The sequence below is a fragment of the Pseudomonas borbori genome, assembly GCF_900115555.1.
Lineage (GTDB): Bacteria > Pseudomonadota > Gammaproteobacteria > Pseudomonadales > Pseudomonadaceae > Aquipseudomonas > Aquipseudomonas borbori.
In genome coordinates this window covers 1-57,671 of record NZ_FOWX01000010.1, presented here as the reverse complement: position 1 = coordinate 57,671, position 57,671 = coordinate 1, and the positions used below count along the sequence as shown (strand labels likewise).

General features: G+C 64.2%; 48 protein-coding genes. 23 read left to right on the top strand and 25 right to left on the bottom strand.

The genetic code is table 11. The features are described 5' to 3' along the window. Positions 1-139: 139 nt before the first annotated feature. The 7 genes from map (at position 140) to BM315_RS09455 (ending at position 8,068) form a co-directional block, all read left to right on the top strand. Positions 140-922 carry a type I methionyl aminopeptidase gene (map, locus tag BM315_RS09485; protein WP_090500229.1) on the top strand — a complete coding sequence of 261 codons (783 nt, stop codon included), beginning with the start codon at positions 140-142 and terminating at the stop codon, positions 920-922. Between the two features lie 32 nt (positions 923-954). Further along, positions 955-3,657, top strand: coding sequence for a [protein-PII] uridylyltransferase (locus BM315_RS09480; protein WP_090500227.1), 2,703 nt, complete (start codon positions 955-957; stop codon positions 3,655-3,657). Between the two features lie 59 nt (positions 3,658-3,716). After that, positions 3,717-4,919, top strand: coding sequence for a succinyldiaminopimelate transaminase (gene dapC / locus BM315_RS09475; protein ID WP_090500225.1), 1,203 nt, complete (start codon positions 3,717-3,719; stop codon positions 4,917-4,919). After that, positions 4,916-5,263, top strand: coding sequence for an ArsC family reductase (locus BM315_RS09470; protein WP_090500223.1), 348 nt, complete (start codon positions 4,916-4,918; stop codon positions 5,261-5,263). Before dapC ends, BM315_RS09470 begins: the two co-directional genes overlap by 4 nt. Before the next feature lie 36 nt (positions 5,264-5,299). Further along, complete coding sequence (gene dapD, locus BM315_RS09465; RefSeq protein ID WP_090500221.1) at positions 5,300-6,334, top strand: 2,3,4,5-tetrahydropyridine-2,6-dicarboxylate N-succinyltransferase; 1,035 nt, start codon at positions 5,300-5,302, stop codon at positions 6,332-6,334. A gap of 112 nt (positions 6,335-6,446) precedes the next feature. After that, positions 6,447-7,652: an aminotransferase class V-fold PLP-dependent enzyme gene (locus BM315_RS09460; RefSeq protein ID WP_090500444.1), complete on the top strand. Its 1,206-nt coding sequence runs from the start codon at positions 6,447-6,449 to the stop codon at positions 7,650-7,652. Beyond that, on the top strand, positions 7,649-8,068 hold the full coding sequence (locus tag BM315_RS09455) for a SufE family protein (protein ID WP_090500219.1): 420 nt from the start codon (positions 7,649-7,651) through the stop codon (positions 8,066-8,068). The genes BM315_RS09460 and BM315_RS09455 overlap by 4 nt, the downstream gene beginning before the upstream one ends. Before the next feature lie 142 nt (positions 8,069-8,210). Here the strand turns inward: BM315_RS09455 and tcdA are convergent, their stop codons facing one another. Next, positions 8,211-9,014 (bottom strand): tRNA cyclic N6-threonylcarbamoyladenosine(37) synthase TcdA, encoded by an 804-nt coding sequence (tcdA, locus tag BM315_RS09450; RefSeq protein ID WP_090500217.1) that lies wholly within the window; start codon positions 9,012-9,014, stop codon positions 8,211-8,213. A gap of 129 nt (positions 9,015-9,143) precedes the next feature. Here tcdA and BM315_RS09445 point away from each other — a divergent pair, with 129 nt between their 5' ends. The 4 genes from BM315_RS09445 (at position 9,144) to BM315_RS09430 (ending at position 13,154) form a co-directional block, all read left to right on the top strand. Continuing rightward, positions 9,144-10,295, top strand: coding sequence for an iron-containing alcohol dehydrogenase (locus BM315_RS09445; RefSeq protein ID WP_090500216.1), 1,152 nt, complete (start codon positions 9,144-9,146; stop codon positions 10,293-10,295). Positions 10,296-10,663: 368 nt separating this feature from the next. Beyond that, positions 10,664-11,818: a succinyl-diaminopimelate desuccinylase gene (dapE, locus tag BM315_RS09440; RefSeq protein WP_090500214.1), complete on the top strand. Its 1,155-nt coding sequence runs from the start codon at positions 10,664-10,666 to the stop codon at positions 11,816-11,818. Continuing rightward, a complete protein-coding gene (locus BM315_RS09435; protein WP_090500212.1) occupies positions 11,818-12,627 on the top strand; it encodes a putative RNA methyltransferase in 810 nt (269 codons plus the stop codon). The genes dapE and BM315_RS09435 overlap by 1 nt, the downstream gene beginning before the upstream one ends. 155 nt (positions 12,628-12,782) lie before the next feature. Next, positions 12,783-13,154 carry a hypothetical protein gene (locus BM315_RS09430; RefSeq protein ID WP_090500210.1) on the top strand — a complete coding sequence of 124 codons (372 nt, stop codon included), beginning with the start codon at positions 12,783-12,785 and terminating at the stop codon, positions 13,152-13,154. Between the two features lie 265 nt (positions 13,155-13,419). Here the strand turns inward: BM315_RS09430 and BM315_RS09425 are convergent, their stop codons facing one another. The 3 genes from BM315_RS09425 to BM315_RS09415 are packed head-to-tail and all read right to left on the bottom strand — an operon-like array spanning position 13,420 to position 16,918. After that, positions 13,420-15,255, bottom strand: a complete 1,836-nt coding sequence (locus BM315_RS09425; RefSeq protein WP_090500209.1) for a GldG family protein — start codon at positions 15,253-15,255, stop codon at positions 13,420-13,422. Positions 15,256-15,263: 8 nt separating this feature from the next. Beyond that, positions 15,264-15,998 carry an ABC transporter permease subunit gene (locus tag BM315_RS09420; protein ID WP_090500206.1) on the bottom strand — a complete coding sequence of 245 codons (735 nt, stop codon included), beginning with the start codon at positions 15,996-15,998 and terminating at the stop codon, positions 15,264-15,266. Continuing rightward, complete coding sequence (locus BM315_RS09415; protein WP_090500204.1) at positions 15,995-16,918, bottom strand: ABC transporter ATP-binding protein; 924 nt, start codon at positions 16,916-16,918, stop codon at positions 15,995-15,997. The genes BM315_RS09420 and BM315_RS09415 overlap by 4 nt, the downstream gene beginning before the upstream one ends. Before the next feature lie 448 nt (positions 16,919-17,366). On the opposite strand from BM315_RS09415, the gene plsB reads away from it, so the two are divergent. Then, positions 17,367-19,850 (top strand): glycerol-3-phosphate 1-O-acyltransferase PlsB, encoded by a 2,484-nt coding sequence (gene plsB, locus BM315_RS09410; protein ID WP_090500202.1) that lies wholly within the window; start codon positions 17,367-17,369, stop codon positions 19,848-19,850. A gap of 306 nt (positions 19,851-20,156) precedes the next feature. Here the strand turns inward: plsB and BM315_RS09405 are convergent, their stop codons facing one another. Further along, positions 20,157-22,745, bottom strand: coding sequence for a bifunctional diguanylate cyclase/phosphodiesterase (locus tag BM315_RS09405; protein ID WP_244527284.1), 2,589 nt, complete (start codon positions 22,743-22,745; stop codon positions 20,157-20,159). Between the two features lie 502 nt (positions 22,746-23,247). After that, on the bottom strand, positions 23,248-23,520 hold the full coding sequence (locus tag BM315_RS09400) for a hypothetical protein (RefSeq protein ID WP_244527283.1): 273 nt from the start codon (positions 23,518-23,520) through the stop codon (positions 23,248-23,250). A gap of 600 nt (positions 23,521-24,120) precedes the next feature. On the opposite strand from BM315_RS09400, the gene BM315_RS09395 reads away from it, so the two are divergent. Beyond that, complete coding sequence (locus BM315_RS09395) at positions 24,121-24,450, top strand: hypothetical protein (RefSeq protein WP_090500199.1); 330 nt, start codon at positions 24,121-24,123, stop codon at positions 24,448-24,450. A gap of 952 nt (positions 24,451-25,402) precedes the next feature. Here the strand turns inward: BM315_RS09395 and BM315_RS09390 are convergent. Further along, complete coding sequence (locus BM315_RS09390) at positions 25,403-25,699, bottom strand: LasR-specific antiactivator QslA (RefSeq protein WP_090500197.1); 297 nt, start codon at positions 25,697-25,699, stop codon at positions 25,403-25,405. Further along, a complete protein-coding gene (locus BM315_RS24650; RefSeq protein ID WP_170862189.1) occupies positions 25,692-25,847 on the bottom strand; it encodes a hypothetical protein in 156 nt (51 codons plus the stop codon). Before BM315_RS24650 ends, BM315_RS09390 begins: the two co-directional genes overlap by 8 nt. 685 nt (positions 25,848-26,532) lie before the next feature. Between BM315_RS24650 and BM315_RS09385 the strand changes: the two genes are divergently transcribed. Both BM315_RS09385 and BM315_RS09380 read left to right on the top strand, forming a co-directional pair. Beyond that, the gene (locus BM315_RS09385) at positions 26,533-26,703 is read left to right on the top strand and encodes a YhfG family protein (RefSeq protein ID WP_090500195.1); all 171 of its coding nucleotides are present in this window, start codon (positions 26,533-26,535) and stop codon (positions 26,701-26,703) included. Next, positions 26,703-27,302, top strand: coding sequence for a putative adenosine monophosphate-protein transferase Fic (locus tag BM315_RS09380; protein WP_090500193.1), 600 nt, complete (start codon positions 26,703-26,705; stop codon positions 27,300-27,302). The genes BM315_RS09385 and BM315_RS09380 overlap by 1 nt, the downstream gene beginning before the upstream one ends. 89 nt (positions 27,303-27,391) lie before the next feature. On the opposite strand, the gene BM315_RS24260 is transcribed toward BM315_RS09380, so the two are convergent. After that, positions 27,392-28,300: a hypothetical protein gene (locus BM315_RS24260; RefSeq protein ID WP_141123935.1), complete on the bottom strand. Its 909-nt coding sequence runs from the start codon at positions 28,298-28,300 to the stop codon at positions 27,392-27,394. 296 nt (positions 28,301-28,596) lie between these two features. Here BM315_RS24260 and BM315_RS09375 point away from each other — a divergent pair, with 296 nt between their 5' ends. Continuing rightward, positions 28,597-30,960 (top strand): DNA polymerase II, encoded by a 2,364-nt coding sequence (locus BM315_RS09375; protein WP_090500440.1) that lies wholly within the window; start codon positions 28,597-28,599, stop codon positions 30,958-30,960. 343 nt (positions 30,961-31,303) lie between these two features. Here BM315_RS09375 and BM315_RS09370 read toward each other — a convergent pair whose 3' ends face one another. Continuing rightward, positions 31,304-32,065 (bottom strand): alpha/beta hydrolase, encoded by a 762-nt coding sequence (locus tag BM315_RS09370; RefSeq protein WP_090500191.1) that lies wholly within the window; start codon positions 32,063-32,065, stop codon positions 31,304-31,306. A gap of 130 nt (positions 32,066-32,195) precedes the next feature. Between BM315_RS09370 and BM315_RS09365 the strand changes: the two genes are divergently transcribed. The 4 genes from BM315_RS09365 (at position 32,196) to BM315_RS09350 (ending at position 36,128) form a co-directional block, all read left to right on the top strand. Then, on the top strand, positions 32,196-32,549 hold the full coding sequence (locus tag BM315_RS09365) for a RidA family protein (protein ID WP_090500189.1): 354 nt from the start codon (positions 32,196-32,198) through the stop codon (positions 32,547-32,549). A gap of 223 nt (positions 32,550-32,772) precedes the next feature. Next, positions 32,773-34,131, top strand: coding sequence for a D-serine ammonia-lyase (gene dsdA, locus BM315_RS09360; protein ID WP_090500187.1), 1,359 nt, complete (start codon positions 32,773-32,775; stop codon positions 34,129-34,131). A 292-nt stretch (positions 34,132-34,423) separates the two neighbouring features. Then, complete coding sequence (dsdC, locus tag BM315_RS09355; protein WP_090500185.1) at positions 34,424-35,374, top strand: DNA-binding transcriptional regulator DsdC; 951 nt, start codon at positions 34,424-34,426, stop codon at positions 35,372-35,374. 76 nt (positions 35,375-35,450) lie between these two features. Then, a complete protein-coding gene (locus BM315_RS09350) occupies positions 35,451-36,128 on the top strand; it encodes a DUF4197 domain-containing protein (protein WP_090500183.1) in 678 nt (225 codons plus the stop codon). 282 nt (positions 36,129-36,410) lie between these two features. On the opposite strand, the gene gtfA is transcribed toward BM315_RS09350, so the two are convergent. The 3 genes from gtfA to BM315_RS09335 all read right to left on the bottom strand — a co-directional run bounded on the left by gtfA (position 36,411) and on the right by BM315_RS09335 (position 42,450). Then, a complete protein-coding gene (gtfA, locus tag BM315_RS09345; protein ID WP_090500181.1) occupies positions 36,411-37,853 on the bottom strand; it encodes a sucrose phosphorylase in 1,443 nt (480 codons plus the stop codon). A 419-nt stretch (positions 37,854-38,272) separates the two neighbouring features. Next, a complete protein-coding gene (locus tag BM315_RS09340; protein WP_090500179.1) occupies positions 38,273-41,353 on the bottom strand; it encodes an efflux RND transporter permease subunit in 3,081 nt (1,026 codons plus the stop codon). 5 nt (positions 41,354-41,358) lie between these two features. After that, entirely contained in the window at positions 41,359-42,450 is a 1,092-nt protein-coding gene (locus BM315_RS09335) for an efflux RND transporter periplasmic adaptor subunit (RefSeq protein WP_090500177.1), read from the bottom strand. 91 nt (positions 42,451-42,541) lie between these two features. Here BM315_RS09335 and BM315_RS09330 point away from each other — a divergent pair, with 91 nt between their 5' ends. Then, positions 42,542-43,180: a TetR/AcrR family transcriptional regulator gene (locus tag BM315_RS09330; RefSeq protein WP_090500175.1), complete on the top strand. Its 639-nt coding sequence runs from the start codon at positions 42,542-42,544 to the stop codon at positions 43,178-43,180. A 163-nt stretch (positions 43,181-43,343) separates the two neighbouring features. Here the strand turns inward: BM315_RS09330 and BM315_RS09325 are convergent, their stop codons facing one another. The 3 genes from BM315_RS09325 to BM315_RS09315 all read right to left on the bottom strand — a co-directional run bounded on the left by BM315_RS09325 (position 43,344) and on the right by BM315_RS09315 (position 45,794). Beyond that, positions 43,344-44,102 carry a class I SAM-dependent methyltransferase gene (locus BM315_RS09325; RefSeq protein WP_425287776.1) on the bottom strand — a complete coding sequence of 253 codons (759 nt, stop codon included), beginning with the start codon at positions 44,100-44,102 and terminating at the stop codon, positions 43,344-43,346. Positions 44,103-44,261: 159 nt separating this feature from the next. After that, complete coding sequence (locus BM315_RS09320) at positions 44,262-44,936, bottom strand: extensin-like domain-containing protein (protein ID WP_090500169.1); 675 nt, start codon at positions 44,934-44,936, stop codon at positions 44,262-44,264. A gap of 18 nt (positions 44,937-44,954) precedes the next feature. Then, on the bottom strand, positions 44,955-45,794 hold the full coding sequence (locus BM315_RS09315) for an isocitrate lyase/PEP mutase family protein (protein WP_090500167.1): 840 nt from the start codon (positions 45,792-45,794) through the stop codon (positions 44,955-44,957). Between the two features lie 254 nt (positions 45,795-46,048). Here BM315_RS09315 and BM315_RS09310 point away from each other — a divergent pair, with 254 nt between their 5' ends. Then, positions 46,049-46,432 (top strand): hypothetical protein, encoded by a 384-nt coding sequence (locus BM315_RS09310; protein WP_090500165.1) that lies wholly within the window; start codon positions 46,049-46,051, stop codon positions 46,430-46,432. Between the two features lie 17 nt (positions 46,433-46,449). On the opposite strand, the gene BM315_RS09305 is transcribed toward BM315_RS09310, so the two are convergent. Then, the gene (locus BM315_RS09305; RefSeq protein ID WP_090500163.1) at positions 46,450-47,487 is read right to left on the bottom strand and encodes a GlxA family transcriptional regulator; all 1,038 of its coding nucleotides are present in this window, start codon (positions 47,485-47,487) and stop codon (positions 46,450-46,452) included. A gap of 470 nt (positions 47,488-47,957) precedes the next feature. Between BM315_RS09305 and nhaC the strand changes: the two genes are divergently transcribed. After that, the gene (gene nhaC, locus BM315_RS09300) at positions 47,958-49,460 is read left to right on the top strand and encodes a Na+/H+ antiporter NhaC (RefSeq protein WP_090500161.1); all 1,503 of its coding nucleotides are present in this window, start codon (positions 47,958-47,960) and stop codon (positions 49,458-49,460) included. A 151-nt stretch (positions 49,461-49,611) separates the two neighbouring features. On the opposite strand, the gene BM315_RS09295 is transcribed toward nhaC, so the two are convergent. The 8 genes from BM315_RS09295 to BM315_RS09260 all read right to left on the bottom strand — a co-directional run. Beyond that, positions 49,612-51,861: an ATP-binding protein gene (locus tag BM315_RS09295; RefSeq protein WP_170862188.1), complete on the bottom strand. Its 2,250-nt coding sequence runs from the start codon at positions 51,859-51,861 to the stop codon at positions 49,612-49,614. A gap of 55 nt (positions 51,862-51,916) precedes the next feature. Continuing rightward, positions 51,917-52,687 (bottom strand): substrate-binding periplasmic protein, encoded by a 771-nt coding sequence (locus BM315_RS09290; protein ID WP_280140418.1) that lies wholly within the window; start codon positions 52,685-52,687, stop codon positions 51,917-51,919. A gap of 14 nt (positions 52,688-52,701) precedes the next feature. Continuing rightward, positions 52,702-53,430: a response regulator gene (locus BM315_RS09285; RefSeq protein WP_244527281.1), complete on the bottom strand. Its 729-nt coding sequence runs from the start codon at positions 53,428-53,430 to the stop codon at positions 52,702-52,704. A gap of 264 nt (positions 53,431-53,694) precedes the next feature. Then, positions 53,695-54,555 carry a DUF72 domain-containing protein gene (locus BM315_RS09280; RefSeq protein ID WP_090500155.1) on the bottom strand — a complete coding sequence of 287 codons (861 nt, stop codon included), beginning with the start codon at positions 54,553-54,555 and terminating at the stop codon, positions 53,695-53,697. Positions 54,556-54,561: 6 nt separating this feature from the next. Continuing rightward, on the bottom strand, positions 54,562-54,903 hold the full coding sequence (locus BM315_RS09275) for a hypothetical protein (RefSeq protein WP_090500153.1): 342 nt from the start codon (positions 54,901-54,903) through the stop codon (positions 54,562-54,564). Positions 54,904-55,097: 194 nt separating this feature from the next. After that, on the bottom strand, positions 55,098-55,778 hold the full coding sequence (gene tsaB / locus BM315_RS09270) for a tRNA (adenosine(37)-N6)-threonylcarbamoyltransferase complex dimerization subunit type 1 TsaB (RefSeq protein ID WP_090500151.1): 681 nt from the start codon (positions 55,776-55,778) through the stop codon (positions 55,098-55,100). A gap of 341 nt (positions 55,779-56,119) precedes the next feature. Next, positions 56,120-56,905 (bottom strand): 5'-nucleotidase, lipoprotein e(P4) family, encoded by a 786-nt coding sequence (locus BM315_RS09265; protein WP_090500149.1) that lies wholly within the window; start codon positions 56,903-56,905, stop codon positions 56,120-56,122. A 336-nt stretch (positions 56,906-57,241) separates the two neighbouring features. After that, on the bottom strand, positions 57,242-57,671 hold a 430-nt coding region (locus BM315_RS09260; protein WP_280140417.1), incomplete at its 5' end, for a group II intron maturase-specific domain-containing protein.

The following is a 57,671-nucleotide window of genomic DNA, read 5'->3' as shown; positions in this document are numbered from 1 at the left end:
AAGCATAAAGCCGCAAGTAGAAGCAGAACGCCGCCCGCTCGCCTCGCGGCGTGCAGCTTGAGGCTCGCTGCTGGCTTTGGGGCTTGCGGCCCGAAGCTGCTAACATAGCCCTCTTTTCAGTCTGTGCCCGAGAGCCTATATGACCGTCACCATCAAATCCCCCGCAGAAATCGAGAAAATGCGCGTAGCCGGCCGCCTGGCCGCCGACGTACTGGAAATGATCGGCGAACACGTCAAGCCCGGCGTCACCACTGAAGAGCTCGATCGCATCTGCCATGACTACATCGTCAATGTGCAGCAGGCCATTCCCGCGCCGCTCAACTACAAGGGCTTCCCCAAGTCGATCTGCACCTCGGTCAACCATGTGGTCTGCCACGGCATCCCCAACGAGAAGCCGCTGAAAGAAGGCGACGTGCTGAACATCGACATCACCGTGATCAAGGACGGCTACCACGGCGACACCAGCAAGATGTTCATGGTCGGCAAGGTGCCGGAGTGGGCCGAGCGCCTGGCCAGGATCACCCAGGAATGCATGTATAAAGGTATCCAGCTGGTGCGTCCCGGCGCCCGCCTGGGCGACATCGGCGAGGTGATCCAGAAGCACGCCGAGAAGAACGGCTTCTCGGTGGTGCGCGAGTACTGCGGCCATGGCATCGGCGCGGTGTTCCACGAAGAGCCGCAGGTGCTGCACTACGGCCGCGCCGGTACCGGCCTGGAACTCAAGGAAGGCATGTGCTTCACCATCGAGCCGATGATCAACCAGGGCCGCGCGGAAACCCGCCTGCTCGGCGACGGCTGGACCGCGATCACCAAGGATCGCAAGCTCTCGGCGCAGTGGGAGCACACCATCCTGGTCACCGCCGACGGCTACGAGATCTTCACCCTGCGCAGTGACGACACCATCGCCCGCACGTCGGCCTGATGCTCGCCACCCCTATAGAGGAAGATCGGCGCATGCCGCAGGTAGACTCCGAACTGTTCGACCGCGGGCAATTCCAGGCCGAACTGGCGCTCAAGGCCAGCCCCATCGCGGCCTTCAAGAAAGCCATCCGCCGCGCCCACGAGGTGCTCGACGCGCGCTTCAAGGAGGGCCGCGAGGTACGCCGACTGGTCGAGGATCGCGCCTGGTTCACCGACCAGATCCTGCGTGAAGCCTGGGATCGCCTGGACTGGAGCGCAGACGCCGACATCGCCCTGCTGGCAGTCGGCGGCTATGGCCGTGGCGAACTGCACCCCTACTCGGACATCGACCTGCTGATCCTGCTGGGCAGCAACGACCACGAACGCTTTCGCGAGCCGATCGAACGCTTCCTCACCCTGCTCTGGGACATCGGCCTGGAAGTCGGGCAAAGCGTGCGCTCGGTCGACGAGTGCGCCGAAGAGGCCCGCGCCGACCTGACGGTGGTCACCAACCTGATGGAAAGCCGCACCATCGCCGGCCCCGAGCGCCTGCGTCAGCGCATGCAGGACGTCACCAGCACCGCACAGATGTGGCCGAGCAAGCAGTTCTACCTGGCCAAACGCAAGGAGCAGCGCGCCCGCCACGCCAAGTACAACGACACCGAATACAACCTCGAACCCAACGTCAAGGGCTCACCGGGCGGCCTGCGCGATATCCAGACCATCCTCTGGGTCGCCCGCCGGCATTTCGCCACCTTGAATCTGCACGCCATGGTCGGCCAGGGCTTTCTGCTGGAAAGCGAGTACGCCCTGCTGGTGTCCAGCCAGGAATTCCTGTGGAAGGTACGCTACGCCCTGCACATGCTCGCCGGCCGCGCCGAAGACCGCCTGCTGTTCGATCACCAGGGCCAGATCGCCCGCCTGCTGGGCTATGAAGACGGCGACAGCAAACTGGCGATCGAACGCTTCATGCAGAAGTACTATCGCGTGGTGATGGGCATCGCCGAGTTGAGCGACCTGATCAACCAGCACTTCGAGGAGGAAATCCTCCGCGCCGGCCAAAGCGGCCAGGCCCAGCCGCTCAACAGCCGTTTCCAGCTGCGCGACGGCTATATCGAAGTCACTCACCCCAACGTCTTCAAGCGCACCCCTTTCGCCATCCTGGAAATCTTCGTGCTGATGGCCCAGCACCCCGAGATCAAGGGCGTGTGCGCCGACAGCATTCGCCTGCTGCGCGATCACCGTCACCTGATCGACGACGAGTTCCGCAAGGACATTCGCAATACCAGCCTGTTCATCGAGCTGTTCAAGAGCCCGCAGGGCATCCACCGCAATCTGCGGCGGATGAACCGCTACGGCATTCTCGGGCGCTACCTGCCCGAGTTCGGCGACATCGTCGGGCAGATGCAGCACGACCTGTTCCACATCTATACGGTCGATGCGCACACCCTCAACCTGATCAAGCACCTGCGCAAATTCAAGTGGCCGGAACTGGCCGAGAAGTTCTCCCTGGCCAGCAAGCTGATCGGCAAGCTGCCCAAACCCGAGCTGATCTACCTGGCCGGGCTTTACCATGACATCGGCAAGGGTCGCGGCGGCGACCACTCAGAGCTGGGCGCGGCAGACGCCGAGGCCTTCTGCGTGCGCCATCAGCTGCCCAACTGGGACAGCAAGCTGATCGTCTGGCTGGTGCAGAACCACCTGGTGATGTCGACCACCGCCCAGCGCAAGGACCTCTCCGACCCCCAGGTGATCTTCGATTTCGCCCGCCTGGTCGGCGATCAGACCCGTCTGGACTACCTCTACGTGCTGACCGTGGCCGACATCAACGCCACCAACCCGAGCCTGTGGAACTCCTGGCGCGCCAGCCTGCTGCGCCAGCTCTATACCGAAACCAAGCGCGCGCTCAACCGCGGCCTGGAAAACCCGCTGGACCGTGAAGAGCAGATTCGCCTGACCCAGAGCGCCGCGCTGGACATTCTGGTGCGCGGCGGCACCGACCCGGACGAGGCCGAACAGCTGTGGTCGAAACTCGGCGACGACTACTTCCTGCGCCACACCGCCGGCGACGTGGCCTGGCATGCCGAGGCGATCCTGCAGCACGCCAACGACGGCAATCCGCTGGTACTGATCAAGGAGACCACCCAGCGCGAATTCGAGGGCGGCACGCAGATCTTCATCTATGCCGCGGATCAGCACGACTTCTTCGCCGTGACCGTGGCCGCCATGGCCCAGCTCAACCTGAACATCCATGACGCGCGGATTCTCACCTCGACCAGCAAGTTCACCCTCGATACCTATATCGTATTGGAGGCCGAGGGCGGCTCGATCGGCGACAATCCGGCGCGGATCAAGCAGATCCGCCAGGGCCTGATCGACGCGCTGAAGAACCCCGACGACTACCCGAACATCATCCAGCGCCGGGTGCCGCGCCAGCTCAAGCATTTCGCCTTCGCGCCACGGCTGACCATCCACAACGACGCACAGCGCCCGGTGACCATCCTCGAGTTGACCGCACCCGATCGGCCGGGCCTGCTGGCGCGCATCGGACGGATCTTCCTCGACTTCGACCTGTCGCTGCAGAATGCCAAGATCGCCACCCTCGGCGAGCGGGTCGAGGACGTGTTCTTCGTCACCGACGCCAACAACCAGCCGCTGTCCGATCCCGAACTCTGCCGCCGGCTGCAGGAAACCATCATCGAGCAGCTCTCAGACGCCAACGGGCAATCCGCAGAGCCAAGCCGGATAATTATTTGATCGAGCAGCGGCAAGCCAAATCCCCCGCGGCTGCCGCTTGTAGTAGCCAGGACAGAAAAATGAACGACGCCTTGAACCAGCTGCAGCCCTACCCTTTCGAGAAACTCCGCGCCTTGCTCGCCGGCGCCCGGCCACCCGGCGACAAGCCGGCCATCGCCTTGTCGATCGGCGAGCCCAAGCATCGCTCGCCGGCGTTTGTCGCCGAGGCGCTGAGCGCCAACCTGGAGAAACTGGCGGTCTACCCCAGCACTCTGGGGATACCCGAACTGCGCGAAGCGATCGCCAGCTGGTGCAGCCGGCGCTTCAACCTGCCGGCCGGCATGCTCGACCCGGCGCGCCAGGTGCTGCCGGTCAACGGCACCCGCGAGGCGCTATTCGCCTTCACCCAGGCCGTGGTGCAGCGCGACGTCGGCGGCCTGGTGGTCAGCCCCAACCCGTTCTACCAGATCTACGAAGGCGCGGCCCTGCTCGCCGGCGCCCAGCCGCACTACCTGGCGTGCCTGGAGCAGCACGGCTTCAACCCGGACTTCGATGCGGTGCCGAGCGACGTCTGGCAGCGCTGCCAGATCCTCTTCCTCTGCTCGCCCGGCAACCCGACCGGCGCGCTGATCCCGCTGACCACCCTGAAGAAACTGATCGCGCTGGCCGATGAATACGACTTCGTCATCGCCGCCGACGAGTGCTACAGCGAACTGTATTTCGACGAACTGAACCCACCGGCTGGCCTGCTGACCGCCTGCGCCGAACTGGGCCGCAGCGACTGCAAACGCTGCGTGGTGTTCCACAGCCTGTCCAAGCGCTCCAACCTGCCGGGGTTGCGTTCGGGCTTTGTCGCCGGCGACGCCGACATATTGAAATCTTTCCTGCTGTACCGTACCTATCACGGCTGCGCCATGCCGGTGCAAACCCAGCTGGCCAGCATGGCCGCCTGGAACGACGAGCAGCACGTCGCGGCCAACCGCGCGCTGTACCGCGAGAAGTTCGACGCGGTGCTGGCGATTCTCGACGGCGTACTCGATGTACAGCGCCCGGACGGCGGCTTCTACCTGTGGGCGAAAACCCCGCTGGACGACGAAACCTTTACCCGTGAGCTGTTCGCCCGCGAACACGTCACCGTGGTGCCCGGCTCCTACCTGTCGCGCAGTGTCAACGGCGTCAACCCGGGCGCCAATCGCGTGCGCATAGCCCTGGTCGCGCCGCTGGCCGAGTGCGTGGCAGCCGCCGAACGTATCCGTGACTTTGTAAAGAGCCTGCACGCATGAGCACGACCCTCTACGGCATCAAAGCCTGCGACACCATGAAGAAAGCCCGTACCTGGCTCGACCAGCACGGGGTAAGCTACGCCTTTCACGATTACAAAGCCGTTGGTATCGACCGTGACAACCTGGACAAGTGGTGCAACGAGCATGGCTGGGAAACCCTTCTCAACCGTGCCGGCACCACCTTCCGCAAGCTGGACGAGGCGCACAAAGCCGACCTCGACCAGCACAAGGCGATCGAGCTGATGCTCGCCCAGCCATCGATGATCAAGCGCCCGGTGCTGGATCTCGGCAACAAGACCCTGGTTGGCTTCAAGCCCGAGCGCTATGCCGCCGAGCTGGCTTGAACAACTCCCATTGAATTCGCGTTTAAGGAAAGCAACATGACCACGACCCTGTTCAGCCTGGCCTTCGGTGTCGGCACCCAGAACCGTCAGAGCAACTGGCTGGAAGTCTTCTACGCCCAGCCCCTGCTCAACCCGGCCAGCGAGCTGGTGGCCAAGGCCGCGGAAAAACTCGGCTACAGCGGTGGCAACCAGGCCATCGGCTTCACCACCCAGCAAGCTGGCGAGCTGGCCGAAGCGCTGAAAGGCATCGACGCCGCCCAGGCAGCCCTGCTCACCCGCCTGGCGGAAAGCCACCAACCGCTGGTCGCCACCTTCCTTGGCGAAGATGCGCCGCTGAGCAGCACGCCCGAGGCCTACCTCAAGCTGCACCTGCTGTCCCATCGCCTGGTCAAACCGCACGGCCTGAACCTGAGCGGGATCTTCCCGCTACTGCCGAACGTAGCCTGGACCAGCCAGGGCGCCATCGACCTGGGCGAACTGGGCGAACGCCAACTGGAAGCGCGCCTGAAAGGCGAACTGCTGGAAGTCTTCTCGGTGGACAAGTTCCCCAAGATGACCGACTACGTGGTGCCGAGCGGCGTGCGCATCGCCGACACCGCGCGCGTGCGCCTGGGCGCCTACATCGGTGAAGGCACCACGGTGATGCACGAAGGCTTCGTCAACTTCAATGCCGGCACCGCAGGCCCGGGCATGATCGAAGGCCGCGTCTCCGCCGGGGTGTTCGTCGGCAAGGGCTCGGACCTGGGCGGCGGCTGCTCGACCATGGGCACCCTGTCCGGCGGTGGCAACCTGGTGATTTCCGTGGGCGAAGGCTGCCTGATCGGCGCCAACGCCGGCATCGGCATCCCCCTGGGCGACCGCAACACCGTGGAGTCCGGCCTGTACATCACCGCCGGCACCAAGGTGGCGCTGCTCGACGGCCAGAACCAGTTGGTCAAGGTGGTCAAGGCGCGCGAACTGGCCGGCCAACCGGACCTGCTGTTCCGCCGCAACTCGCAAACCGGCGCGGTGGAGTGCAAGACCCACAAGTCGGCGATCGAGCTGAACGAAGCCCTGCACGCCCATAATTGATCCGAGTAGGGTGCGCCGCGCGCACCATTCGCACGCCGCGCAGCACCTGGTGCGCACGGCCTGGGCGGCCCCGCGCACCCTACGGACGCCCCCGCACCATCGGGTGAACCCCATGTCCCTGATTTCCCCCTGGCGCGCTGACTTCCCCGGCATCCTGGCCCTCGACGGCGAAGGCCAGACCTACCTGGACAGCGCCGCCACCGCGCAAAAGCCGCAGGCCATGCTCGATGCCCTGCTCGGCTATTACGCCGGCGGTGCGGCCAATGTCCATCGTGCCCAGCATCTGCCGGGCGAGCGGGCGACCCGCGCCTTCGAAAGCAGCCGCGACCAGGCCGCGCGCTGGCTGAATGCGCCCGACTCGGCGCAGATCCTGTTTACCCGCAGCGCCACCGAGGCCTTCAACCTGCTCGCCTATGGCCTGGAGCATGAGTTGCAGGCCGGCGAGCAGATCGTCATCAGCGCCCTGGAACACCACGCCAACCTGCTGCCCTGGCAACAGCTGGCCCAGCGCCGCAACCTCGAGCTGGTCGTTCTGCCGCTGGACGCCGCCGGCCTGATCGACCTCGAACAGGCGGCCGGCCTGATCGGCCCGCGCACCCGCGTGCTGGCGCTCAGCCAGCTGTCCAATGTGCTCGGCTGCTGGCAGCCGCTGGCCGAACTGCTGGCCCTGGGCAAGGCCCGCGGCGCGCTGACCGTGGTCGATGGCGCCCAGGGCGTGGTGCATGGCCGACATGACGTCGAGGCCCTGGGCTGCGACTTCTATGTCTGCTCCAGCCACAAGCTCTATGGGCCCGACGGCGTCGGCCTGCTCTATGGGCGCAAACCGGCACTGCAGCGCCTCAGGCACTGGCAGTTCGGCGGAGAGATGGTGCGGGTGGCGGATTATCAGAGCGCCGAGTTTCGCGCTGCGCCGCTGGGCTTCGAGGCCGGCACGCCGCCGATCGCCGGGGTAATCGCCCTGGGCGCCAGCCTGGACTACCTGGCCGCGCTGGACGCCGCCGCCGTGGCCGCCCACGAAGCCGCCCTGCATGCCCAACTACTCGCGGGGCTCAGGGCGCGCGCCGGCATCCGCCTGCTCGGTGCGCCCAGGGTGGCGCTGGCCAGTTTCGTGATCGAGGACGTGCACAACGCCGACCTCGCCCACCTGCTCACCGAACAGGGTATCGCCGTGCGCGCCGGCCATCACTGCGCCATGCCGCTGCTGAAAAGCCTCGGCCTGGCCGGCGCGATCCGCGTCTCCCTGGGCCTGTACAACGACGGCGCGGACCTCGAGCGTTTCTTCGCCGCCCTGGACCAGGCCCTGGAGCTGTTGCGATGAGCCTGCCCGTCGACGCCGAACAAGCGCTCGCCGCCTTCGGCCAGTGCCCCGGCTGGGAACAGCGCGCGCGCCTGTTGATGCAGTGGGGCGAACGCCTGCCGGCGCTGCGCGAGGAGGAGCGCTGCGAGGCCAACCGCGTGCACGGCTGCGAAAGCCAGGTCTGGCTGGCTGGGGAACTCCAGAACGGCCACTGGCAATTTCGCGTTGCCAGCGATGCGCGCCTGCTCCGAGGCCTGCTCGCCGTTCTGCTGGCGCGGGTCAACGGTCTGACCGGTGCGCAACTGGCCGAGATCGACCTGGCCGACTGGTTCGCTCAACTGGGCCTGGCGCGCCAGCTCTCGCCGTCGCGCAGCAATGGCCTGAATGCCGTGCTGCAGCGCATGCGCGAGCTGGCCGGCGACGCTCAGGTTCCGTAGCAGATCCCACTCGTCTACGACGCCGGGCTGCCGCACAGCAAACTGGGTGCGCAAGGATCAAGCCCCTATGGTGTGCGCATCAACAACCATCTGCCCGCGGTGCGCACGGCGCACCCTACCCGAGCCGATGCACAGCCAACTCTTATTGGCTTCGCTCGGCCGGCCTGCGCGCGCCGGCCACCAGTTTCTCCACGGTCTTGGCCACGGCGACCATGCCGAAGCTCGCGGTGACCATCATCGCCGCGCCGAAACCGCCGGCGCAGTCGAGCTTGACCCCGTCGCCGACGAAGCCCTTGTACTGGCACACGCTGCCGTCCGGTTTCGGGTAGCGCAGCTGCTCGGTGGAAAACACGCAGGGCACGCTGTAGTTGCGCCCCGGCGTGCGCGAGAAATTGTAGTCGCGGCGCAGGGTCGAGCGCACCTTGGAGGCCAGCGGATCGTTCCAGGTCTTGTTCAGGTCGCCGACCTGGATCTGCGTCGGGTCGATCTGCCCGCCGGCGCCGCCGGTGGTCACCACCTGGATCTTGCGCCGCTTGCACCAGGAGATCAGCGCCGCCTTGGCGTTGACGCTGTCGATACAGTCAATCACCGCGTCGAGTTGCCCGGTGATGTACTCGGCCATGCTCTCGCGGGTGACGAAGTCGGCTACCGCGTGCACCACGCAGGCGGGATTGATCGCGCGGATGCGCGCCGCCATCACCTCGACCTTGGCCTGACCGACCGTGCTGTCCAGCGCCTGGATCTGCCGGTTGGTGTTGCTCACGCAGACGTCGTCCAGATCGAACAGCGAGATCTCGCCGACCCCCGAGCGCGCCAGCGCCTCGGCCGCCCAGGAACCGACGCCGCCGATCCCGACCACCGCGACATGCGCCGCGGCCAGGCGCTCGGCGCCCTCGCGACCGTACAGGCGGGCAATCCCGGCAAAGCGTTGTTCGTCGATCGTCATCTCATCACCTCAGCACCCGGAACGCGGGCAGGCGCGCATTATAGAAAGCCTGCCGGCCGCACCCAAGCAGCGATTCGACTCATAGACCGAATGGGTACAGCCAGCCCAGCCGCGCGACAGGAGCCTGCGATGCGTAATTTCAGTTTTCATAACCCGACCAAGATCCATTTCGGCGAAGGCCAGATCGCCAAGCTCGGCCAGGAAATCCCCGCCGGCAGCCGCGTGCTGGTCACCCACGGTGGCGGCAGCATCTTCCAGAACGGCGTCTGGGCCCAGGTCGAGGCGGCGTTGGCGGGCTTCGCCATCAGCCGCTTCGCCGGCATCGAAGCCAATCCGCAGTTCGACACCCTGCTGCGCGCCGTGGAGCAGGCCAGGCGCGACCACTGCGATTTCATCCTGGCCATCGGCGGCGGCTCGGTAATAGACGGCAGCAAATTCATCGCCGCGGCGCTGTGCCATGCCGGCGAGCCGCTCGAGCTGCTCACCGGCGCTCGCGCCAAAGCCGCGCTGCCGCTGGGCTGCGTGCTGACCCTGGGCGCCACCGGCTCGGAAAGCAACCCGCACGGCGTGGTCACCCATGTGGCGCGCCAGGAAAAGCTGCCGTTCTCCAGCCCGCTGCTGTTTCCGCGCTTCGCCATCCTCGACCCCTGCACCACCTTCAGCCTGCCGCTGCGCCAGGTCGGCAACGGCGTGGTCGATGCCTTCGTCCACACCATCGAGCAGTACCTGACCTACCCGGCCGACGCACCGCTGCAGGACCGCTATGCCGAAGGCCTGCTGCAGACCCTGATCGAGGAAGGGCCGAAAGCCCTGAGCAACCCCGAGGACTACCGGGTCAGGGCCAACCTGATGTGGTGCGCCACCCAGGCGCTCAACGGCCTGATCGGCTGTGGCGTGCCCCAGGACTGGGCGAGCCACCTGATCGGCCACGAGCTGACCGCGCTCTACCACATCGACCATGCGCGGACCCTGGCCGTGGTCCTGCCGGCGCTGCTCGCCGAGCGCCGCGAGGCCAAGCGCGCCAAGCTGCTGCAATACGCCGAACGGGTCTGGCAACTGCGCGAAGGCAGCGAAGACAGGCGCATCGACGCGGCGATCGCCGCCACCGAGGCCTTCTTCAAGCGCATGGGCGTGCCGACCCGCCTGTCCGAACACGGCCTGGACGCCGATGCGATCCCCCAGGTGCTGGCGCAACTGCAACGCCACCAGCTGGTTGCCCTGGGCGAACACCGCGATATCGACCTGGAGGCCAGCGAGCGCATCCTGTTGCGCGCGTTGTAAGAAGGGCCACTCCGCCTTCGACGCCACGCTGTCGCGCAGCAAACTGGGGGGGGCAATTGCGTCTATCGGTTTGTGGGTACCTGTAGGAGCGGCCCATGGCCGCGAAACGCATCGCGGGCATGGAACTAGGCGTCCCCCCCGCTCCTACAGGTCTTTGTGCAGATCTAATTTAAACATCTAAAACAACGGGTTATTTATAGATTGATAATAGAATGCTTACCAAAGCAGCGAGTAATGGCCAGGCGAGGCGCAACGAAGTAACAGCTCTGCCGGTCAACCAGCTGAAACGCAGAACGGTCGAGCGCAGTAGTTTTTCAACGGTCTGTTAAGATGGCGGCCTTTCCGCTTGACGCCGCTCTGGAGCCGCAATGACTGCCCCCGCCCCGACCCTGACGCCCACCCTGGAACTCGCCTGCGAGCTGATTCGCCGCCCGTCCGTCACCCCGGTCGACGAAGGCTGCCAGGAGCTGATGATGCGCCGCCTGCAAGCCCTCGGCTTCCGGATCGAAGCCATGCGCATCGAGGAAGTGGACAACTTCTGGGCCAGTCACGGCCAGCAGGAGGGTCCGGTGCTGTGCTTCGCCGGGCACACCGACGTGGTCCCGACCGGCCCGCTGCAGGCCTGGCAGCACCAGCCGTTCGATGCGCTGATCGATGAACAGGGCATGCTCTGCGGCCGCGGCGCCGCCGACATGAAGGGCAGCCTGGCGTCGATGATCATCGCGGTGGAGCGCTTCGTCGCCGACCACCCGCAGCATAAAGGCCGCATCGCCTTTTTGATCACCAGCGACGAAGAGGGCCCGGCCCAACACGGCACCAAGGCGGTGGTCGAGCGCCTGGCCGCGCGCGGCGAACGCCTGGACTGGTGCATCGTCGGCGAGCCGTCGAGCACCTCGCTGGTCGGCGACGTGGTCAAGAACGGCCGCCGCGGCTCGCTCGGCGCCACCCTGACGGTGCGCGGCATACAGGGCCACGTGGCCTACCCGCAGCTGGCGAAGAACCCGATCCACCTGGCCGCCCCGGCGCTGGCCGAGCTGGCCGCCGAACACTGGGACGACGGCAACGCCTTCTTCCCGCCGACCAGCTTCCAGGTCTCCAACCTGAATGCCGGCACCGGCACCACCAACGTGATCCCCGGCGAATTGCGGGCGATCTTCAACTTCCGCTTCTCCACCGAATCCACGGTCGAAGGCCTGCAGCACAGGGTCAACGCGATCCTCGACAAGCACGGCCTCGACTACCACGTGGAATGGGCCCTGTCCGGCCTGCCGTTCCTCACCGAGCCGGGCGCCCTGCTCGATGCCGTGGCCGCCAGCATCAAAACCGTCACCGGCCGCGACACCCAGCCCTCGACCAGCGGCGGCACCTCCGACGGGCGCTTCATCGCCACCCTCGGCACCCAGGTGGTCGAACTCGGCCCGGTCAACGCCACCATCCACCAGATCAACGAGCGGGTGCTGGCCAGCGATCTGGACGTGCTGACCGAGATCTACTACCAGACCCTCGTCAAGCTGCTCGCCTGATGCTCACCTGTCCCCTCTGCCAGGGCGCCTTGAGCGCCGTCGACAACGGCGTGGTCTGCCCGGCCGGGCATCGTTTCGACCGCGCGCGCCAGGGCTACCTGAACCTGCTGCCGGTGCAGCACAAGAACAGCCGCGATCCGGGCGACAACGCCGCCATGGTCGAGGCGCGTCGGCGCTTCCTCGACGGCGGCCACTACGCGCCGCTGGCCAGGCGCCTGGCCGAACTGGCCGCGGGTTACGCGCCCGCGCGCTGGCTGGATATCGGCTGCGGCGAGGGTTATTACACCGGCCAAATCGCCGACGCCCTGCCCGCTGCCGACGGCTATGCCCTGGATATCTCCCGCGAGGCGATCAAGCGCGGCTGCAAGCGTGCGCCGCAGCTGACCTGGCTGGTGGCGAGCATGGCCCGGGTGCCGCTGGCCGACGCCAGTTGCCAACTGCTCGCCAGCGTCTTCAGCCCGCTCGACTGGCAGGAAGCCAAACGCCTGCTCGCCCCCGGCGGCGGCCTGCTGCGCATGGGCCCGAGCCGCGAACACCTGATGCAACTGCGGCAGAAGCTGTACGACGAAGTACGCGACTACGACGAGCAGAAGCACCTCGAACTGATCCCCGAAGGCATGCGCCTGGCCCACAGCGAAACCCTGAGTTTCACGCTGCAGCTGACCAGCAGCGAGGCCCGCGCCGACCTGCTGGCGATGACGCCCCACGGCTGGCGCGCCAGCGCCGAACGGCGCGCGGCGGTGATCGCCGAGCCCTTAGAGGTGACGGTTGCCATACGCTACGATTGGATCGAACGCACAGGCCATTGAAAAACTACTGCGCTCGACTATGCCGCGTTAGGATCAGGCGCAAAATGCTCATGTACAGCCGTACACTCCGCTTTTTCGCCTGATCCCGCCTTGCCTAGCCTTCGCTCGCTACGTTTTTCAAACGGCCTCTCAAGCCCCGAAAACAGAGGACGACCATGCGCCAACCGGATATCGAGATTTACCTGAAAGATGCCGACCACCACGCCATCGCCGCCTGGTTGAGCGAGGCGCTCGGCCCTTGCACGCCCTGGCAGCAGAAAGGCCAGACCTTCAAGTGCCTGGCCGGCGCGGTGCCGGTGACCTGGCTGCCGAAAGCCGTCGGCAAATGGCACAGCCTCTACCTGGAAAGCGCCGCCACCCCCTGGGACGACGACCTGAGCTGCGCCCAGGCCGCCTTTGCCGCACTCGGCGTCGAAGTACGCTGCGCCCCGGGCGGCTGGCAGGAAGAGGAAAACGACGAACAGGCCGACCGCTGGATGCGCATCAGCGCCGACGGCGTCGAGGAAATCACCTGGCGCACCGGCTGAGGCATTCGGGCATCAAGCGCCGGCATATATGGCACTGACCCAGAAGCCTGTAGGCGCGGCTACCCCGTCTTCGACGCCGCGCTGTCGTGCAGCAAACTGGAGGCAATCGTATCTATCGGCCTGTAGGTACCTGTAGGAGCGGGCCATGCCCGCGAAACCCATCGCGGCCATGGAACTAGGCGTCCCCGCCGCTCCTACAAAAACCTAATAACCCATAAAATCAATGACATACGGATTGCTTGATAAGAGCAAGGTGCTCGTCCAATCAACCGTGCTTGCGCCGCCGCCATAGCCACAACGCCAGCACGCCGAGGGTCAGCAACAGCGGCACCAGGGCGATATTGACGAACTTCAGGGTACGTCCCAGCGCCTCGATATCGGCGTTCAGCTGGTAGCGCACCTCGCGCAGTTCCTTGCGGATTTTCAGCTTCTCCTGGAGGAACTGTTGCAGCGTGGCCTGCTGCTCCGGGGTCAGCTCCAGTGCCTTGCTCGGGTCGTCGCTGCGCTGCAGGGCGGCGAGCTGCTGCTCGGTCTCCGCCAGGCGTGCCTGCAGAACCTGTTCCTTCTCGCGAAAGCGCACCTCGGCCTCACGCTGGATCGACTCGACCACCTCGAACGGACGGGTGAAGCGCCCGCGCGAACGCACGCTGATCAGCGCCTCGGAGCCGGCCAGGTTGTCCAGGGCGTTGATCGCGAAGCCGGCGTTGTCCGCCCAGGGCTGCGGAATGCGCTGGCCGAAGAAGTCCTGTACCTGCACCCACATGCGGTCGGTGAGCAGGTCGGTGTCGGCGACGACGATGAGGTTGATGTTGTCCGCCTGCTTCAGCCCGTCCTTGCGCCCTTCGATGCCGTCCGGGTAGGCCGACTGCGCCGGACCACTGATGCGTGCGGCTATGGCATAACGCTCGCCGGTCGGCTGCAGCTCGCGGATCAGCTCCTCCGGGTTCTGCAGCATGGCGAAGCGCTTCACGTCGAAGGGCATGGCGTACTGCGAACTCTGGATCAGCGGCATGAACCGGGTCTTCGCCCCTTCCAGCGGCTCGAGCATGCCGGCCGAGGCCACGGTCAGGTTCTCCAGCGCGGCGGTGCTGATGTCGTCCTGGTCCAGGGCGCTCTTCGGCAGACTCAACCAGGCAGCATGCCGCACCGCCCGGCGATCCTGGCCCATGCTCACGGACATGGCGTAGGCGCCATCGCCGAGCACCTGATCCGGCACCAGGCGCAGGCCCCAGGCCTTGAACAGCGGGGCCAGATCGGAGGCCTTGTCGATGACCATCTCGCCCGGCAGCTCGGCCTGGGTGTCGGCTTCGCTGAACGGGTCGACGAAGGCCAGCAGCTTGCCGCCGCGCAGGACGAACTGGTCGATGGCGTACAGGGTCTGCTCCGGCAACTGCTTGGGGTGCACCAGCAGCAGCACCGAGACATGCTCGGGGATCAGATCGATATCGCTCTTCAGGCTCTCGATCTGGAACAGCTGGCGGATTTCCTCCATCACCATCCACGGCGGCGTCGGCTGGCGTGCCTGCATGTCGAAGCCGCCGCCGATCTGCAGCCCGGACAGCACGCCGACCACCGGCCGCTCGGGCTTGGCCAGGCTCAGCAGCAGACGGCTGAGTTCGTATTCGAGGAACTCTTCCTGATCCAGGGCGAAGAACGGAATCACCTGGGTAGCACCCTCGGCATTCTTGCCGGCCAGGCCGAAGTACAGCGAATCGCCACCCTGCTGCAGGGGAATGGCCTGCAGGCCGAACTCGGCGGCCTTGTCCTCATCCTCGGAGAACGGCGCCGGGTCGATGACGTTCAGCTTGAGCTTGCCGCCCGCTTCGCGCTGGTAGGCCTTGAGCATCTCCTCCACACGCTTGGCGTAGGTGCGCAGTGCCGGCAGATCCTTGGTGGCGCTGTCGGAGTAGAAGAAATTCAGCTCCACCGGCTGCTCCAGCTCGGCAAGAATCTGCCGGGTGCCGGCGGAGATGGTGTAGAGCTTCTGCTCGGTCAGGTCCAGGCGTGCGCCGGTCAGGCTCAGACTGGAAAACAGGTTGAAGGCGAGAAACGCCAGGGCGATGAGAACGAGCCCGACGCCGGAAACCATCAGCTTTTTCATGGGCACCCTCAGTCGGCTTTCTTAAGGTCGATGACCACCGCAGTCGCAGCCAACCAGGCGGCGATCAGGGTGAGGAAATAGAGCAGATCACGCAGGTCGATCACGCCCTTGCTGATGGCATCGAAACGGGTCAGGAAACTCAAGGAGGCCACCGCGTCGATCAACCATTGCGGCGCCCAGCCGCTGAAGCCGTCGAGCACCATGGGAAAGCCGCTGACGATGAACAGGAAGCACACGCTGACCGCGAGGATGAAGGCGATCACCTGGTTCTTCGCCAGCGCCGACATGCACGAGCCGATGGCCAGGTAGGCGCCGGCCAGCAGCCAACTGCCGATGTAGCCGGTGACGATGGCGCCGTTATCCGGCTCGCCCAGGTAGTTGACGGTGATGATCATCGGAAAGGTCAGCAGCAGCGCCAGGCCGGCGAAGGCCCAGGCGGCGAGGAACTTGCCGGTGACCGCCTCGAAACGGGTGATCGGCAGGGTCATCAGCAGCTCGATGGTGCCGGATTTGCGCTCCTCGGCCCACAGGCGCATGGCGATGGCCGGCACCAGGAACAGGTACAGCCAGGGGTGGAAGCCGAAGAACGGCGCCAGGTTGGCCTGGCCGCTCTCGAAGAAACCGCCCAGGTAGAAGGTGAACACCCCGGACAGGACCAGGAAGATCACGATGAACACATAGGCCAGCGGCGTGCTGAAGTAGCTCGCCAGCTCGCGTTTGAACAATACCGGCAATTGCCTCATACCATCTCCCCACGGGTCAGGCTGCGGAACACTTCGTCCAGCCGACCGCGCTCGACATTCAACTCCTTGACCCGCCAGCCGCGCTGAGCGATCAGCGCATTGACCTGCGGGAAGATCACCTGGCCCGGCTTGGCCAGCACGCTCAGGCTGTGCTCGCGCTCGTTCTCTTCCACCCCGCTGACGCCCGGCAAGGCCGCCAGCGCCAGCCTATCCAACGGCCCTTCGGCCACCAGGGTGACGGCCTGGTGATAGCGCGAGCGGCTCTCCAGCTCCAGCGGCGTGCCATCGGCGAGCAGCTTGCCGTGGGCGATCACCACCGCACGGGTGCAGACCGCGCTGACTTCTTCGAGAATATGGGTGGAGATGATCACGATCTTGTCGTAGGCCAGGCTCTGGATCAGCTTGCGCACCTGGTGCTTCTGGTTCGGGTCGAGGCCATCGGTGGGCTCGTCGAGGATCAGCACCTTGGGGTCATGCACGATGGCCTGGGCCAGCCCGACCCGGCGCTTGAAGCCCTTGGACAGGGTCTCGATCGACTGCTCCAGCACCTGCTCCAGTTCGACCTGGGCCACCGCCCCGGCGACCCGCTGACGTTTCTCGGCGCCCCTGAAACCGCGCACCTCGGCGATGAACTCGAGGAAACCGCGCACCGTCATGTCGCCGTAACAGGGCGCGCCTTCCGGCAGGTAGCCGATCTGCCGCTGGGCCTTGAGCGTGGCTTTCTGGATATCGAAGCCGAGCACGCTCGCCGTGCCGGACGTCGGCGCGAGAAAGCCGGTGAGCATCTTCATGGTGGTGGACTTGCCGGCACCGTTCGGGCCGAGGAAGCCCAACACTTCCCCGCGCTCGACGCGAAAGGACAGGTCGTCCACCACTGTGTGCTGTGCGAAACGCTTGGTTAAGTTGTTTATCTCGATCATGGTCCCTCACCCGTGCGGTAACAGATCCTGCTCGCGGCCCGTAGAGCGGCGAAACGGGCTTTCAATGCCGGCAGGACTATAAGGAGTCCGGCGCCACCAGTGCAAGCCAAGAACCCCGGAGTCATGGCCCCCCGCGTAGCCCGCAGGCTGGGTTAGGCAGCCGCACATCCAACGAAATCTCCCTGCCCCGTAGGATGGGTTAGCCGCCCAGGCGATGCCTGGCAGGATCGCATTTCAGGCGCGGCGTAACCCATCATCGATAGCAGGTACAGGGATAAACCGCTGATGGGTATCGCTACGCTCATCCTACGCGGCCCGCACCCTACGAAATGCCCCTGCCCTGGCGCTTCGTCCAATCGGCGCATGACAAGCTTTTGCCGGCTCGCCAGCGATCCGGCACACTAGGCGCCCCGAGCAATCGCTCGTTTGCACAGCCAGCAGACTCCGTATGACCCGCTCCCCGTTTCGCCGCCTCCTGTTCGGCAGCCTGCGCCGCCTGCTGTACCTCTGGGTGCGTTCGGAAACCATCAACCAGTCGGCCTTCAGCCTCAAGCTCGACCGCAGCAAGCCGCTGTTCTACGTGCTGCAACTGCCGTCACTGAGCGACCTGGCGGTGGTCGATACGGAGTGCCGCAAGGCCGGCCTGCCGCGCCCGGTGCTGCCGGTAGCGCTGGGCGAGGTGCTGGAGCCGGCGGCGTTCTTCTACCTGACCCCGGAGCCGGACTGGCTCGGCCGCCAGGACAGGCGCGGCATCTCGCCGACCCTGCAACGCCTGGTCGGCGCCCTCGCCCAGCACGCCGTGGACGATGCGCAGATCGTTCCGGTCAGCGTGTTCTGGGGCCAGTCGCCGGACCGCGAGACCAGCGCCTGGAAGCTGCTGTTCGCCGACAGCTGGGCGGTCACCGGGCGCCTGCGCCGCCTGGCCAGCATCCTGATCCTGGGGCGCAAGACCCGCGTGCAGTTCTCCACGCCGATCCAGCTGCGTGAACTGGTCGCGCAGGACAAGGGTCACGAACGCACCCTGCGCATGGTCCAGCGCATCCTGCGGGTGCACTTTCGCCAGCAGAAGGCCGCGGTCATCGGCCCTGACGTGTCGCACCGGCGTAACCTGGTCAAGGGTCTGGTGCACGGCCCGCAGGTGCGCCAGGCGATCATCGAGCACGCCGAGCGCGAACAGATCACCCTGCACAAAGCCGAAGCCATGGCTCTGCGCTACGGCAACGAGATCGCCTCGGACTACACCTACACGGCGATCCGCTTCCTCGAACTGCTGCTCAGCTGGTTCTGGAACAAGATCTACGACGGCATCCGGGTCAACCATATCGAGGGCGTGCAGGAAGTCGCCCAGGGCCACGAGGTGATCTACGTGCCCTGCCACCGCAGCCATATCGACTACCTGCTGCTGTCCTACCTGCTGTTCAAGAACGGCCTGACCCCACCGCATATCGCCGCCGGGATCAACCTCAACATGCCGATCATCGGCGCCCTGCTGCGCCGCGGCGGCGCCTTCTTCATGCGCCGCACCTTCAAGGGCAACCCGCTGTACAGCGCGGTGTTCAACGAATACCTGCATATCCTGTTCAGCAAGGGCTTCCCGGTCGAGTACTTCGTCGAGGGCGGACGTTCGCGCACCGGGCGCATGCTCCAGCCGAAGACCGGCATGCTGGCCATCACCCTGCACAGCTTCCTGCGCAGCCATCGCCTGCCGGTGGTGTTCGTGCCGGTGTATATCGGCTACGAACGGGTGCTGGAAGGCCGCACCTACCTGGGCGAACTGCGCGGGGCAGGCAAGAAGAAGGAGTCGATCTTCGACCTGTTCAGGGTCATAGGCGCGCTCAAGCAGCGCTTCGGCCAGGTCTGGGTCAACTTCGGCGAGCCGATCAAGCTGGCCGAATTCCTCGACCGGGAACAACCCGACTGGCGCCGCCAGGACTACCACGGCCAGTTCCGTCCCGATTGGCTGAACCAGACCAGCCACAGGCTCGGCCAGCGCGTGGCGCAACACCTCAACGAGGCGGCGGCGATCAACCCGGTCAACCTGGTGGCCCTGGCGCTGCTTTCCACCAGCAAGCTGGCCCTCGACGAGCACGCCCTGGCCCGGCTGCTCGACCTCTACCTGGCGCTGCTGCGCCGCGTGCCCTACTCGCCGCACACCAGCCTGCCGGAAGGCGACGGCCAGGCGCTGATCGAATACGTGCAGGGCATGGATCTGCTCGCCGAACAGCGTGATGCGTTGGGCAAGATCCTCTATCTGGACGAGCACAACGCGGTGCTGATGACCTACTACCGCAACAATGTGCTGCACATCTTCGCCCTGCCCGCGCTGCTGACCAGCTTCTTCCAGAGCAGCGCGCGAATCAGCCGCGCACAGATCCTGCGCTACACCCGCGCGCTCTACCCCTACCTGCAGGCCGAGCTGTTCCTGCGCTGGGATCTGGAGCAGCTGGATGCGCTGGTCGACCAGTGGCTGGCGGCCTTCATCGAACAGGGCCTGCTCGGCTTCGAGGCCGAGGTTTACGTGCGCCCACTGCCCAGTTCGCGGCAGTTCGTCCTGCTGACCCTGCTCTCGCGCACCATCGCCCAGACCCTGCAGCGCTTCTACATGGCCACCGCCCTGCTGCTCGACGCCGGCCAGCAGGCGATCAGCGCCGAGGAACTGGAAGACCTGTGCAGCGTGATGGCCCAGCGCCTGTCGATCCTCCACGGCCTCAACGCCCCGGAGTTCTTCGACAAGAGCCTGTTTCGCCACTTCATCCAGACCCTGCAGAGCCAGGGCGTGCTGCGCCAGGATGAAGCCGGCAAGCTCAGCCACCACCCGCTGCTCGGCGAACTCGCCGAAGGCGCCGCCAAGCGGGTGCTGCCGGCGGAGATCCGCCTGTCGATCCGCCAGGTGGCGATGGACAGAAGCGAGGATCTGGCGGAGCCGGTTTAGCCCCCGCGCCTCATGAGAAGGCCCGCCTCCCGCATGTTGGCGCGCTTCGCTAGCCCGGGTCAGCCCCAGCGCGACCCGAGCCAGAAGACTGTCCGGGGATATGAAGTTTTGTAGTTGATGACCATTCTCGGACAGGCTCTCATCAAACAGAAAATAACTCATTGTTTTATATATAAATTTAATCTGCACAAAGACCTGTAGGAGCGGGCCATGCCCGCGAAACGCATCGCGGGCATGGCCCGCTCCTACAGGTACCTACAAGCCGACAGACGCGATTGCCTCCAGTTTGCTGCGTGACAGCCCACCTCATGCACCCTGCGCCAGACGCTCCAGCGCTCTGCGTAACAGCGCCGGCTGCAGCGGCCGATCGAGGAAGTAGCCCTGGGCTTCCTCACAGCCGTAGCGCTGCAGAATGTCGAGTTGCCCTTGAGTCTCCACGCCCTCGGCCGTCACGGTCAGGCAGAGCGCCCGGCCGAGGCCGATGATCGCCTGGATGATTGCCTGGCTGTTCTCGCAACCGTCCAGGTCGGAGACGAAACTGCGATCGATCTTCAGCCCATCGAATGGGAAGGTGCGCAGATAGCCAAGGGAGGAATAGCCGGTGCCGAAGTCATCCATGGACAGCCTGACGCCCAGATCCTTGAGCGCCTGCATGATCACCAGCGCGCCCTCGGCATCCTCGAGCAGGACGCTCTCGGTGAGTTCCAGTTCCAGTCTCGACGGCGGCAGGCCGGTTGCGTCGAGGACACTCTGGACCCGTGCGACCAGGTGCCCGCGCTGGAACTCCACCGACGAGAGATTCACCGAGACGATCAGATCCTCGTCCCAGCTCATGGCTGCCGTGCAGGCGGCCTGCAACACCCAGGAACTCAGGGGCACGATCAAGCCGGTGGTCTCGGCGATGGGAATAAAGGTATCCGGGCTCAGCAGCCCGCGTTGCGGGTGCTGCCAGCGCACCAGCGCCTCGGCCGCGACCATGCGCTTGCTGCTGACGCTGTAACGGGGCTGCAGGAGCAGACGCAGCTCGTCGTTTTGCAAGGCCTGGCGCAAATCACTCTCCAACTGGCGCTGTTCGACGACCCGCTGGTTCATATCGCTGGCATAGAAGCGCCAGGTATTGCGCCCGGCCCCCTTGGCTTCGTACAGGGCGATATCGGCATAACGGAGCAACTCTTCCGCCAAGGCGGCATCGGCGGGCGCCATGGCCACGCCAATGCTGGTGCCGATGAAAATGTTGTGGCTGTCGATCTCGAATGGCTGTTCGATGCTGGCGATCAAGCGCTCGCACAGGTGCTCAACCTCCTCCTGGGAGGATATGTCGCTGACGATCAGAATGAACTCGTCCCCGCCCATGCGGGCGACCAGATCGCCCTCACGCAGGCACAGGCGCAGGCGCCGGGAAACCTCGCTGAGGACCTGATCGCCGACCTCATGGCCGGAAGAATCGTTGACCTGCTTGAAGCGGTCGAGGTCGAGACTGAGCATGACCAGCGGCTTGTCCGCGGTCGGCCTGGCCTTGAGCTTACCCTCGAGGAACTCCTGCATGCGGCTGCGGTTCGGCAAGCCGGTCAGCGCATCGTGCAGCGACAGGTGTTCGATGCGCGCCCGCGCCTCGACCTCTTCGCTGATGTCGCTGACGGTACCGCGATAACCACCGGCAGGCTGCGCATCCGCAATGGCGCGCATGGCGAGTCGGCAGGTGCGCAGACGACCATCCCGGGCCCGGTAATGGCATTGCCGGGTGCCATTGGCGGCCCTGCTCTTGCACTTGCTCAGCCAGGTGGACAGGCCACCGGGACACTCGATGAACTCATCGATCGGATGCCCCAGCCAGTCACTCTCGGCATGCCCGGTCACCGCCTGAAAGCGCGCGGAAAGGTAGGTCAGACGCAGTTCGCCATCGACCTCCCAGATCCAGTCCGAGGCGGCTTCGGCCACGTCGCGAAAGCGCGCCTCGCTAGTCGCCAGGGCCCGCTGGCTGGCATACAGGGAGGCATAGCCGGCATCCATCTCACGCGCGGCGGCCATGGCCCGGCGCAGGGTCAACCAGGTGACCAGCGCCACAATGCTCCCGGCCAAGGCCAGCAGCGGCAGAATCAGGTACAGCAACTGATCGCCAGGCCGGGCCGGCTGCCAGCGCAACAGCAGCGGCTCGCCATTGAGGGTGGCCAGGCGCAACGAGGACGCGCCTGACACATCGGCGGTGGAGCTGGCCACCTGCAGCCGGTCGATACCGAAATCCTCCCCCAGCGCCTGCAGCTTGTCCGGCCCGAGCAGATCGACGAAGAGCAAGACCGATGTCGGCCCCGGCACTTCGGCTATCTGTGGATCGTCTCCGGGGGTAAAGCCCGCGGCCGCAACCAGCGCCGGCTGGCCGGCTATCTGCACATAGCCCACCAACGGCTCTTCATCCCCGGCCTGCTCGCGCGCCTGCGCGAGCAGGGCCGCCATATCCTGACCGAACCATTGCCGCACGGGGGTGGCCACGCGCTGGCCGTCGACCACCGCATAGGCGGTGGAGCCATCGGCGGCGACGACGAACACGCCCTCGAAGCCGAAATCCTCGAACAGGCTGGGGCCCAGGTTCTGCCGCGTATAGGCCCACTCGAGATCGACCGCGGCATGCAGATTGCGGTAGGCCTCGCCCCAGAAGGCGTAGTCGGCGATGGTCGCCAGAATCGACTTCTGCCGGACCTGGGTGGCCTTTTCCACATAGAACAGGCTCCGTTCGATCGCCCGCGTGTTCTGCCGCAGAGCAATCTGCACCAGCGTCACACTGGCCACGACGAACAGCAGCAACAGCAAGACTGAGATCAGCAGCAACGCTCCGCGTGTGGCCCTCGAGTTGGACGGACCCATGGCCGCTTGACGGGACAACTCTGCTGCTGGCGACATGAAAACCCTCGATCGGCTGGTGAGGCGGCGCTAAAGCAGATACACGCCCGGGAAAATGCAAAAGCGCAGGCATTATGCCATCACCGCGCTACCTCCCGTTAACACAGGCGCACTCATGCCACTGCGGCACAGTGTCGTCAAAGGCTTCGAGCAAATCGTCAACGAAGGTTACATCCGCGCAATGATCACCGCTGCAGATCGCCCGCCCCGGCCCGACCGGCCATGGACAGTCGGTGGCGGTTCGCGGACATAGTCTTGGTCTGTATCCAGCAAGGACGGTCGCGGCAGCGCCATGGATTCGCAGTTAAAGCGGCGTGCTACCGGCCGTGCGCCTTGCCGCGAACGCCCAACTGTCTCGAGCAACCCGCGCTCCCTAGGGGGCACTCGCCGCAGGCAGTGCCGCATGGGTTGCTCGGCGCCGGCACAAAAGCCGGCGGGCTGTCGCTGCGCGCCGAGCGACCGCGAACCAACCTGGCCGATTCACCAGCACAGCGACCAGCCGCTACTCGGAAATCTGCCGGATATCCAGCAGCACCCACACCTCGTATCCCTTGGCACGCGCGGCTTTTTCGGCCTCCAGCTGGGCGGCGAGTGTGCTGATCGAACGCGAACGGTGCTCGAAACGGAAAGGCGGGCCACCGTTCTTGCGCACGCTCAGTTCGACGAGCGTGTAACTGGAGGGTGGCTTGGGTTGTGATTGCGGTTGTTTCTGCGGTGCCGAGTCGAGACCGAGGGCGCGGCGCATCTCGTCTTCTGACAGATTGTTATCGGTCAAGCTAGAACCCTATTGCGATGAATGAGTGCCATTGTAAGCAGTAATTGCGCGCAATTTCGCGACAATACGCTGCGAGAACGGTGAATCTGGCGAAAGCACCGCGAATAATAGTGCCACGTCGGCCGATAAAAGTGGATACACAGCGCGCTATCCCCACCTGCTTGCGCCCCGCGCCCCCAGTCGCCCCGACCAACGGACTGTCACAAGCGCAGCGCGCAACCGCTTGAGCAACGATTATTGCGAGACAGCGCCCTCGCCGGCAGACCGGTATTTTGCCCATAACCTGATCTGTGACCGGCTGCAAGCAAGGGGGCGGCGGCGGGGTACAACAGGCAAACCGACGCGAAACGGCTGCTGGCGACTGGCGGCGAGCGGTCAGGAACTGGCAGTGACGACAGGCAACAACCGGCCAGGAGCGGTCGACTACGAAGACAGAGCCGATCCCGAGATGACACTCGGCAACATCGATATCGGTGTCCCCGCTTGTTCGCTCTCTCGCTGAGTCATTCTGCGTGACCCTGACCTCGCTTATGCCAAGCAGCTTGTAGCGTCGGCGATGCCGTGTAAAATCCCGCGCCCCAAAATGCAGGAGACAACACGTTGGCAATTCACTATTCCGCCGCGTCCCAGGAAAATGTCACATGTGGACGCACAGGCTCGAACCTGAACAGCACCCAGGATGTTACTCAGGTTTCATGCAAGCTCTGCCTTCGCATCGTTGAAAAGGGCGCTACTGAGCCGGTACGCAAGACGCCAAGCCTGGCTGAACTTAGAGCCGCGGCAAAAGCAGCGAAGGTTGCCCTTGCAACGGCTGAAATGGCGAAGCCGACCCCTACCCTGACCCCTCGCGCCGAATGGCAGCAACGCCTGGAGCAACTACCAGGTAAAAACCGCACCCCGCGCGGCGTAGCTCGGCAGGCATTTATCTAAGTCCTGCTGACCATAAACGGACGCTTGCGAACGTCCGCCTGGGTCGCTATGCAGAGGTTTACATAGCGACCCGGAGCCGGCGTTGGCCACCGGCAAAAATCGGCCCAACCCGGATGGGCGCGACAGCCAGGAACCGGCCAAGCGCAGAAGCTGGTGGACAAGTAAACGTTGTCCACCCAGCCGTCAAATTCACGCAGGGTGGAAAAACCGCGGAGCGTTTTCCACCTGTGTCTTATTCAGGCTACCTGGCTGGCCTATCACAACCGGCAGCAGTCGACCCGGAGCAGGCGCTGACGCCAGGAAGAAAACGGCCGGGAGCGGCCCATCCGCATCAATACCGTGTTCCCGATTGTTCGATGACACCAGCTCGTAGGGTGCGCCGTGCGCACCAGGGGTTATCAGTGGTGCGCGCAGCCTAGGCGGCCCCGCGTACCCTGCACAGGTCAGCCGCAGTCGCTTGAGCGATGATTATCGCGAGACAGCCTCCTCGCCGGCAGACCGGTATTTTGCCCAGAACCTGATCAGTGACCGGCTGCAAGCAAGGGGGAGGCGGCGGGGCACTACAGGCAAAACCGACGCGAAACGGCTGGTGGCGACTGACGGCGAGCGGTCAGGAGCGGCCGGTTAGCAGGCCGTTGAAAAACGTAGGCGAGGCAGGCAAGACAAGGCAAAAACAGGCGAGGAAGCGGAGTCTACGTGCTGTAAATGAGCATTCCGACTGGGCTCGCATCCGAGCCTGTTTTTAACGCAGTATTGCCAACGCAGGTAGTTTTTCAACGGCCTGTTAGAGCAGCCTTGAATCAGGGTGAATTGCTCAACCCGTTTGCATAACGGCCAAAAGCTGCCATCAGCATCAATACCGTGATTTGTCCCCGATTGTTCCCAAGTTGGGCGGCCTCGCCACAGCCCGCCAAGTATCGGCGTACTACCTGCGGCGAGTAGCGCCCTGGGTTCAAAGGCTCAAACAGGTCTTCCTGGCCTGGTGATTGCCACCGAACGGCGAACACAAGCGCTGATGCACCCGGCTGAGGAAGCCGACCTCGAAGGCCCGTCGTTGCAGCCCGCCGGGCAGCACGTCGCGCTCGAGGATCAGGTCGGCCCACAGCCAGCCGGTGTCGTTGTTGCTCAACCAGATCTGGGCGCAGGCCACGCCCTTGTCGAAGGCCTGTTGGCAATCCCACGGCCACTCGATCACCGCGCTGCGCTGGCCGTCATGGCTGGGCAGGAAACTGGTAAAGGGCTTATTCATCGCCAGCCCTCCCCTGTGCCTGGGTCAACGAACCGCGGTACAGCACCATCACGTCATTGAGCATTTCGTGGGCGTTCTGGCAGAGCTCGTGCAGGTCCGTTGCGGCGGCCGTAGCCGCTCCCGAGCGAACCAGAATGTTGAACAACATGTGCAGCATCGCCACCCGCAACTCGGCCTCCGCCTGAAAGCGACAGGCGGAAAATCGATGCCATCGAGCGGCTCGACACGTTTCGGAAAGGCGATAACAACGGGGTTTGAGCTAGTCATGAAGCACCTCCAGGGCGGAGGCAGATGACAAACAGCAGAGCCCAAGGTGGAGCCCTTGGGTAAAAGGTGGATAGCGCATTTTCCTTATGCTCCTTGGTTCAATTAAGGAGCCGTCACCCGTCGTTCTGACACGGTTGGGTGGCGGACCGTACGGGGGTCAGAAACCGGCAACCAAGGACACCGGCCAGGCCGAAGCCTGCCCCGCACGGCCCACCATAGAAATGCGATAGTCGGGCACAAAAAAAGCGCCGGCTATTCAGCTATGGCGCTACCGCGCCTTGGTTTGAGTCGGGTTCTGACGCCCGGCCACGGGATTGACCGCGACCGGCGAACTCTAGCCCGGCGACGAGCGATGGGCAAGCCCGAAGGGAGATAACAATCGGTTAAGTCGCCCTGAACCGGTCATGAATGGCTAGGTTCGGCCTATCCTGACTGACAGGAACCGGCCATGAAGCAGTCGTTCAAGACCATCTAGGAAATAGGGGCGATTCACTCTACCCACTACATAGGCCACCTCAATGATATCGGCTATAATTCATCGACTAAGACATTTGAGGTTCAGCTCAATGGGCACTATCAGCCTTGAAACCAAGAAGGCCTATGCGGCCAAGACCCGCAAATCCAACTATGCCGCCAGTCTGCGTCTGGAAGGCTTCAAAACGACCCTCGCAGACGGCGAACGCAAGCTGCCTTCGCGTGAAGAGGTCTTGCAAGCTTTCGCTAAAACCCGTGCGTAATGTCTGACAAATACGGAGTTGGCCATGATTCCTATTGTTGCCCCGACTCTACTGTCCTCCGTAACAAACTCGACATTCGTGACGATATAACCTTAAGTGAAGCCGAACGCCAACTCTCGGCCATTGCTGCCGACAACGTCGAATTCAACCCTCCCCCTTACAGTTTGGCTTACCTCCAGAACATCCATCGCGCCCTGTTCTCGGATCTGTATGAGTGGGCCGGAGAACTGCGGACAGTTGGAATATCCAAGCAAACCACGCGCTTCTGCCAACCGGAATACATGGAGAAGGAGGCCGGCAAAATCTTCAAGACTATGGCGGCGGCAAATTGGTTCGAAGGTATGGAGCGCGCGGATCTGATAATCGCAGTCGCAGAGGCCTACTCCGACCTCAACGTGGTGCACCCCTTCCGTGAAGGCAATGGCCGCACACAACGTATCCTTTTTGAACACCTCATCATGAACGCTGGATTTGAAGTCAGTTGGTGGGGAATCGAAGAAGACGAATGGATCTACGCAAACATCGCTGCATACAACTGCAATCTAGGACCTATGGAACAAGTTTTCGAGAAGTGCATTGGCCAGCCGATTCAGCCCTAACCGGGCAACCGTCCAGATTAAATCAGCTTCCGGTCGGCAGCGAACATTCCCCAAGGCGGGCGCCAGTCGGGCAAATAAATCTACTCTTTTTATTTGATTCCCGCTTTGTGCTTTGAAGCCGCGTCCATACTATCGCATATTTCACTAACCAATTCGGAAAATTCACTCATAGCAGCCAATGCCTTCTGATACTCTGCAAGACTGGCTGAGCAGGCAATGCCTAGAGGGAAAGGCTCTACGGCCACCATCTCATACTGAACACTTTTCTTAGTCGGATGATCTACAAGCAAGTAACCTCCACTCGGCTGCGCCACTATTTCTTGCCGGGGGGCAATTGAGCGAATTGCACGCAAAATTTGCCCCATCATGAGTCGAGGCGCAAATGAGTGAACGGACAAGTCGCGAAAGTTCCGACTAACTATTTTATATTCGGAGCTATTTATTGCATCCAGAGCATGCCGAAATACACCGAACTTTGTCCAGTTCTTGCCAAGTCGGCTGGCCTGCTTTCTTCGATCTGAACGCCGTAGAGTTTGCCTTGGTTTCAAACTATCTTGGTCCAGCCGATCAGAATATTCAGGAAATACATGACAGTTGGCCTGATGTAAAAGCGCCTCCGAAACGAGCATCAGGCGGTCGCTAACAGCGCTGGGCTGAAGCATGCAGAAGAAAGCCAATGGCTCGACGAAATGATGTAGCACCTCCCTTCTGTCCTCCTCACTCTCGTAGGAATCAACTACCAGATTCCATGAGGCCCACTCATGCAGGCGCATGCCCCAGGCATTTACCGAATTGATAGTTTCCTGAATCTCAGCGGCTGCGCCCCATGACCAGGCAGGGGTGCCGCTAGCTGCTCGGGCACGCTCCACTACGGCATAATCCACCAAGCCGGGGAATCGCTGACTGTTTGTGAGAAGCATCTCGTAAAAGCGCCCCTGTGCCTCAATGGCCAAGCTTCGCCATGACCGCCAACCAATATCGTCGGCAAGGTTCTCCACATTTTTTTCGTCGGGAGGGACCTCGTTAGATGACCTAGTCGTAGGCTTACTCATGTAAGTGCCCACCAATGTAACCAAAAGAGAGCCTAACTCTGTCGTGCTTCCGGACGCATAGCATTCTTCATCGCTTTGGCACCAATCAGACGAAGGTCCGCTTCTGGCACGTCGCAACCGGCAGCAGTCGCCCCCGCGCGCCCACCACACCCATCCAGACACCCCGCCCTCGCCGCTCTCGCGCAATCACACCCCAGGCCACGTAGAATCGCAGGGTGAAACAAGGCCTTGAGGTTGCAGTGGTGGATTTACAGCAGGGCTTCGTCCTGACCCGACATTGGCGCGATACCCCCGCCGGCACCCAGGTCGAATTCTGGCTGGCGACCGACGCGGGGCCGCGGCATCTGCGCCTGCCCTGCCAGCCCTCGGTGGCCTTTATTCCTGCCGAGCAGCGCGCGCTGGCCGAGGCGCTGCTGCGCGGCGAGCGTGATGTCGAGTTGCGCCCGCTGGGCCTGTGCGATTTTCACCATAGGCCGGTGCTCGGCCTGTATTGCCGCCAGCATCGCCAGTTGATGACGATCGACAAGCTGCTGCGCAAGGCCGGTATCGAAGTGTTCGAGGCCGATATCCGCCCGCCGGAACGCTACCTGATGGAGCGTTTCATCACCGCGCCGGTGTGCTTCGGCGGTACGCCGGACGCCAGCGGCATGCTGCTCGAGGCGCAGCTGAAGCCCGCGCCGACCTATCGCCCGCGCTTGCGCCTGGCGTCCCTGGACATCGAAACCAACGCCCAGGGCGAGCTGTATTCCATTGCCCTGGAAGGCTGTGGCCAGCGCCAGGTGTATATGCTCGGGCCGGCGAACGGCGTGGACCCGCCGCGCGACTTCGCCCTCGAATACTGCGAAAGCCGCCGGCAGCTGCTGGAGAAGCTCAACCAGTGGCTCGCCGCCCATGACCCCGATGCGATCATCGGCTGGAACCTGGTGCAGTTCGACCTGCGCGTGTTGCATGAGCACGCCCAGCGCCTGCAGGTGCCGTTGCAGCTCGGCCGAGACGGCGAAGCAATGGGCTGGCGCGAGCATGGCAGCCGCAACAATCACTTCTTCGCCGAGGCCGCCGGCCGCCTGATCATTGACGGCATCGAGGCGCTACGTTCGGCGACTTGGAGCTTCGCCTCGTTCAGCCTGGAGAACGTCGCGCAGAGCCTGCTCGGCGAAGGCAAGGACATCGCCACGCCCTACCAGCGCATGGACGAGATCGACCGCATGTTCGCCGAGGACAAGCCCGCCCTGGCGCGCTACAACCTCAAGGACTGTGAGCTGGTCACGCGGATCTTCGCCAAGACCGAGATCCTCACCTTCCTGCTCGAGCGCGCCACCGTCACCGGCCTGCCCGCCGACCGCAGCGGCGGCTCGGTGGCCGCCTTCTGCCACCTGTACATGCCGCTGATGCACCGCCAGGGCTTCGTCGCACCGAACCTCGGCGAGCGGCCGCCGGAGGCCAGCCCCGGCGGCTTCGTGATGAATTCGCAGCCCGGCCTGTACGAGTCGGTGCTGGTGCTCGACTACAAGAGCCTGTATCCGTCGATCATCCGCACCTTCCTGATCGATCCGCTGGGGCTGATCGAGGGCATGCGCCACCCAGAGGACAGCGAATCGGTGCCGGGCTTTCGCGGCGCGCGCTTCTCGCGTACCCGGCATTGCCTGCCGGCCATCGTCGAGAGCGTCTGGCAGGGCCGCGAGGCGGCCAAGCGCGAGGGCAACGCGCCGCTGTCGCAGGCGCTGAAGATCATCATGAACGCCTTCTACGGGGTGCTCGGCTCCAGCGGCTGCCGCTTCTTCGACCCGCGCCTGGCCTCCTCGATCACCCTGCGCGGCCACGAGATCATGCGCCGGACCCGCGAGCTGATCGAGGCCGAAGGCCATGCGGTGATCTACGGCGACACCGACTCGACCTTCGTCTGGCTCAGGCGCGCCCACGGCGAGGACGAGGCGGCGCAGATCGGCCGCGCCCTGGTACAACGCGTCAACCAGTGGTGGCGCGAGCACCTGCGCCGGGAATATGACCTGGAAAGCGCGCTGGAGCTGCAGTACGAGACCCACTACAGCCGCTTCCTGATGCCGACCATCCGCGGTACCGAAGAAGGCAGCAAGAAGCGCTACGCCGGCCTGGTCGTGGCGCCGGACGGCAGCCGCGAGATGGTCTTCAAGGGCCTGGAAACGGTGCGCAGCGACTGGTCGCCGCTGGCCCGGCAGTTCCAGCGCGAGCTGTACCTGCTGATCTTCAACCGCCAGCCCTACCAGGACTATATCCGCGACTACGTGCGCCGCACCCTGGCTGGCGAACTCGATGAGCTGCTGATCTACCGCAAGCGCCTGCGCCGCCGCCTGGACGACTACCAGCGCAATGTGCCGCCGCATGTGCGCGCCGCGCGCATGGCCGATGAATACAACGACCAGCACGGCCGCCCGCGCCAGTACCAAAACGGCGGCTGGATCAGCTACCTGATCACCCTGGCCGGCCCCGAACCGCTGGAAACCCGGCGGGCGACCATCGACTACGAGCATTACCTCACGCGCCAACTGCAGCCGGTGGCCGACGCCATCCTGCCGTTCGTCGGCGACGACTTCGCCCGCCTGGTCGGCGGCCAGCTCGGCCTGTTCTGAAGACGGCGCAGCTGCGCAGAGGTGCCGTCCCGCCCTTTTCGCTGCCGCAGCCTATGTTCATGTGCAAGGTCTGCGAAAGCGAAGGATGGATTGCGCCGCACATGAAACCAGGATCACCGCGCACTCGTGTAAGAGGCGCGACCCGCGGCGAATGCAGCCCGCAGGGCTGCCGGTGGTGTGGCAGCAAAAGCTTCGCCCCCGGGTCGGGCCTCCTACAAAAGCGCAAGGTCAAGCAGGTCACACGACCTGTGGCGAACGCAGCTGTAGAGCCTGGGTAAAACCGTGGCGCCATCCGGAAAATTCCCCGGATTACGCTGGAGCTTATCCAGGCTACAACAGCTGGTCACAGCGCGGCGCGCAGCAACGGCAGGTAGGCGGGGCTCTCGGAAATCGTGTTGTGGCCCTCGCCCGCAATCATCTCGAGCCTGGCCACGCCGGGCGGGAAATGCCGGTAGAGTGCCTCGGTGCTGGCACGCGGGATGATTTCGTCGTGCTCGGCCGCGACCAGCAGGGTCGGCACCCGGATACGTGCGGCGTAGGTCGAGGATTCGAACCTGTCCTTGAGCAGCCACTTGATCGGCAGGTAGGGAAACTGCCGCGTGGCGAACTTCAGCAGGCTGTCGAACGGCGTGATCAACACCAGGCGCGAGGCCGGGCGTTGGCTGGCCAGACGCACGGCGACCGCCGAGCCCAGGCTGCGACCCATCACCACGACCCGCGGGTGCGCGGCATGCACCCGGTCGAACAGGGCCAGGGCATCGCGCTGGATCGCCGCCTCGGAGGGCGACCCGGCGCTGCCGCCATAGCCGCGGTAGTGCATCAGATAGAGCGCATGCTCGGGAAAGGCCTGGGCGAACTCGGGCAGGTTCAGCGAAACGTCCTCGGCATTGCCGCCGAAGTAGATCAGCGCATTCGGGCCGGCGCGGGGCCGGACCGACACCAGCACCTCGCCCTCGTCCACCGCCAGCCTGAGCAGGGTGTCGGGGTGGCTGATGGCAAGCGGTTGCGGGAAGTAGATGAGGCTGCGCTGAAACACCCACACGGCCGCACAGATCGCCAGGTACAAGGCGGCAAGCAGTGCCAGGAGCGAGAACATGCGCGACATGGGGTTAGCGTCTCTTCGGCGAAGAGGCCGGGCCGAATGACGGCGACGGATCGCCCTTTTATACGCCCTGCCCTGCGAAGCCCGCTACAGTAGCCCGTCATCCCGATAGCGAACTGAGCCAGGAGCCGTTATGAGCATTACCCGATATGAAACCAGCGCACGCATGAGCCGAGTCGTGGTGCATAACCAGACCGCCTATCTATGCGGGCAGGTGGCAGAAGACCGCAGCGCCGGGATCGAGGAACAAACACGCACCATGCTGGCCAAGGTCGATACGCTACTGGCGTCGGTCGGCAGCGATCGCCAGCAGATTCTGTCCGCCACCATCTACCTCAAGGACATGAGCCTGTTCGCCGAGATGAACAGCGTGTGGGACAGCTGGGTGCCAACCGGTTTCGCCCCCGCGCGGGCCTGCGTGGAAGCCGCGATGGCCAGCCCCGAACTGCTGGTAGAAATCTCCGTGATTGCTGCCATCGGCCGTTGATGGCAGGCGAACCATTGCACGCTGGATTCGAGCGCCCAGCATCCAGCGTGCATGGCTTTCCCAAAAACAGCACGTTAGCGTCGGGCATAGACGATCCTGGGTCATCTATACGTTGCACAAGCATCCTTTGTCAGCCACACCGTTGCGCCGTCTAATGGCAGCGCAACGCGGCCGGTTGATCTCTCCGCGCGCAGCCGAACATCCGACCCGAGGAACCTACCCCATGCTGCTTGGCAAACCCCTCACCGCCTGGTGCAATGAGTATCCGCTGCTCAATGAGTTGATCGCGCTGCGGGAAACCAGTTGGTTCAACCCCGGGGTCGCCGACGCGGCCGAGGCCTTGGCCGATGTCGGGCTGACCCGCGCCGACGTCGACGACGCCAGCGCGCGCCTGGCCCGCTTCGCGCCCTATATCGCCCGGGCATTCCCGGAGACTGCGGCCAGTGCCGGGATCATCGAGTCGGGCATCCGCGCGGTGCCGCAGCTGCAGGCGCTGCTAGCCGAACGCTACGGGCTGAGCGACAGCGGTGCGCTGTGGCTCAAGCAGGACAGCCACCTGCCCATCTCCGGTTCGATCAAGGCGCGTGGCGGCATCTACGAGGTGCTCAAGCATGCCGAGGAGCTGGCGCTGGCCGCAGGCTTGCTGAAACAAACCGATGATTACAGCGTGCTCGACAGCGACACGGCCCGGGCCTTCTTCGGCCGCTACAAGATCGCCGTCGGCTCGACCGGCAATCTGGGCCTGTCGATTGGCATCGTCAGCGCGCGCCTGGGCTTTCAGGCCACGGTGCACATGTCCGCCGATGCCCGCCAGTGGAAGAAGGACAAGCTGCGCGCCCACGGCGTCAGCGTGGTCGAGTACGCCTGCGACTACAGCGTCGCGGTGGCCGAGGGGCGCAAGCAGGCTGGCGCCGATCCTTACTGCCACTTCGTCGACGATGAGAACTCGACCAGCCTGTTCCTCGGTTATGCCGTCGCCGCGCAACGCCTGCAGCAACAGTTCGCGGCCGCCGCGATCCGCGTCGATGCCGAGCACCCACTGTTCGTCTACCTGCCCTGCGGCGTCGGCGGCGGCCCGGGCGGGGTGGCTTTCGGCCTCAAGCTGGCGTTCGGCGATGCGGTGCATTGCCTGTTTGCCGAGCCCACCCACTCGCCCTGCATGCTGATCGGGGTCCATACCGGGCGCCATGACCAGGTCTCGGTGCAGGACTTCGGCATCGACAACCTCACCGCCGCCGACGGCCTGGCGGTCGGGCGCCCGTCCGGCTTTGTCGGGCGCGCCATGCAGCGTTCGATCGACGGCTACTACACGGTCAGCGATGAAGAGCTGTATCGCCTGCTGGCGCTGCTGGACAGCAGCGAAGGCCTGCGCCTCGAACCCTCGGCACTGGCCGGCCTGCCGGGCATGGCCCGGGTGCTGAGCGAGCAGCAGGGTTATCGGGCGCGCATGCAGCTGACCCCGAGCCGGATGGCCCGGGCCACCCACCTGATCTGGGCCACCGGCGGCAGCATGGTGCCCGCGGCGGAAATGGCCGGCTATCTCGCCAAGGGCCGGCAGCTGTTGCAGGCCGAACCGGCATGAACCCGGCGCTGGCGTTGACGGCCCGGCCCGGGTCGCCAGCGCCCGGCGCTTGTGAACCTGGCAATAATCATTGCTCAAGCGGCTGCAACTGGCCTGTGTAGGGCGCGCGGAACCTCCTAGACCGTGCGCTCCACTGATAACCCCTGGTGCGCACGGCGCACCCTACCAGTCAGTGTCATCGAAACAATCATTCTGAGACGGCACACTAGCGAACGCAACGCCGCGCCGGGCGCTCGCAGCCGTCGCAGCAGGCGAGCGTTTCTTCACAAGCGCTCATTGCTAGAATGACGCCATGCTGAATCTTCCCCCTCGGCTTGGCTCCGGGCTCAACAGTAGCCAGTTCGCCAACCTGCATACCTTCCATGCCGCGGCGCGCCATCTGAGCTTTGCCCGCGCGGCAGACGAGCTGTGCCTGACGCCGAGCGCCGTCAGCCATCGTATCGCGCGTCTGGAACGCGGACTGGGGCTGAAATTGTTTCAGCGCCTGACCCGGCAGATCCGCCTGACCGCGGAGGGCGAACGCATCTTCACCATCCTGCAAGGTGCAATGGGCGAGTTGCTCGAAGCCTTGCAGCAGGCCCCGGGTGCCGAAATCGCCGGGCCGCTGGCGATCTATGTCCGCCCCTCGCTCGCCGAATGCTGGCTGGTGCCGAGGCTGGCCGACTTTACCGCGCGCTACCCCGCGGTTGCCCTGGATATCCGGGTGGGCAACGACACGGTCGATTTCCGCACGCAGAACATCGATTTGGCGCTGTATTTCACCCGCGATGAGTTCCCCGGACTGAGCGCCAGCAAACTGATGGACGAACGGATCGCCCCGGTGTGCAGCCCGCAGTATGCCCGGCGCCATGGCTTGCTGGACAACCCGGACAACCTGGCGCAGTGCACCCTGCTGCATGACTCCCTGGCCTGGGACAACGCCGCCTACGATGCCGAATGGCAACTGTGGGCCAGGCACTCGGGGATGGAGGCCAAGCTGCCTGTGCGCAGCCTCACCTTCGACCGCTCCGACCTCTGCGCGCTGGCGGCCGTCAATCACGCGGGGATCGCCATCGGCCGCTCTCGCCTGGTGCAACAGCGGCTCGAACGCGGCGAACTGATCCTGCCATTCGGCGGCTTCGCCCTGACCAGTCGCTGCCACTACCAGCTGGTGCACCCAGCCCTAGAGCCCATGCCGAGCCGGCTGCAGGTCTTCATCGCCTGGCTGCACGAATGCGTCGCGACCGACGCCGGGCGGGCATAATGGCCGCCCCAGAGCTTGCACCAGCGCCCCGCTCCGCTACCCTCCTTGCATACCTCAGCGCAAGAAGGATCGCCCCATGCTCCGCATCACCGCCCTCGTTGCCGGCCTGGCCCTGTCTGCCAGCGCTTTCGCCCTGTCGCTCGCCGACCTGACCCAGCAGGACGCCAGCGGCGGGCTGAAGGACGCCTTGATCCAGGGCGCCCAGGTGGCGGTCAAGCAACTGGGCGCACCCGGCGGCTTCAGCAACAATCCGGATGTACGCATCGAGCTGCCGGGCAACCTCGGCAAGGCGGCGCGCACCATGAAGATGATGGGCATGGGCGCCCAGGTCACCCAGCTGGAAACCAGCATGAACCAGGCCGCCGAAGCCGCCGTACCCCAGGCCCAGGCGCTGCTGGTGGAGGCGGTGAAGAAGATGACCGTGCAGGACGCCAAGAGCATCCTCGCCGGCCCGCAGGATTCGGCCACCCAATACCTGAACAAGAGCAGCCGCGAACAGATCCGCGCCAAATTCCTGCCCATCGTCAAACAAGCCACCGATCAGGTCGGCCTGGCCCAGCAATACAACGCCTTCGCCGGCCAGGCTGCGAGCTTCGGCGTGGTCGACGCGAAGAGCGCGAATATCGAGAACTACGTCACCGAGCAGGCGCTGGACGGTCTGTTCGAAATGATCGCCAAGCAGGAAGCCAGCATCCGCCAGAACCCGGCTGGAGCAGCGACCAGTTTGGCGAAGAAGGTGTTTGGGGCGTTGTAGGAAGGTTATAGCAAGGTAGCTCGTAGGATGGGTTGAGCACAGCGATACCCATCAAGCAGGCTGACAAACAACCGCATGGGTATCGCTCTGCTCAACCCATCCTACCTGGTGGTGATTTGGCTTTTTGTCATTCACCCGCAATGACGCAGACGACGCCATACACCCCATCAGCAGGCCGAAACGTAACGAAGCGCAGTAACAGCCCAGGCTGGCCCGCAGGGTGAGCGCGGCGAAACCCGAATGCCGCGCACGACCATCAATCCAGAACCGACAACAACCGGCTCAGCACCTGAAGCTCGTCTCCTCGCCGCCCTGCGGCCCCGTGCAGGTCACGGTGGAGGTGCGGAAGTTCAGGTCGACGAACAGGTGGCAGCTATGCGCCCCGGCGCGCCAACCCATGGACACGCTGGACATGTTCGACTGGTGCAACTCGAACTCGCCGGCGAAGGCCGGGTGGCTCGAGCGCAGCTCCATCAGGCGCAGCAGGCGCTGCACCACCGGGGCCTGCAAGGCCTGCTCGGCCTCATCCAGTGAGTAGTAGTGGCGGTTGATTTCCCGCGCCTCGCCGGTTTCCTCCAACAGCTCGGTGTCGTTGTGGCCGGCCAGCAGGCCGACGTAGTAGACCTGCGGAATGCCGGGGGTGAAGAACTGGATCGCCCGCGCGGCGATGTAGGCGTCCTCGTTGCCCTGCAGGGCGTCGAAGAAGGTGCAGGTGAGCTGGTAGATCGCGCCGACGCTGTGCACGTTGGCGGCCGAGCGGCGCAGGATGGGGTCGGCGCTGCGCTCCGAGACATTCTGGATCAGCGCCTCGATATGCTCACGCGGGAGGATCTCCTCCACATCCGGAATGCAGATGCCGTCGTGGGTGTCGAGCACGGTGATCTGCTTGTGCGGGCACATGCGCAGCCAGGACTTGAGGTACTGGCTGTTGCCGTCGAGCAGCGTGTACAGCAGCAGCGGCGGCAGGGCGAAGGCATAGGACCACATGCCGCGCGCCGAGATGGCGTACTGCCAACTCGGGTGGTCGTGCACCTCGGGCAGTATCTCTATGCCGCTGGCCGCCGCGGTGGTCTTGAACCAATCGAGGATCTGCCACACCTGCGGTTCGACCAGAAAGCAGCTGGTGCCGATCTTCTTGGTGGTGTAGCCGAAGGCATCCAGACGCAACAGCTTGACCCCGCGCGCGGCGAGAAAGGTGATGCTGTCGGCCATCATCTGGTAGGTCAGCGGCGAGTCGTAGTTGAGGTCGATCTGCCGTTCGGTGAAGGTGCACCAGACCCGCCCGCTGCTGCCGTCGGCAAAGGTGATAGCGCGGAACGGTTCCTTTTCCTTGCGGATGTGGATCTTCGCCAGGTCGTCCGGGCCGATCTCGCCCAGGCTGTCGACATCGACGAAGATCTCGGCCCACTGCGAGGCCTTGCCCTTTTGCAGGTAGTCCTGAAACTCCGGCGAGTCATCGGCCAGGTGATTGAGCACCAGGTCCAGACAGACATCGTAGTGCGCGCTCAGGCGCTCGATGTCTGCCCAATCGCCCAGAGCCGGGTCGATGCGCTTGTGCGTCAGCGGCGAGAAACCACTGTCGGCATTCGACGGGAAAGGCGGTAGCACATGCACCCCGCCCACCGCGCGACCGAGCCTGTGCTCGACGAAATCGGCCAGGTCAGCCAGGTCCGCACCGATACGGTTGGGATAGGCAATCAGGTGAACGGTATTTTTCAGCGGCATGCGACGGTCTCCCTGAATTCATGCAATTTAGTGCAACCCATGCAATGAGCAGCAGAAGACAAACCAGCACAGGAATCAGGTCTGCAACGCAACGGATTCACGCGCAACACACCACGCCTGCCGGCAACTGCCTGCAACAACCGTAACAGCTTGAGCCCGGGATGTGGGTGGACAGCGCCCGCCAGAATCGGTTCGGTGCCGCGCAGAGTGGGACGAACAGCGGGATTTTTAGCCCAGCCAAACGCCGGCGCTATCGGCGACTACCCGGAGGATTACACCGCGCCCAACGACTTATCCGCCAAGCTGAAGTGGCGGCGTCGACCTTGCAGCCTGGCAGAGCCGGCAGACCAACACTGGTGCTAGAAAAAACGCCGTTCCCCTGACTCAAGGGAACGGCGCGGCTCAGCTCAGCGGGCGGACTAAGCCGCCGGGGCAGGCTCTTGCTTGACCCGGAACCAGGCCGCATACAGCGCCGGCAGGAACAGCAAGGTCAACGCCGTGGCGACCACCAGGCCGCCCATGATCGCCACCGCCATCGGCCCGAAGAACACGCTGCGCGACAGCGGGATCATCGCCAGCACCGCCGCCAGGGCGGTCAGCACGATGGGCCGGAAGCGCCGTACCGTGGCTTCGATGATGGCGTTCCAGCTGTCCAGGCCGGCGGTCCTGTCCTGCTCGATCTGGTCGACCAGGATCACCGAGTTGCGCATGATCATGCCGGACAGGGCGATGGTGCCAAGCATGGCGACGAAGCCGAACGGCTGGCGGAAGATCAGCAGGAACAGGGTCACGCCGATCAGCCCCAGCGGCGCGGTGAGGAACACCATGGCCGAGCGCGAGAAGCTTTTCAGCTGCAGCATCAGCAGGGTCAGCACCACCACGATGAACAGCGGCACGCCGGCGTTCACCGACTTCTGCCCGCGCGCCGAGTCCTCCACGGTGCCGCCGACGTCGAGCAGGTAGCCGTCGGGCAGCGCCGCGCGGATCGGCTCCAGGGTCGGCAGGATCTGCTTGACCAGGCTGGCCGGCTGCTCTTTACCGTAGACGTCGGCGCGCACGGTGACGGTCGGCAGACGGTTGCGGTGCCAGATCACCCCTTCCTCGAAACCGTATTCGAGGATCGCGATCTGCGCCAGCGGCACACTGGTGCCGCTGGCGGTGGGTATCGCCAGGCTCGGCAGCAGACCGAGTTGCTGGCGCTCGCTCGGCGTGCCGCGCAGGAGGATTTCGACCAGTTCGTTGCCTTCGCGGTACTGGCTGACCGGCGCACCGGTCAGCGAGCTCTGCAGGAAGCGCGACAGGTCGGCGGTGCTCACGCCCATGACGCGGGCGCGCTCCTGGTCGATGTTCAGGCGCACCACCTTACTCGGTTCTTCCCAGTCCAGGTGCACGTTGGCCACATGCGGGTTGTCGCGCACCTTGTCCGCCACTTCGCGGGCCAGAGCGCGAACCTCGTCGACATGCTCGCCGGAGACGCGGAACTGCACCGGATAGCCGACCGGCGGGCCGTTCTCCAGGCGCGAGATACGCGTGCGCAGGGTCGGGAATTCCTCGCCCAGGGTGTCGATCAGCCAACTGCGGATCTGTTCGCGCTCCTCGATGCTGTTCGCCAGCACCACGAACTGGGCGAAGCTGGCGGCCGGCAACTGCTGGTCGAGCGGCAGGTAGAAGCGCGGCGAACCGGTGCCAACATAGGCCACGTAGTTGTCGATGCCCGGGTGGCCGTCGAGCAGCTTTTCGAGATGCTCGACCTGCTCGGCGGTGGCGCTCAGGGAGGCGCCTTCGCCGAGCTTGAGGTCGACCATCAGCTCCAGGCGCCCGGAGGCCGGGAAGAACTGCTGCGGCACGAAGCGGAACAGCATGATCGAGGCGACGAACAGCGCGAGGGTCAACACGATCACCGTCTTACGTCGGCGCACGCACCAGTGCACGGTGGCCCGTACGCGCTGATAGAACGGCGTCGCGTAGGGATCATGGCCCGCGGCGCTGCCGCCATGCTTGGCCGCGTGCAGCTTGGCCAGGTCCGGCAGCAGCTTGGCGCCCAGATAGGGCACGAAGACCACCGCGGCGATCCAGGACACCAGCAGGGCGATGGTCACCACCTGGAAGATCGAGCGGGTGTACTCGCCGGTGCCGGACATCGCGGTGGCGATCGGCAGGAAGCCGGCGGCGGTGATCAGGGTGCCGGTGAGCATCGGAAAGGCGGTGCTGGTCCAGGCGAAACTGGCGGCCTTGAGGCGGTCGTAACCCTGTTCCATCTTGATCGCCATCATCTCCACGGCAATGATCGCGTCGTCGACCATCAGGCCCAGCGCCAGCACCAGCGCGCCGAGGGAGATCTTGTGCAGGCCTATCCCTAAGTAGTACATGGCGGCGAAGGTCATCGCCAGCACCAGCGGAATCGACAGCGCCACCACCAGGCCGGTGCGCAGGCCGAGGGAGAAGAAACTCACCAGCAGGACGATGATCACCGCCTCGGTGAGCACGCGGACGAATTCGCCGACCCCGGTCTTCACCGCCGCCGGCTGATCCGCGACCTTGCGCAGCTGCATGCCGGCCGGCAGGGTTTCCTGCAGGCGGGCGAACTCGACTTCCAGGGCCTCGCCCAGCACCAGGATGTCGCCGCCGGCCTTCATCGACACCGCCAGACCGATGGCGTCCTCGCCCATGAAGCGCATGCGCGGCGCCGGTGGATCGTTGAAGCCGCGCTTGACCTCGGCCACATCGCCGATACGGAAGGTCCGCTCGGCCACCCGGATCGGGAAGTTGCGGATTTCCTCGACCGTCTCGAAACGTCCGGTCACCCGCAACTGCACCCGGTCCGTGGTGGTTTCGAAGAAGCCGGCCGCCGCCACCGCATTCTGCTCCTCCAGCGCCTGCTGCACCACGGCCAGCGGCAGGCCGATGGTGGCCAGTTTGGTATTGGACAACTCGATCCAGATCTTCTCGTCCTGCAGGCCGAGCAGCTCGACCTTACCGACGTCCTTGACCCGCTGCAGTTGCAGTTGCACGCGGTCGGCGTAGTCCTTGAGCACCGCGTAGTCGAAGCCTGCGCCGGTCAGGGCGTAGATATTGCCGAAGGTGGTGCCGAATTCATCGTTGAAGAACGGTCCCTGGATGCCCGGCGGCAAGGTGTGGCGAATGTCGCCGACCTTCTTGCGCACCTGATAGAAGAGTTCGGGGATGTCCTTGGAGCGCATCGAGTCGCGGGCGATGAAGGTCACCTGGGACTCGCCGGGCCGCGAAAAGGACACGATCTTGTCGTACTCGCCAGTCTCCATCAGCTTCTTTTCGATGCGCTCGGTGACCTGGCGAGCGACTTCCTCGGCGCTGGCTCCCGGCCAGATGGTGCGCACCACCATGGCCTTGAAGGTGAACGGCGGGTCTTCACTCTGGCCCAGCTTGGTATAGGAAATACCGCCGACCACGGCCAGCAACAGCATGATGTAGAGCACGATCTGACGATTGCGCAGCGCCCAGGCGGACAGGTTGAAATCCATCGGGACTACTCCTTCGCCGCCAGCTTGACCGTGCGGTTAGCGCGGTCGACCGGGCGCACCCGCTGGCCTTCGCGCAGCACCTGCACGCCTGCGGCGATCACCCAGTCGCTCGCCTGCAAGCCTTCCAGCACCGGCACGCTGCTCTCGGCATAGGCGCCGACGCGCACCGGCGTGCGCTTGAGCGTGGAGTCCCTGGGATCGACCACCCAGACATAGGGCTGGCCTTGCTCCGCGGTCAGCGCCGACAGCGGCACCGACAACGGCACCTCGCCGTTGTGGGCGATGAACACCCGCGCGCTCTGGCCCAGCTCGGCCGGCACCTTGCCCGCGCTGAAGGCCACCCGCGCGGCAAAGGTCCGCGACTGCGAGTCGGCCGCCGGGGATATCTCGCGAATCCGTCCGGGGAAACGCCGATCCGGCTGCGACCAGAGCTCGACCGCTACCGGCTGGCCGACCTTGAAGCGCTCGAAGGCTTGCTCCGGCAGGCTGATCGAGACTTCCCGCTCGCCATCGGCGGCCAGGATGAACACGGTCTGCCCCGCGGCCACCACCTGGCCAACCTCGACCATGCGCCGGGCGATCACGCCATCCTGCGAGGCGCGCAGCACCGCGTAGCCGGCCTGATTGCTGGCCACGTCGAACTCGGCCCTGACCTGCTTGAGGCGCGCCTCACCTGAGCGGTAGAGATTTTCGGCGTTGTCGTATTGCGAACGGCTAACCAGTTGGCGCGCCAGCAGGGTCTTGTAGCGATCACGTTCGGCGCGCACCAGCTGCAGATTGGCCTCGGCCGCGGCGACCTGCGCGCGCATGGCCTCGAGCTGCAAGCGCACATCCTGCGGATCCAGCTCGGCCAGCGGCTGATCCTTGCGCACCTGGTCGCCCACCTCGACCAGGCGCCTGGCCACCTTGCCGCCGATGCGGAAGGCCAGCTCGGGCTCCAGGCGCGCGCGCACCTCGCCGGCGTAGGCGTCCATCATTTCGGTCGCAGGTTGCGGCTGCACCACCATGGCGGGGCGGATAGACTGCTCGACCGGCTCACCATTACCACAGGCAGCGAGCAGAACGATGAGGCTGACGAACAAGGCATGGCGCAACATGACAGATGACCTTTCGCGAAGGTTTGGAATATTTGTACTGACGGGTATAGTAAAAATAGCAAACTCACCAGTCCAGTATTAAAAGCAGCCAATGCCAAACAAGTTGTTACCACCCAGCGGCCCCGGCCGCCCAAAAGATCTCGTCAAGCGCCAGGCCATCCTGGAAGCGGCGAAAACCCTGTTCCTGCGCCACGGTTACGACGGCAGCAGCATGGACGCCATCGCCGCCGAAGCCGGGGTGTCCAAGCTCACGGTGTACAGCCACTTCACCGACAAGGAGACGCTGTTCTCCGCGGCGGTGAAGGCCAAGTGCGAGGAGCAGTTGCCCGAGCTGCTCTTCGAGCTGGCGCCGGGCGTGCCGATCGAGACCGTGCTGCTGACTATCGGCCGCGGCTTCCACAGCCTGATCAACAGCCGCGAATCGGTGGAACTGCACCGGGTGATGGTGGCCCTGGCCAGCCAGGATCCGAAGCTGTCGAAGATGTTCTACGAAGCCGGCCCGCAACGCCTGCTCAGCGAGATGGAATGCCTGCTGCACAAGGCCGACCGGGCCGGCCAGTTGCGCATCGCCGATGCGTCCAGCGCCGCCGATCAGTTCTTCAGTCTGCTCAAGGGCGGCGCCAACTTCCGCCTGCTGATCGGCTGCGCCGGCCCGCTGCAAGGCGCAGACGCCGAACGCCATGTGCAGGACGCGGTGGCGATGTTCATGCGCGCCTATCGGGCGGACTGAGGGTGGCCGATAGGCATTTGTAGGATGAGCGTAGCGCGGTTGAGCGTAGCGATACCCATCGGCAATCAGCCAACCAGCACGCAGATCGGCCCCCGGCGATTACCCCCTGTCGTGGAGCCCGAGCGGCATTCGTCGTGATGGGTATCGCTGCGCTCAACCCATCCTACGGGCAGTTCGTAGCCGGCAGCTTCTTCAACGGATAAATGTCGTAGCGGCTGGATTTGCCTTCCAGCGCGTAACCGGGTTTGCCGCCGTCGATGATCGGCGCCTTGCGCGGGCGCTTGACCACCACCCGGTGGCTGGCCAGGGCCAGAGCGGCCTGGAGCAGGGCCGGGGCATCCAGGTCGTCGCCGACGAAGGGGCGGAACAGGCGCATTTCCTTTTTCACCAGCGCACTCTTGTCGCGATGGGGGAACATAGGATCGAGGTAGATCACCTGCGGCGGCTCGCCCTGCCAGTCGCTCATCAACTCGATGGCGTTGCCGGTCAACAGACACATGTGAGCCACGATCGGACCGACATCCCGATCAAGCGCGGCGCGGGCCAGGCCATCCTCCAGCAGGGCGGCGATCAGCGGCTGGCGCTCGATCAGGGTCACCCTGCAGCCCAGGCTGGCCAGGACGAAGCCATCGCGACCGAGCCCGGCGGTGGCATCCAGCACCCGCGGGCGCACGCCCGGCTGCACGCCCACCGCTTTGGCGATCATCTGCCCGCTGCCGCCGCCGAACAGCCGGCGATGGGCCACCGCGCCCTCGACGAAATCCACCCGCACCGGCCCCGGCGCCTGCGGTCCCAGCTCGACCAGCTGCAGCCCCTGCTCGCCCAGTTGCAGGGCAAATTGCGCCTCGCCCTCCTGCGCCAAACCCAGGCGCTCGGCCCAGGCAGCCGCGTCATCGGCCAGATGGGGGGCCAGGGCGTCCATGCGAATTGTGGCGCTAGGCCGTAGATCATTCATCGGGAAGCCTGCTCAAAAAATAGTCGATTCGATCTGTATGCGGTCGATCATCGTTGACGCGGCATTCTGCCAGAGCCAGCCCGTTCCAGTCGCACCCGTTCGCCCTGCTTGCTGTGATTTACCTGCCTAGCGACACATGCGGAACAGGCCCATATCGACATGCAAGTGATCGCGGTGGGCGGCGTTGTACTGCGGCCCGAGGGTGACATTGAAGCTGGCGCATGCGCCTTCATGCACCCGACGCAAGAAGCGCGCGGCCTCGCCCTCGCCCGGCCAGTCGCGCAGCACGCTGATGCGCCGACCGTCCTGCAGGTGAAAGCCGACGATATCCAGGGCATTGGCCGAGGCATGCTGGCTGCGGCGCTGGCTACCCGCGATGCTGCGGCAGGCGAAGCTGCCGACATGCTCGACCCGCACCACCGGCTGGCCGAACACCTCCTGCGCGGCTGGCAGCAAGGCATGCCGCTCGAACAGGGCAAAGGCCGCCGCCAGTGGGCAGCTGGCGATAAAGCTGCTGCTGAAACCCACCCCCGAGGCCTCCACCCGCAGGGTATTCTGCAGTGGGCAATCCACCGCCGGGCTGCTGTCGGGCAACGTCGTGTAACGCAGCGGCGAGGTGGCCAGGGCCTGCTGACAGAGCAGCGGGTCATCCGCCAGACGCCAGAGTTTGAAGGGGGTCAGCAGGTTCGGCGTGGCCCGGATATCCAGTGGCGCCCAGGGATTCCAGCGCGCAGGTACAGCGAGCCACTGCTGATAGACCGCCAGCGGCACGCCAAACAGACTCAACAGCACAAGCACCATCAGCACCCGACGCAAACCCTACCCCGCCCGGGTCTTGAACAGATTGTTGATCCGCTCGAACGACATACCCTGGCCGGTCGCTACCAGGCTGCCGCCAACGGCCAACTCCTGCGCCGCCTGGTAGAAGGCGCCATAGGCGACTCGCGCCAAAGCGGAACCGAGACTGACGCGCTTCACCCCCAGCTCGGCCAGTTCGTCCAGCGACAAGCGCAGACTGGGCGAGCCCACCAATACATTGACCGGGCGCGGTGCCACGGCCGTGACCACTGCCAGGATTTCCTCGCGGCTAGTCAGGCCCGGCGCATAGAGCACATCGGCGCCCGCCTCGGCGTAAGCCACCAGACGGCGGATGGTGTCGTCCAGATCGGCGCGGCCATGCAGGTAATTTTCCGCCCGCGCCGCCAGGGTGAAGGGGAATGGCAGGCTGCGGGCTGCCGCGACCGCCGCCCGGACCCGCTCGACCGCCAGTTCGAAGGGGTAGATCGGCGACTGCGCATCCCCCGTGGCATCCTCGATGGAACCGCCAACCAGGCCGATCTGCGCCGCCAGGGCGATGGTTTCGGCGCAGTGCTCGGGCTCATCGCCATAGCCGTTCTCCAGATCGGCGGCCACCGGCAGCGGCGTCGCCTCGACGATAGCGCGGGCATTAGCCAGGGCCTCCTCGCGACTGAGCGCGCCTTGCGCATCGCAGCGGCCCAGGGAAAAGGCCAATCCGGCACTGGTCGTAGCCAACGCCGCGAAGCCCAGGCCCGCGAGCATCTTCGCCGCCCCCGCATCCCAGGGATTGGGCAGCACGAACAACCCTTCGCGCTGGTGCAAGGCGCGAAACGCCTCGCCACGCGCCACCTGAGTAGACATATCGATCGCTCCTGTTTCGATTTCCAGATGGATGCACCTTAGATCAGACTCCTGCGCCGCAGCAGCCTCCAGGCAGGCCAAGCTATTCAGCCGCGACGTCATCGACCAGACGCGGGCAAGGGCTTGCCTACGACTTGTCGGATTACTCATCGAAAAACCTGCTGGAGAAATGCTCAACCCGGCCGCTCAGCGGCCGATAACCCGGTGCGCGGCATTGCGCTGACTTGGCCCTTGGCGGCCGCACCGAGTGACTTATGCTTAATGGCGTTTGCGCTTCCAGCACCGCACTGACAGCCCATGGCGGCAACCCACCCCCCAGTAGCCAGGCAGACATTCGCGCCTACCTGGATTTCCAGATTCTGTTGAGCCGGGTGACCGCGGGCCAGCAGCCCGTGGTTGCCGGGGACACTGCGGCCGTCCCAGCGGAAATCCCCAACGTAGCGCCCGCGCTTAGCGAAGCAGACCGCGGTGTTCAGCAATTGATCGCACAACGCCAGTTCGAGCTGAGCACCAGACTCAATGCCGAGCCCGAGAAAGTCGAGCGCTTGACCCTGATGCTGCTCGCCGATGCGTTCGGCGCGGGCAGCCAGCTTGCCCGCACAGAGCCCGCACTGCCCTATCCGCTCAGCCTGGTGTGAGCGCGGCGCACTTGCTGTCAACGCCGATTGTGCGAAGTGGCGCGAAAGCGTCCCGGGGAAATCTCGAAAAACTCGCGAAAACAGCGGCGGAAGTGTGAAATGCTGACAAAGCCGCTGGCGACGGCGATATCGGCCAGCGACTTGTTGGTCTGCTGCAGCAACTGTCGGGCACGGGTCAAGCGCAGCTCCAGGTTGTAGCGCGAGGGCGTCGCATTGACGTGGCGGCAGAACAAGCGCTCGAGCTGACGCCGGGAAATCCCCACGCAGCTGGCCAGCTCATCCACCGTCAGCGGTTCGTCGATATTGTTGTGCATCAGCTCCAGCGCCGATTTCAATGTCTGCGGCAGGGTCGGATCGTAATCGACGGCCACCACCGACACATCCAGCACGTCCTGCATCTTGTCGCAACTCAGCACCTCCTCGATGGCGCTCACCAGGTTGATGCCACTGCCGCGGCGCACCACTTCCAGCATCATGCCCAGCGAGCTGTTGGCACCGGCACAACTGATCCGCTCGCGATCCAGCACAAAGGCATGGTTCGACACCTTCACCTTGGGGAACAGCTCGGCGATCATCGCCCGGCCATCCGGATGGAAGGCACAGTCGTAACCGTCCAGCAGCCCCGCTTCGGCGAGAAAATAGGCACCGTTCCACAGGCCGCCGAGCATGGCGCCAGCGGCATCGGCCGACCTCAGCTTGGCCCGCAGCAGCGGATCCGCCTGCAGGCGCACGCGGAAACCACCGCAGACGATCAGGATGTCCTGCTGTTTCTCGTCCAGTTCCGCCAGGCGGCAACCTGCAGAAATGGCGATGCCCAGATCGCTGACCACCACCTCTCTCGCACCACCGACCACCAGCACCTCATAAAGCGGCGTCGAACTCATCAGGTTGGCGGTGACCAGGGCGTCCACCGCGCCGGTGAAGGCCATCATCGAAAAATTATCCAGCAGCACGAAGGCGACCCGCTGCATTGGCAGGGCGGGGCCGTCGTCCATCCTCTTGGCGAGGTGGGCCATATTCTTGTTCTTCAGCAAGCTCTCGAAAGAAGATCGCATGTCATGACTCACCGGCAATGAAACGTCTATGCAGTAGTAAACCATGAGCATCAGCCGGCCAGGTGGCTGACCCCGACGCCAAAGACACGGACCTGTCCGGCGATCCGCGCACAACCGGCTTGATCACGGCCGGAGACCATCGGTTCGCGCCGCGGCCTTGGTTTTTTTGTACAGAACATCAAATTCGACATGGCTGCACCTGACTCGGCTTGCAAGCGCGCCAGCAAAAACGACACCGCCTCAAAGTTTGAGCCGGTTGCCGTTCAAGTACTTGCTTCGCCTTGGCTCAGCATACCCTGCCAACTGCGCCAGACTGCAAAAAATACAAATGTAAATGCCATGTAACAACCTGATTACAACCTGATACAGCAACCAGCAAAGCAGTTCACATCGCCTTGTTAGGTTGAGTCCTCCAAGAATTACAAAAAGATCGTCAACTCAACAAGGCGATCACTCCCTGGAGGAAGCACGTGAATAGAAAAAACAACACCCGCCCTTCGCTAGCCCTTGCCCTGGTTCCGATCATCCTCACGCTCGGGGTTTTGGGGATCCAGTTGTTCTACTACAAAGATTTCACCCCCCATGTGCCCTTGGCCATCGGCTTGGCCATCACCGCGTTCATCGGTTGGTTTCAGGGTTATCGCTGGAAGGACATTGAAGAAGGCTCCCTGCACGTGGTGTCCATCGGCCTGCAATCGATCGGAATCCTGATCGTAGTCGGCATGATCATCGGTACCTGGATCGCCAGTGGCACCGTGCCGCTGATGATTTATGGTGGTCTCAAGCTGCTGTCACCCGAGGTGTTCCTCGGCGTCGCCATGCTGATGTGCGCGGTGGTGTCGGTATCCCTGGGCACCTCCTGGGGCACGGTAGGCACTGTCGGTTTGGCGCTGATGGGCATCGGGGCTGGGTTCGATATCCCCATGTACTGGACCGCTGGCGCCGTGGTTTCCGGTGCGTTTTTCGGCGACAAGATATCGCCGCTATCTGACACCACCAACCTGGCTCCAGCCGTCACCGGAGTCAATCTGTTCGACCACATCCGCAACATGATGCCAACCACTGTTCCAGCCATGCTGATTGCCTTGGCCATCTATCTGCTGGTGGGTTTCAACCTCATTTCCATGCAAGTGGTCGACACGAGCAAGATCGATCAGATCACCAACGGCATCGCGCAGAACTTCGAACTGTCCTGGGTACTGTTGCTACCCGCCGTGCTGGTCATCGGCCTGGCGCTGAAGAAAATGCCCGCCTTGCCCTCGCTGTTCGCCGGCGCCATCGCTGGCGGGGTTCTGGCCATGGCCTATCAAGGTGCCAGCCTGCATGAGGTATTCACCTACATGCAGAGTGGCTACAGCCTCAACACCGGGATCAAGGACATCGACAGCCTGCTTAACCGGGGCGGCATCCAGTCCATGACGTGGGTCATCACCCTGGTGATTATCGCCCTGGCATTGGGCGGCGCCCTTGAGCGCACTCGTTGCCTGGAGGTAATTGTCGAAGCGATCCTGAAGCGGACGCGCAGTTTCGGCAGCCTGCAGACCGCCGCCATTGGCACCTCGGTTGCGACCAACCTGGTAGCCGGCGACCCTTACCTGTCCATCGCCCTGCCCGGCCGCATGTTTGCTCCGGCCTACCGTGGCAAGGGTTATTCGACCCTGAACCTGTCGCGCGCCGTCGAGGAAGGCGGCACCCTGATCTCCCCGCTGGTGCCCTGGAACGCCGGTGGTGCAATCGTCATTTCGTCACTGGGTTTGGCCGTGGGGGATGGCAGCTTCGAGAATCTGCTGTACATCCCGCTGGCGTTCGCCTGCTGGTTGTCACCACTGATCGGTATCGCCTACGCCTATCTCGGCTGGTTCTCGCCCAAAGCCACCGAGCAGGAGCGTGCCAACTGGAAGGCGCAAGGCGACGCTGTGCAAACCTTCAGCCAGCCCGAACCAAGCTATCGCGCAGTGCCTGCGGCCGACTGAATCCGATGCGCCCCTGAATAGCTGCTAATCCCCAGGGCCGGCCGTCACTTGACGACCGGCCTTGGGCTTTATGTCTTCCATCGCTCGCAGCGGTAGCGCACTGGAGCGGCTGAACAGGTTTGCGCTCGAGAGCGCCATCGAGCCCCCGCCTTCACCCCTCACAGGCCTGCCAGGCGCTACTCAGATCGCTCGGCAGCTTCACCTTGAGTTCCTCGAGCAGCGCCTTGCAACGGGCGCCATCACCCTCCAGGCTGCTCGTCTCCAACGCCGTTGCCAGCCGCGCCAGCGCTAGCAGACCCAAGGTGCTCGAGCTGCCGGCAAGCTTGTGGGCCAACTCACCAAGCTCATAAAGATCGTCCAGCTGCAAGGCATCCTCGGCTTGCACGAGCAGCACCTTGGCTTGCTCCTGAAACTGCTCGAACAGCTTGCGCAAACGCGCCTGACCGAACACCTGGCGATGGATCGCCAGCAGCTGCTGGTCAATCCCAGCCTGCTCCTGCGCCAAGCCCTCGGCCACGCGACTGCCCGAGGGCTGACACAGCGCCGCCAGCAACTGGTTCAAGGCGGCCGACTGAAGCGGCTTGGCCTGCACCGCATCGATGCCCGCAGCCAGGTAATCCTTGATGTCCTCCACACCGACACTGGCGGTCAAGGCGATGACCGGCGTATCGAGGTTCAGGCTGTCGGCTGCCGAGCGGATGGCCCGGGTCACCTCGACGCCACTCATGCCTGGCAGGTGCATGTCCATGAGGATGGCATCGAAGGCCTGCTGCCGGCAGACAGCCAGGGCTTGCCGACCATCCTCAGCCAACTGCACCAGATGCCCTTGGTGTTCGAGCAAAGCACAGATGACCTGCTGGTTGATCGGCGTGTCCTCCACCAGCAACAAGCTCAGGCTGGGCACGGGCGACTGGGTGGCTGTGGCATCGATTTGCACCGCGGGCGGCTGGACCGCGTGCAGTTCCACCTCGAACCAGAAGGTACTGCCGGCGCCCTCACGACTGTCTACCCCGATCTGTCCGCCCATGGCCATGACCATCTTTTTACAGATGGCCAAGCCCAGCCCAGTCCCGCCGAAGCGGCGGGTGATGCTCTCATCCGCCTGGGTGAATCGTTCGAAAATCCGCTGCTGCTGCTCCGCACTTATGCCCATGCCGCTGTCACAAACCTCGAAGCGCAACCTGTTGCCGGACGTGCCCATGCTGCCGACCCTTAGCATGATGGTGCCCCGCTCGGTGAATTTCACTGCATTGCTCAGCAGGTTGGACAGTACCTGGCGCAGACAACCGACTGCGCCCCGGTAGTACTGGTGCAGGTGTGGCCCGATGCAGCAACTGACCGACAGCGCTTTGTCATGCCGCTGCGCCTCGGTCAAAAGGGCCTGCTCGTCGACCAGATGGCACAGGCAGAACACTTGCTCTTCCGGCACATAACCGCCCTCCTCCAATTTGGCGTAATCGAGCACACCGTCGAGAATGGCCAGCAGGTTCTCGCCGGCCTGGCGCAGCACATCAAGGTAGCCTTGCGCCAGTTCAGACTGCGGCGTGTGATAGAGCAACTGGGTAATCCCCATGATGCCGCTCATCGGAGTGCGTATCTCGTGGCTGATCCCGGCAAGAAATTGCGAGCGCGCCCGGCTGGCAGCTTCCGCCGCCTCCTTGGCCTGACGCAGACTGCGAGTCCGCTTGTCGACCATGCGCCGCAGCTGTTCGCGACTGAACAGTAATTGCTCGTGGGCGCGCTCCCGGCGGTCGATGTCCTGGTTGATGGCCAGGCGCAGGTCGTTGAGTGACTCAACCAGCGCATCCAGTTCGTCGCTGCGCGTGCCCGGTTGACGCTCCAGGTGCAACCGCTCATCCCGCGAGCCGCTGCCCAGATTGCGTGCATAACGAGCCATGCGTTCCAGGTGGCGGGTGACCATGCGCTGAAAAATCACCATGACCACCAGCACAATCAGAAAGATGGTCAGCGCCTGGCCAAGAAAGAGCGTCAGGGCACTCCAACCAAGGCGCGCATACACCGCGCCAAGGTCGGTGTGCACCACCAACTGCCCGAGGCTGCGCGGACCGAGAGACGTCTCGTGGCGCAGCTCGAAACGATGCGTCGCGGTGTACTGCGCCGGACTCTTCCCGGCGTGCAACAGCAGCCGCTCGCCACTGTCTGCATCCTCCAGGGTCAGCGAGCTAATGTCGGGAAAATCGAGGATGCCGCGCATCTGCAAGCGCAGCTGCTCGCGGTCGACGTCCCAGATGCTTTTCGCCAGGCTGGCCAGATAGACATTGCGGATCAACTCGATGCGCTGTTCGATCACGCGCATCTCGCGGCGATACTCGATTGCGGCCTGGATGCTGGTGGATAGCACCACAAAGGCCAGACTGCAGACCAGCACGTAGACAATCATCCGATAACCTAGCGGATGTTCCTGGCGATAACCAAGCAGCCTGGGCCAGCTGGTTTCAGGGAGTCGGGTCATAGAGGTTGGGCATGCTGTGTGGTTCTGCCAGGTAGCGGGCGCTGTAGTGTTCATCCAGGCGGTGCAAGGTACCGTCCGCCGCCAGCTCGCGCAGACGCTGATCGAGTCGCGGCAGCAGGGCCAGCAATGTTGGGTGGCGACGCACGCCGATGTAATAGTGCTCGGTCACCAACTGGCCGGGTTGCTGCACGATGACTTGGTCATAGCCAAAACGGCTGTTCTGCAACTTCCAGCTATAGAGGCCGACCGGCATGAAGTCGATACGCCCCTGGGCCAGTTTGATAAAGTTCTGCTCGCCGCTGGATACCCATTCGATATTCAAATGCTCCTCGGCGAAATGGTCGAAGCGATCACCGAAGCTGTCACCGAGCAGCAAGCCGACGGTACGCCCGCGTAAATCGTTCCAGCTGTCAAAACGCAACGGCTTGTCGCGACGGACGAACAACACGATCGGGTCAGCCACCAGCGCTTCTCTGGTAAAGCCCATCCAGGCTTCGCGCTCGCGGGTGCGGTAAGCGGCAACGACGATGTCCACCCGTCCCTGCCGAGCCTCCAGCAGGCAGCGCTTCCAGTTACCCATTGCCAGCATGCGCACCTCATCGCCCAGCTCAGCGAACAACTGTCGCACGACCTGCGGCGCGAGCCCCACCAACTCCCCCTGGGAGTGCCAGGACACCGGCGGGTATGACGGGTGGCCGCAAGCAAGCCAGGGGCGCGCCGAGGCAAGCGGTGCCAGCAGGCAAAGCAGCAGCACTGTTGATAGCCGGTTCACTTTGGCTGGAGTGCTTTTGTTGCAAGCAGATAGCCGACCCCATGGACGGTCAGGATGATTCCCGGTATAGCCGGATCATCCCTGAGTTTGCGGCGCAAACGGCCAACCAGCACATCGATGGTGCGATCATTCGGCGCCCACTCGCGGTTGCGCATCTCGTCGAGCAGCTGGTCACGGGTCATGGTCTTGCCGACATTGCGCAGCAGTACTCTGAGCAACTGATATTCGCCGCCAGTAAGTTGGCTAACCTGGCCACTGTCATCAATTACCTGGCGCTGGCTCAAGTCCACCACACACTTGCTGAAACGCAGCAGATCCTGCCCCACGGCAACCGATCGCGGCGCCTGGTTTATCAGTCGCACGCGCCGACAAATATTTTTGGCCCGGGCAAGTAGCTCTCGCGGATTGAAGGGTTTGGTCACGTAATCATCCGCGCCACACTCAAGGCCGATCAATTGATCGACACTGTCTTGGCGTGCAGTGACCAGGATGATGCCAACCTCGGAATGCACTCGCAGCTCGCGCGTCAGGGTCAAGCCATCTTTACCGGGCATGCGTATGTCGAGCAGGATCAAGTCAACGGCTTCGCATGCCAGTAGCTTTTCCGCATCCTCTGCCGTGGCGGCGGCCAGCACACGGTACTGTTCCTGAGCAAAATAGTTGCAAAGGCACTCCCGCGTGATGAGTTCATCATCCACTACCAATACTGTCACGTCATCAGACATGCTAGAAACTCCAAGACTGAGCACGTGATATGTCACATGAGAGCGGCTCCTCTACCTGGGATACGAGCAATTCTCCCAGAACTGTCGCGCCAGAGCCTACGCGCGAGGACTTTACTACAGCCATTAACCCTCACGTATGTCTGCCACCGACACCAAGCTTACTCATCGCTCACGCGGCCCATGCAGGGGGATGGTTTTTCGCTCTGCGTGAGTGCAGGCCAAAGGTTGCAACCGCCTTCTTGATCACTCGCAGGAACTCGCCATTCAGAGCAATCCCAGCTGCTCGCGCACGGGCTCGACGCTCGGCTCCGGCAAGCCCGCCAGTCCCGGCAGGCGCGCCATCAACTGGGCATGGAAGCGCCGGGCCAGTTGCGGCGCCAGGCGGTTGTCGGCAGTGTGCAGGAACACGTAGGGCGTGCGCCCGTCCTCGATCCAGCGGGCGACCTTGTCCAGCCAGGGCGCCATGAAGCGGTCGTTGGCGGCGAGTTCGGGATGACCGATGAAGCGCAATTGCGGCGCCTGGCTAAACGCCGTCGGGCGGATTGGCAGGCGCGGCTTCTTCGCCTGGGCATGCAGTACTGCCGGCTCCCGCGCCACACAACTGAACAGCGCCCGCGCATCCAGGCAGATACGCTCGATGCCCCGCTCGAGCAGCAGGCGGTTGAGCGCCCGCTCCTCTTCACCCTTGGCGAAGAACGCCGGATGACGCACCTCGACGGCCAGTGATAGGCCGGCCCAGTGCTCGATAAAGGCGCTCAACTCGGCGAGACGCGACGGGCCGAAGCTGGCGGGCAACTGCAACCAGAACGGTGCCACCCGCACGCCCAAGGGCGCCAGCAGGCGGCGGAAGTCGTCGCTGGCCACCAGTTGCTCGCGCAGATCGCCGGCGTGGCTGATAGTGCGCGGCAGCTTGGCGCAGAAGCGCAAGTGCGCGGGCATCAGCGCCGCCCAGCGGGCAACCGTAGCGACCGAGGGCAGCGCATAGAAGGTGGTATTGCCCTCGACCGCATTGAACACCTGGCCATAAAGCGGCAGGAAGTCCGCCGGGCGGGCGCCATCCGGATACAGCGAACCACGCCAGGCCGGCTCGCTCCACGACGGGCAGCCAAGAAAGTAGGGACGCATCAATTATCAGGCGTAGAGATCAAGGCCCAGGATTTCCTGGGCGCCAGGCTCGCTGGCGTAGGTGGCGGTGGCGCTGTAACTGGCGATCGCCTGGGCCGCGCGATTGCTGACGCCTGGCGGGTAGGTGAGGTGCTGCGTGCGGACCGGCAGGCTGTCGCTGCTGGCGCTGGAAGCCTGGACCCAACGGGTTTGCGCAGTCTGCTCGAAACCCTGGCTGCTCGCCGGGGCTGCCGGCTGCTCACGACGCTGTTCTATCTCGCGCTGGGCTTCGCGAAACGGCGTAACCGCCGTGCCCGAACGAGGCCCGCGATCTGGCGAGTAGGAAGGTATGAAGCCGTCGATGCGCATCTATTGCTGCTCGGCAGTGGTCAGCCAAATGAGTGGAAGTGCATGCAATTTAGCGCCGCCCGGACGGATTGGCAATCGATCGCAGAACGGGGCGACGTAGCGCATCCGGGCGGTCTGGCGCGTCACGCGGTAAAGAGCATCGTCGGAATGCCGAACCACAGCAAGCTGGCCCCTGCAGACGGCGGACGGCGCCTTTATTGCGGCGCTTTCGGCGTGGCGACTTTGTCGCGCAGATACACCGGCAGGGCCTCGTCGGCCACCAGCGCCTCACCGCGGTCCCAGGCAAAGCGCGCCAGGCTGAGCAGATCTTCGGCATGTGGCAGCATGGCGCCGTCCTGTGCGCAAGGGCTCAACGGGATGCGCGCGGCGAACGTGCCCCAGCCGGTACCGGCGCCGAACCAGTCACCCGTCGCGTCGCGCGGCAAAGCGACCTGCTCGGGCGGCGCCACCACTTCGGCCCCGGCCAGGCGCATCTCGCCGTTGTCGCTGCGATAGCAGCCCCAGTAGATCTCATCCATGCGCGCGTCGATGGCCGCAGCCACCTGGCTGGCTCCGTACTCGCGCTGCGCGCGCTGGGCCAGTACCGCGAGGTTGGACACCGGCAGTACCGGACGATCCAGGGCAAACGCCAGACCCTGCACCACGCCGACGGCAATGCGCACCCCGGTGAAGGCGCCCGGGCCACGCCCGAAGGCGATCGCATCCAGCGCCGCCAGCGGCACGCCGGCCTGGGCCAGCAGATCCTTGATCATCGGCAACAGGCGCTGGGCGTGCAGGCGCGGGATCACCTCGTAGTGACTGATCACCTGGCCGTCATGCAGCAGGGCGACGGAGCAGGCTTCGGTTGCGGTATCCAGGGCCAGGAGAGTGGTCATTGCATTTGGACGGTGACGAAATGGACCGGCATTAGAACGGCTTGAGGCTTTTTTTTCCAGCGCAATCACTATAGTTCGCGCCCGTTACGCGCACGAATCCGCCGGGCAACCGGCATGCATCGAGCCAGAACGGACTCAGAGGCTGTGAAAAAATCGAGCGCCGTAGCGAGAGCGTCTCCAGGCGTTCGCGGCAAGGCGCGCTACGTGAAAAGTAGGGAAGTTTAGTGAGCTAAATGACCCTGCTTTTCACGTAGCGCAACGTCAGCAGCGGGCGTTTGGAGGCGGTCGCAGTAGGCGAGAGTTTTTTCACAACCTCTCAGTGCACTCCAGCAAACAGCGGCTTACCAGGCCTCGATCACTGTCTCGGCTTCCCAGCCGCTCAACGGTGCTTTGGACCAGGTGCCGTAGCCCGCATTGGGGAAGACGATCCACTCGGCACCCCATTTGTCCGCTTCAGCGGCCACGGTTGCGCGCTGTTCGGCCAGCGGCGTCTTGCGGAAACGCCCATCGAAGTCATGCAGCGTATCGCCCAGCAACAACACGACCTGATGATCGGCGCTGACGATGGCGCGCCGCTCGACCTTGGGCGGGCCCAGCAGCAGCACACTTTCCACCGACACCTGGGGCAGGCCGAGCTTGCTCAGGGTGGCCAGGGTGTATGGCTTCTGCTCGTCGGCACGGTCCGAGATGTAGCGAATGGTCACGCCCAGGCTGTCGGCGTGCTGCAGAAACTGCTTGGCGCCGGGGATCAGCTGCGGGGTCCCGTCACGCTCCCAGGGCAGCCAGGTGTCCCAGGCGTCATAGGTGTGACAGTTGACAAGGTCCCGTGCCAACAGGGCGCTGTTATCGATGACGGTTTCATCCAGATCGGTAACGATGGCCAGTTTCGACGGATCTTTCGCGGCGGCCACTGCCGCATCCAGCTTCAGCGTCGCGATGTTGTAGGCCTGCAGCTGCAGGGCCTGAACTTCCGCCGATTGCTGCTGGAAACGCAGACCCATGGCGAACTCGGCAACAGCGCAGTCCGTCTTGGCTTGCACCTTGGCATCGGCGAAGGCCGCGGGACTCCCCACCAGCGCTAGCGCAAGGCCCAGCCAGATAGCACTCTTTGCTGTTTTCTCGGTCATTGAATGCGCCCTCTTCCTTAATATGGGTTAAGACTTCAAGTCTACGACCATGTCGCCGTGGTATAGACCAGAGACCGATGCTAGCTTAGGCGAGCAAGGCTACTGTTCTGTGAACGACGCTCACCGCCCCCGCCAAGACCACCGGAGACGACAACGGCCCGGCTATAGCGCAGCGCTCAGAGGTGCTGGATTGCCCCGGACTGCGCTGACGCTTATTCGAGCTACGGAACTGCGCTTACCGCCCCCGCCGCGTGTCTGCCGCAGAATCGAGTAGGAGGCGGATTCACATCCGCCGTCCTCTCACACCACCGTACGTACGGTTCCGTATACGGCGGTTCAGGTTATGCGGCTAAGCCGGTTGATCGCATCCAGTATTGAGACCAGCCCCAGGCGATCCCAGAGCTTCTTCGGCAGCGCCTGATTCATATGCGCCGCTCCCGAGTTCCACCATGGGCCACGGCCATTGGACGCAGACTTGGATGCGCGGGCCTCGCTGAGTCCCAGACGCATCAGGTTACGAACCCTCGTTGCGGGTTGCTTCCATTGACGCCATACAACGCAGCGAAGTTTGTGACGCACCCAGCCATCCAGCTCTTCAAGTGGTCGCTTACTCTGGCTCAACTTGAAGTAGCCCGCCCAGCCACGCAGCACGGGATTTATCCGCTCGATGACGTTCGCCATCTTGCAGCCTCGCGCACGGCGCAGTAGCCCCCTGAGCCGGTCGCGTAAGCGGCCCAGACTCATCGCCGCCACCCTCAGCCTCGGT

Excerpts from the sequence above, each read along its gene's own strand:
- map (WP_090500229.1), top strand. The coding sequence starts at position 140 with ATGACCGTCACCATCAAATCCCCCGCAGAAATCGAGAAAATGCGCGTA.
- BM315_RS09480 (WP_090500227.1), top strand. The coding sequence starts at position 955 with ATGCCGCAGGTAGACTCCGAACTGTTCGACCGCGGGCAATTCCAGGCC.
- dapC (WP_090500225.1), top strand. The coding sequence starts at position 3,717 with ATGAACGACGCCTTGAACCAGCTGCAGCCCTACCCTTTCGAGAAACTC.
- BM315_RS09470 (WP_090500223.1), top strand. The coding sequence starts at position 4,916 with ATGAGCACGACCCTCTACGGCATCAAAGCCTGCGACACCATGAAGAAA.
- dapD (WP_090500221.1), top strand. The coding sequence starts at position 5,300 with ATGACCACGACCCTGTTCAGCCTGGCCTTCGGTGTCGGCACCCAGAAC.
- BM315_RS09460 (WP_090500444.1), top strand. The coding sequence starts at position 6,447 with ATGTCCCTGATTTCCCCCTGGCGCGCTGACTTCCCCGGCATCCTGGCC.
- BM315_RS09455 (WP_090500219.1), top strand. The coding sequence starts at position 7,649 with ATGAGCCTGCCCGTCGACGCCGAACAAGCGCTCGCCGCCTTCGGCCAG.
- tcdA (WP_090500217.1), bottom strand. The coding sequence starts at position 9,014 with ATGACGATCGACGAACAACGCTTTGCCGGGATTGCCCGCCTGTACGGT.
- BM315_RS09445 (WP_090500216.1), top strand. The coding sequence starts at position 9,144 with ATGCGTAATTTCAGTTTTCATAACCCGACCAAGATCCATTTCGGCGAA.
- dapE (WP_090500214.1), top strand. The coding sequence starts at position 10,664 with ATGACTGCCCCCGCCCCGACCCTGACGCCCACCCTGGAACTCGCCTGC.
- BM315_RS09435 (WP_090500212.1), top strand. The coding sequence starts at position 11,818 with ATGCTCACCTGTCCCCTCTGCCAGGGCGCCTTGAGCGCCGTCGACAAC.
- BM315_RS09430 (WP_090500210.1), top strand. The coding sequence starts at position 12,783 with ATGCGCCAACCGGATATCGAGATTTACCTGAAAGATGCCGACCACCAC.
- BM315_RS09425 (WP_090500209.1), bottom strand. The coding sequence starts at position 15,255 with ATGAAAAAGCTGATGGTTTCCGGCGTCGGGCTCGTTCTCATCGCCCTG.
- BM315_RS09420 (WP_090500206.1), bottom strand. The coding sequence starts at position 15,998 with ATGAGGCAATTGCCGGTATTGTTCAAACGCGAGCTGGCGAGCTACTTC.
- BM315_RS09415 (WP_090500204.1), bottom strand. The coding sequence starts at position 16,918 with ATGATCGAGATAAACAACTTAACCAAGCGTTTCGCACAGCACACAGTG.
- plsB (WP_090500202.1), top strand. The coding sequence starts at position 17,367 with ATGACCCGCTCCCCGTTTCGCCGCCTCCTGTTCGGCAGCCTGCGCCGC.
- BM315_RS09405 (WP_244527284.1), bottom strand. The coding sequence starts at position 22,745 with ATGTCGCCAGCAGCAGAGTTGTCCCGTCAAGCGGCCATGGGTCCGTCC.
- BM315_RS09390 (WP_090500197.1), bottom strand. The coding sequence starts at position 25,699 with ATGAATAAGCCCTTTACCAGTTTCCTGCCCAGCCATGACGGCCAGCGC.
- BM315_RS24650 (WP_170862189.1), bottom strand. The coding sequence starts at position 25,847 with ATGTTGTTCAACATTCTGGTTCGCTCGGGAGCGGCTACGGCCGCCGCA.
- BM315_RS09385 (WP_090500195.1), top strand. The coding sequence starts at position 26,533 with ATGGGCACTATCAGCCTTGAAACCAAGAAGGCCTATGCGGCCAAGACC.
- BM315_RS09380 (WP_090500193.1), top strand. The coding sequence starts at position 26,703 with ATGTCTGACAAATACGGAGTTGGCCATGATTCCTATTGTTGCCCCGAC.
- BM315_RS09370 (WP_090500191.1), bottom strand. The coding sequence starts at position 32,065 with ATGTCGCGCATGTTCTCGCTCCTGGCACTGCTTGCCGCCTTGTACCTG.
- BM315_RS09365 (WP_090500189.1), top strand. The coding sequence starts at position 32,196 with ATGAGCATTACCCGATATGAAACCAGCGCACGCATGAGCCGAGTCGTG.
- dsdA (WP_090500187.1), top strand. The coding sequence starts at position 32,773 with ATGCTGCTTGGCAAACCCCTCACCGCCTGGTGCAATGAGTATCCGCTG.
- dsdC (WP_090500185.1), top strand. The coding sequence starts at position 34,424 with ATGCTGAATCTTCCCCCTCGGCTTGGCTCCGGGCTCAACAGTAGCCAG.
- BM315_RS09350 (WP_090500183.1), top strand. The coding sequence starts at position 35,451 with ATGCTCCGCATCACCGCCCTCGTTGCCGGCCTGGCCCTGTCTGCCAGC.
- gtfA (WP_090500181.1), bottom strand. The coding sequence starts at position 37,853 with ATGCCGCTGAAAAATACCGTTCACCTGATTGCCTATCCCAACCGTATC.
- BM315_RS09340 (WP_090500179.1), bottom strand. The coding sequence starts at position 41,353 with ATGGATTTCAACCTGTCCGCCTGGGCGCTGCGCAATCGTCAGATCGTG.
- BM315_RS09335 (WP_090500177.1), bottom strand. The coding sequence starts at position 42,450 with ATGTTGCGCCATGCCTTGTTCGTCAGCCTCATCGTTCTGCTCGCTGCC.
- BM315_RS09330 (WP_090500175.1), top strand. The coding sequence starts at position 42,542 with ATGCCAAACAAGTTGTTACCACCCAGCGGCCCCGGCCGCCCAAAAGAT.
- BM315_RS09325 (WP_425287776.1), bottom strand. The coding sequence starts at position 44,102 with ATGGACGCCCTGGCCCCCCATCTGGCCGATGACGCGGCTGCCTGGGCC.
- BM315_RS09320 (WP_090500169.1), bottom strand. The coding sequence starts at position 44,936 with ATGGTGCTTGTGCTGTTGAGTCTGTTTGGCGTGCCGCTGGCGGTCTAT.
- BM315_RS09315 (WP_090500167.1), bottom strand. The coding sequence starts at position 45,794 with ATGTCTACTCAGGTGGCGCGTGGCGAGGCGTTTCGCGCCTTGCACCAG.
- BM315_RS09310 (WP_090500165.1), top strand. The coding sequence starts at position 46,049 with ATGCTTAATGGCGTTTGCGCTTCCAGCACCGCACTGACAGCCCATGGC.
- BM315_RS09305 (WP_090500163.1), bottom strand. The coding sequence starts at position 47,487 with ATGCGATCTTCTTTCGAGAGCTTGCTGAAGAACAAGAATATGGCCCAC.
- BM315_RS09295 (WP_170862188.1), bottom strand. The coding sequence starts at position 51,861 with ATGATTGTCTACGTGCTGGTCTGCAGTCTGGCCTTTGTGGTGCTATCC.
- BM315_RS09285 (WP_244527281.1), bottom strand. The coding sequence starts at position 53,430 with ATGTCTGATGACGTGACAGTATTGGTAGTGGATGATGAACTCATCACG.
- BM315_RS09280 (WP_090500155.1), bottom strand. The coding sequence starts at position 54,555 with ATGCGTCCCTACTTTCTTGGCTGCCCGTCGTGGAGCGAGCCGGCCTGG.
- BM315_RS09275 (WP_090500153.1), bottom strand. The coding sequence starts at position 54,903 with ATGCGCATCGACGGCTTCATACCTTCCTACTCGCCAGATCGCGGGCCT.
- tsaB (WP_090500151.1), bottom strand. The coding sequence starts at position 55,778 with ATGACCACTCTCCTGGCCCTGGATACCGCAACCGAAGCCTGCTCCGTC.
- BM315_RS09265 (WP_090500149.1), bottom strand. The coding sequence starts at position 56,905 with ATGACCGAGAAAACAGCAAAGAGTGCTATCTGGCTGGGCCTTGCGCTA.